Annotated in this window: 54 protein-coding genes and 1 pseudogene (2 of these 55 cut by a window edge); 23 read left to right on the top strand and 32 right to left on the bottom strand. The window is 69.9% G+C overall.

The features are described 5' to 3' along the window. A protein-coding gene (locus ACQGNW_RS11585) for an EAL domain-containing response regulator (RefSeq protein WP_426663320.1) crosses the window boundary here: on the top strand, positions 1-1,773 show its 3' portion. The gene continues 270 nt to the left of window position 1, outside the view; 1,773 of the gene's 2,043 nt are visible here — the last part of the coding sequence; the start codon falls outside the window, past its left edge; it ends in the stop codon at positions 1,771-1,773. Positions 1,774-1,882: 109 nt separating this feature from the next. Here the strand turns inward: ACQGNW_RS11585 and rplS are convergent, their stop codons facing one another. From rplS to ACQGNW_RS11545, 8 genes are all read right to left on the bottom strand, one after another. Then, on the bottom strand, positions 1,883-2,275 hold the full coding sequence (gene rplS / locus ACQGNW_RS11580) for a 50S ribosomal protein L19 (RefSeq protein ID WP_426663319.1): 393 nt from the start codon (positions 2,273-2,275) through the stop codon (positions 1,883-1,885). A gap of 72 nt (positions 2,276-2,347) precedes the next feature. After that, entirely contained in the window at positions 2,348-3,100 is a 753-nt protein-coding gene (trmD, locus tag ACQGNW_RS11575) for a tRNA (guanosine(37)-N1)-methyltransferase TrmD (RefSeq protein WP_426663318.1), read from the bottom strand. 19 nt (positions 3,101-3,119) lie between these two features. Then, positions 3,120-3,641, bottom strand: coding sequence for a ribosome maturation factor RimM (rimM, locus tag ACQGNW_RS11570; protein ID WP_426663317.1), 522 nt, complete (start codon positions 3,639-3,641; stop codon positions 3,120-3,122). A 10-nt stretch (positions 3,642-3,651) separates the two neighbouring features. Continuing rightward, positions 3,652-3,906 carry a 30S ribosomal protein S16 gene (rpsP, locus tag ACQGNW_RS11565; protein WP_426663316.1) on the bottom strand — a complete coding sequence of 85 codons (255 nt, stop codon included), beginning with the start codon at positions 3,904-3,906 and terminating at the stop codon, positions 3,652-3,654. Between the two features lie 108 nt (positions 3,907-4,014). Beyond that, positions 4,015-5,394: a signal recognition particle protein gene (gene ffh / locus ACQGNW_RS11560; RefSeq protein ID WP_426663315.1), complete on the bottom strand. Its 1,380-nt coding sequence runs from the start codon at positions 5,392-5,394 to the stop codon at positions 4,015-4,017. A 53-nt stretch (positions 5,395-5,447) separates the two neighbouring features. Further along, the gene (locus ACQGNW_RS11555; protein WP_426663314.1) at positions 5,448-6,893 is read right to left on the bottom strand and encodes a serine aminopeptidase domain-containing protein; all 1,446 of its coding nucleotides are present in this window, start codon (positions 6,891-6,893) and stop codon (positions 5,448-5,450) included. Next, a complete protein-coding gene (locus tag ACQGNW_RS11550; RefSeq protein WP_426663313.1) occupies positions 6,782-7,447 on the bottom strand; it encodes an SdpI family protein in 666 nt (221 codons plus the stop codon). Before ACQGNW_RS11550 ends, ACQGNW_RS11555 begins: the two co-directional genes overlap by 112 nt. Beyond that, the gene (locus ACQGNW_RS11545; protein WP_426663312.1) at positions 7,447-7,731 is read right to left on the bottom strand and encodes an autorepressor SdpR family transcription factor; all 285 of its coding nucleotides are present in this window, start codon (positions 7,729-7,731) and stop codon (positions 7,447-7,449) included. The genes ACQGNW_RS11550 and ACQGNW_RS11545 overlap by 1 nt, the downstream gene beginning before the upstream one ends. Before the next feature lie 119 nt (positions 7,732-7,850). On the opposite strand from ACQGNW_RS11545, the gene ACQGNW_RS11540 reads away from it, so the two are divergent. Continuing rightward, positions 7,851-8,648 carry a cytochrome C assembly family protein gene (locus ACQGNW_RS11540; protein WP_426663311.1) on the top strand — a complete coding sequence of 266 codons (798 nt, stop codon included), beginning with the start codon at positions 7,851-7,853 and terminating at the stop codon, positions 8,646-8,648. Positions 8,649-8,885: 237 nt separating this feature from the next. On the opposite strand, the gene cgtA is transcribed toward ACQGNW_RS11540, so the two are convergent. The 3 genes from cgtA to rplU all read right to left on the bottom strand — a co-directional run bounded on the left by cgtA (position 8,886) and on the right by rplU (position 10,691). Next, positions 8,886-9,956, bottom strand: a complete 1,071-nt coding sequence (gene cgtA, locus ACQGNW_RS11535) for an Obg family GTPase CgtA (protein WP_426663309.1) — start codon at positions 9,954-9,956, stop codon at positions 8,886-8,888. A gap of 142 nt (positions 9,957-10,098) precedes the next feature. Beyond that, a complete protein-coding gene (rpmA, locus tag ACQGNW_RS11530) occupies positions 10,099-10,356 on the bottom strand; it encodes a 50S ribosomal protein L27 (RefSeq protein WP_426663308.1) in 258 nt (85 codons plus the stop codon). Positions 10,357-10,376: 20 nt separating this feature from the next. Continuing rightward, on the bottom strand, positions 10,377-10,691 hold the full coding sequence (gene rplU, locus ACQGNW_RS11525) for a 50S ribosomal protein L21 (protein ID WP_426663307.1): 315 nt from the start codon (positions 10,689-10,691) through the stop codon (positions 10,377-10,379). Positions 10,692-10,893: 202 nt separating this feature from the next. On the opposite strand from rplU, the gene uvrA reads away from it, so the two are divergent. Genes uvrA through ACQGNW_RS11510 form a run of 3 tightly spaced genes read left to right on the top strand, consistent with a single transcriptional unit; the run spans position 10,894 to position 14,956 of the window. Then, a complete protein-coding gene (gene uvrA / locus ACQGNW_RS11520; RefSeq protein ID WP_426663306.1) occupies positions 10,894-13,824 on the top strand; it encodes an excinuclease ABC subunit UvrA in 2,931 nt (976 codons plus the stop codon). After that, complete coding sequence (locus ACQGNW_RS11515; RefSeq protein ID WP_426663305.1) at positions 13,821-14,318, top strand: acyl-CoA thioesterase; 498 nt, start codon at positions 13,821-13,823, stop codon at positions 14,316-14,318. The genes uvrA and ACQGNW_RS11515 overlap by 4 nt, the downstream gene beginning before the upstream one ends. Positions 14,319-14,326: 8 nt before the next feature. Beyond that, complete coding sequence (locus tag ACQGNW_RS11510; RefSeq protein WP_426663304.1) at positions 14,327-14,956, top strand: helix-turn-helix transcriptional regulator; 630 nt, start codon at positions 14,327-14,329, stop codon at positions 14,954-14,956. A 4-nt stretch (positions 14,957-14,960) separates the two neighbouring features. Here the strand turns inward: ACQGNW_RS11510 and ACQGNW_RS11505 are convergent, their stop codons facing one another. Together ACQGNW_RS11505 and ACQGNW_RS11500 are read right to left on the bottom strand one after the other, a co-directional pair. Next, on the bottom strand, positions 14,961-15,449 hold the full coding sequence (locus ACQGNW_RS11505; RefSeq protein ID WP_426663303.1) for a GNAT family N-acetyltransferase: 489 nt from the start codon (positions 15,447-15,449) through the stop codon (positions 14,961-14,963). A gap of 96 nt (positions 15,450-15,545) precedes the next feature. Then, positions 15,546-17,792 carry a glycoside hydrolase family 20 protein gene (locus ACQGNW_RS11500; protein WP_426663301.1) on the bottom strand — a complete coding sequence of 749 codons (2,247 nt, stop codon included), beginning with the start codon at positions 17,790-17,792 and terminating at the stop codon, positions 15,546-15,548. A gap of 270 nt (positions 17,793-18,062) precedes the next feature. Here ACQGNW_RS11500 and ACQGNW_RS11495 point away from each other — a divergent pair, with 270 nt between their 5' ends. Genes ACQGNW_RS11495 through ACQGNW_RS11470 form a run of 6 tightly spaced genes read left to right on the top strand, consistent with a single transcriptional unit; the run spans position 18,063 to position 24,360 of the window. Continuing rightward, entirely contained in the window at positions 18,063-19,103 is a 1,041-nt protein-coding gene (locus ACQGNW_RS11495) for an aldo/keto reductase (RefSeq protein WP_426663300.1), read from the top strand. Positions 19,104-19,113: 10 nt separating this feature from the next. Next, positions 19,114-19,989, top strand: coding sequence for an amidohydrolase family protein (locus ACQGNW_RS11490; protein ID WP_426663299.1), 876 nt, complete (start codon positions 19,114-19,116; stop codon positions 19,987-19,989). Continuing rightward, complete coding sequence (locus tag ACQGNW_RS11485) at positions 19,986-20,732, top strand: SDR family oxidoreductase (protein ID WP_426663298.1); 747 nt, start codon at positions 19,986-19,988, stop codon at positions 20,730-20,732. The genes ACQGNW_RS11490 and ACQGNW_RS11485 overlap by 4 nt, the downstream gene beginning before the upstream one ends. Before the next feature lie 16 nt (positions 20,733-20,748). Then, positions 20,749-21,609, top strand: a complete 861-nt coding sequence (locus ACQGNW_RS11480) for a fumarylacetoacetate hydrolase family protein (protein ID WP_426663297.1) — start codon at positions 20,749-20,751, stop codon at positions 21,607-21,609. Then, positions 21,606-22,934 carry an L-fuconate dehydratase gene (locus ACQGNW_RS11475; RefSeq protein ID WP_426663296.1) on the top strand — a complete coding sequence of 443 codons (1,329 nt, stop codon included), beginning with the start codon at positions 21,606-21,608 and terminating at the stop codon, positions 22,932-22,934. Before ACQGNW_RS11480 ends, ACQGNW_RS11475 begins: the two co-directional genes overlap by 4 nt. Before the next feature lie 22 nt (positions 22,935-22,956). Continuing rightward, entirely contained in the window at positions 22,957-24,360 is a 1,404-nt protein-coding gene (locus ACQGNW_RS11470; RefSeq protein WP_426663295.1) for an alpha-L-fucosidase, read from the top strand. A gap of 89 nt (positions 24,361-24,449) precedes the next feature. Here the strand turns inward: ACQGNW_RS11470 and ACQGNW_RS11465 are convergent, their stop codons facing one another. Both ACQGNW_RS11465 and fucP read right to left on the bottom strand, forming a co-directional pair. Beyond that, entirely contained in the window at positions 24,450-24,833 is a 384-nt protein-coding gene (locus ACQGNW_RS11465) for an L-rhamnose mutarotase (RefSeq protein WP_426663294.1), read from the bottom strand. Further along, complete coding sequence (gene fucP, locus ACQGNW_RS11460; RefSeq protein WP_426663293.1) at positions 24,833-26,137, bottom strand: L-fucose:H+ symporter permease; 1,305 nt, start codon at positions 26,135-26,137, stop codon at positions 24,833-24,835. Before fucP ends, ACQGNW_RS11465 begins: the two co-directional genes overlap by 1 nt. A 188-nt stretch (positions 26,138-26,325) precedes the next feature. Here fucP and ACQGNW_RS11455 point away from each other — a divergent pair, with 188 nt between their 5' ends. The 3 genes from ACQGNW_RS11455 to ACQGNW_RS11445 all read left to right on the top strand — a co-directional run bounded on the left by ACQGNW_RS11455 (position 26,326) and on the right by ACQGNW_RS11445 (position 29,468). Next, the gene (locus tag ACQGNW_RS11455) at positions 26,326-27,108 is read left to right on the top strand and encodes an IclR family transcriptional regulator (RefSeq protein ID WP_426663292.1); all 783 of its coding nucleotides are present in this window, start codon (positions 26,326-26,328) and stop codon (positions 27,106-27,108) included. Between the two features lie 111 nt (positions 27,109-27,219). Then, entirely contained in the window at positions 27,220-28,689 is a 1,470-nt protein-coding gene (locus tag ACQGNW_RS11450) for a DUF4139 domain-containing protein (protein ID WP_426663290.1), read from the top strand. A 23-nt stretch (positions 28,690-28,712) separates the two neighbouring features. After that, positions 28,713-29,468: an enoyl-CoA hydratase/isomerase family protein gene (locus tag ACQGNW_RS11445; protein WP_426663289.1), complete on the top strand. Its 756-nt coding sequence runs from the start codon at positions 28,713-28,715 to the stop codon at positions 29,466-29,468. Positions 29,469-29,561: 93 nt separating this feature from the next. On the opposite strand, the gene ACQGNW_RS11440 is transcribed toward ACQGNW_RS11445, so the two are convergent. The 4 genes and pseudogenes from ACQGNW_RS11440 to bamJ all read right to left on the bottom strand — a co-directional run bounded on the left by ACQGNW_RS11440 (position 29,562) and on the right by bamJ (position 32,615). Then, entirely contained in the window at positions 29,562-30,023 is a 462-nt protein-coding gene (locus tag ACQGNW_RS11440) for a hypothetical protein (RefSeq protein ID WP_426663288.1), read from the bottom strand. A 191-nt stretch (positions 30,024-30,214) separates the two neighbouring features. Next, positions 30,215-31,063, bottom strand: a complete 849-nt coding sequence (locus ACQGNW_RS11435; RefSeq protein ID WP_426663287.1) for a sulfurtransferase — start codon at positions 31,061-31,063, stop codon at positions 30,215-30,217. After that, positions 31,060-31,850 (bottom strand): annotated as a pseudogene (locus tag ACQGNW_RS11430) (CoA pyrophosphatase). Before ACQGNW_RS11430 ends, ACQGNW_RS11435 begins: the two are co-directional and overlap by 4 nt. A 21-nt stretch (positions 31,851-31,871) precedes the next feature. Continuing rightward, positions 31,872-32,615, bottom strand: coding sequence for a BamJ family beta-barrel-assembly machinery protein (gene bamJ, locus ACQGNW_RS11425; RefSeq protein ID WP_426663286.1), 744 nt, complete (start codon positions 32,613-32,615; stop codon positions 31,872-31,874). Positions 32,616-32,783: 168 nt separating this feature from the next. Between bamJ and ACQGNW_RS11420 the strand changes: the two genes are divergently transcribed. Continuing rightward, the gene (locus ACQGNW_RS11420) at positions 32,784-33,566 is read left to right on the top strand and encodes an enoyl-CoA hydratase-related protein (RefSeq protein WP_426663285.1); all 783 of its coding nucleotides are present in this window, start codon (positions 32,784-32,786) and stop codon (positions 33,564-33,566) included. A gap of 120 nt (positions 33,567-33,686) precedes the next feature. On the opposite strand, the gene ACQGNW_RS11415 is transcribed toward ACQGNW_RS11420, so the two are convergent. From ACQGNW_RS11415 to ACQGNW_RS11395, 5 genes are all read right to left on the bottom strand, one after another. Beyond that, positions 33,687-34,607 carry a DUF1684 domain-containing protein gene (locus ACQGNW_RS11415; RefSeq protein WP_426663284.1) on the bottom strand — a complete coding sequence of 307 codons (921 nt, stop codon included), beginning with the start codon at positions 34,605-34,607 and terminating at the stop codon, positions 33,687-33,689. 63 nt (positions 34,608-34,670) lie between these two features. Next, positions 34,671-36,497, bottom strand: a complete 1,827-nt coding sequence (gene mutL / locus ACQGNW_RS11410) for a DNA mismatch repair endonuclease MutL (protein ID WP_426663282.1) — start codon at positions 36,495-36,497, stop codon at positions 34,671-34,673. A gap of 47 nt (positions 36,498-36,544) precedes the next feature. After that, on the bottom strand, positions 36,545-38,062 hold the full coding sequence (locus ACQGNW_RS11405; protein ID WP_426663281.1) for an N-acetylmuramoyl-L-alanine amidase: 1,518 nt from the start codon (positions 38,060-38,062) through the stop codon (positions 36,545-36,547). 193 nt (positions 38,063-38,255) lie between these two features. After that, positions 38,256-38,717, bottom strand: a complete 462-nt coding sequence (tsaE, locus tag ACQGNW_RS11400; protein ID WP_426663280.1) for a tRNA (adenosine(37)-N6)-threonylcarbamoyltransferase complex ATPase subunit type 1 TsaE — start codon at positions 38,715-38,717, stop codon at positions 38,256-38,258. Continuing rightward, a complete protein-coding gene (locus ACQGNW_RS11395; RefSeq protein ID WP_426663279.1) occupies positions 38,714-40,195 on the bottom strand; it encodes an NAD(P)H-hydrate dehydratase in 1,482 nt (493 codons plus the stop codon). The genes tsaE and ACQGNW_RS11395 overlap by 4 nt, the downstream gene beginning before the upstream one ends. 328 nt (positions 40,196-40,523) lie before the next feature. On the opposite strand from ACQGNW_RS11395, the gene queG reads away from it, so the two are divergent. Beyond that, positions 40,524-41,588 carry a tRNA epoxyqueuosine(34) reductase QueG gene (queG, locus tag ACQGNW_RS11390; RefSeq protein ID WP_426663278.1) on the top strand — a complete coding sequence of 355 codons (1,065 nt, stop codon included), beginning with the start codon at positions 40,524-40,526 and terminating at the stop codon, positions 41,586-41,588. Between the two features lie 4 nt (positions 41,589-41,592). Here the strand turns inward: queG and pncB are convergent, their stop codons facing one another. The 4 genes from pncB to ompR form a co-directional block, all read right to left on the bottom strand. Beyond that, entirely contained in the window at positions 41,593-42,777 is a 1,185-nt protein-coding gene (gene pncB / locus ACQGNW_RS11385) for a nicotinate phosphoribosyltransferase (protein ID WP_426663277.1), read from the bottom strand. Positions 42,778-43,037: 260 nt separating this feature from the next. Then, the gene (locus ACQGNW_RS11380) at positions 43,038-44,018 is read right to left on the bottom strand and encodes an extracellular catalytic domain type 1 short-chain-length polyhydroxyalkanoate depolymerase (protein WP_426663276.1); all 981 of its coding nucleotides are present in this window, start codon (positions 44,016-44,018) and stop codon (positions 43,038-43,040) included. A gap of 13 nt (positions 44,019-44,031) precedes the next feature. Then, positions 44,032-45,315, bottom strand: a complete 1,284-nt coding sequence (locus ACQGNW_RS11375) for an ATP-binding protein (RefSeq protein ID WP_426663275.1) — start codon at positions 45,313-45,315, stop codon at positions 44,032-44,034. Continuing rightward, positions 45,312-46,031, bottom strand: coding sequence for an osmolarity response regulator transcription factor OmpR (ompR, locus tag ACQGNW_RS11370; protein ID WP_426663274.1), 720 nt, complete (start codon positions 46,029-46,031; stop codon positions 45,312-45,314). The genes ACQGNW_RS11375 and ompR overlap by 4 nt, the downstream gene beginning before the upstream one ends. Positions 46,032-46,229: 198 nt before the next feature. Here ompR and ACQGNW_RS11365 point away from each other — a divergent pair, with 198 nt between their 5' ends. The 5 genes from ACQGNW_RS11365 to ACQGNW_RS11345 are packed head-to-tail and all read left to right on the top strand — an operon-like array spanning position 46,230 to position 50,456. Continuing rightward, on the top strand, positions 46,230-46,865 hold the full coding sequence (locus tag ACQGNW_RS11365) for a hypothetical protein (RefSeq protein ID WP_426663273.1): 636 nt from the start codon (positions 46,230-46,232) through the stop codon (positions 46,863-46,865). Positions 46,866-46,876: 11 nt separating this feature from the next. Beyond that, a complete protein-coding gene (locus ACQGNW_RS11360) occupies positions 46,877-47,695 on the top strand; it encodes a sterol desaturase family protein (protein ID WP_426663272.1) in 819 nt (272 codons plus the stop codon). Beyond that, positions 47,695-48,594 carry an alpha/beta hydrolase gene (locus ACQGNW_RS11355; protein WP_426663271.1) on the top strand — a complete coding sequence of 300 codons (900 nt, stop codon included), beginning with the start codon at positions 47,695-47,697 and terminating at the stop codon, positions 48,592-48,594. Before ACQGNW_RS11360 ends, ACQGNW_RS11355 begins: the two co-directional genes overlap by 1 nt. A 37-nt stretch (positions 48,595-48,631) precedes the next feature. Further along, the gene (locus ACQGNW_RS11350; RefSeq protein WP_426663270.1) at positions 48,632-49,591 is read left to right on the top strand and encodes an alpha/beta hydrolase; all 960 of its coding nucleotides are present in this window, start codon (positions 48,632-48,634) and stop codon (positions 49,589-49,591) included. Positions 49,592-49,646: 55 nt separating this feature from the next. Then, entirely contained in the window at positions 49,647-50,456 is an 810-nt protein-coding gene (locus ACQGNW_RS11345) for a cytochrome c (protein WP_426663269.1), read from the top strand. Between the two features lie 105 nt (positions 50,457-50,561). On the opposite strand, the gene ACQGNW_RS11340 is transcribed toward ACQGNW_RS11345, so the two are convergent. The 3 genes from ACQGNW_RS11340 to ACQGNW_RS11330 all read right to left on the bottom strand — a co-directional run bounded on the left by ACQGNW_RS11340 (position 50,562) and on the right by ACQGNW_RS11330 (position 52,849). Beyond that, complete coding sequence (locus ACQGNW_RS11340) at positions 50,562-51,578, bottom strand: aminopeptidase (protein WP_426663652.1); 1,017 nt, start codon at positions 51,576-51,578, stop codon at positions 50,562-50,564. A 221-nt stretch (positions 51,579-51,799) separates the two neighbouring features. Next, positions 51,800-52,162, bottom strand: coding sequence for a hypothetical protein (locus tag ACQGNW_RS11335; RefSeq protein WP_426663268.1), 363 nt, complete (start codon positions 52,160-52,162; stop codon positions 51,800-51,802). An 81-nt stretch (positions 52,163-52,243) separates the two neighbouring features. Beyond that, positions 52,244-52,849 (bottom strand): rhomboid family intramembrane serine protease, encoded by a 606-nt coding sequence (locus tag ACQGNW_RS11330; RefSeq protein ID WP_426663267.1) that lies wholly within the window; start codon positions 52,847-52,849, stop codon positions 52,244-52,246. A 122-nt stretch (positions 52,850-52,971) separates the two neighbouring features. Between ACQGNW_RS11330 and ACQGNW_RS11325 the strand changes: the two genes are divergently transcribed. Continuing rightward, complete coding sequence (locus ACQGNW_RS11325; protein ID WP_426663266.1) at positions 52,972-53,853, top strand: PhzF family phenazine biosynthesis protein; 882 nt, start codon at positions 52,972-52,974, stop codon at positions 53,851-53,853. Beyond that, a complete protein-coding gene (locus ACQGNW_RS11320; RefSeq protein WP_426663265.1) occupies positions 53,850-54,311 on the top strand; it encodes a YaiI/YqxD family protein in 462 nt (153 codons plus the stop codon). Before ACQGNW_RS11325 ends, ACQGNW_RS11320 begins: the two co-directional genes overlap by 4 nt. Here ACQGNW_RS11320 and ACQGNW_RS11315 read toward each other — a convergent pair. Next, a protein-coding gene (locus ACQGNW_RS11315; RefSeq protein WP_426663651.1) for an NAD(P)-dependent oxidoreductase crosses the window boundary here: on the bottom strand, positions 54,308-54,825 show its 3' portion. 403 nt of this gene lie beyond the right edge of the window; the window shows 518 of its 921 coding nt (coding positions 404-921); the start codon falls outside the window, past its right edge — the gene reads right to left on this strand; its stop codon occupies positions 54,308-54,310. The two genes, ACQGNW_RS11320 and ACQGNW_RS11315, sit on opposite strands and share 4 nt — an antisense overlap.

Below are 54,825 nucleotides of genomic sequence, written 5' to 3'. Positions count from 1 at the left end.
GATAACCACGAGGTGGCCGAGCTGTTCGAGCAGGGTGTCCACGGCGTCGCCGCGCGCGCCATGCCCGGCCAGTTGCTCGCCGTGCTGCGGCGCGAATTCGAGGCGCTGCAGACCCGGCGCCAGCTGCGCCGGCTGGAAGCCACCCAGCGCGAGCTGGAGCGCCGCTGCGACGCCCTGCTCGACTCCTCCCGCGACGCCATCACCTACGTGCACGAGGGCGTGCACGTACGCGCCAACCAGGCCTACCTGGAAACGTTCGGCCACGAGAGCTTCGACGACCTGCTCGGCATGCCGATCCTCGACATGATCGATGCTGCCGACGTCGACGAGTTCAAGAACCTGCTGCGCGGCCACACCCGCCAGGAGAAGCTGCCGAACCAGGTCAGCCTGCGCGCCCGCCGCGCCGACGGCAGCCCGCTCGACGCCACCGTGGAGTTCGCTCCCGCGACGTTCGAGGGCGAACCCTGCCTGCAGATCGTGTTCCGCCGCCAGGCGGTCGACCCGGCCATGCTCGAGCAGCTGCAGCGCGATCCGGTCACCGGCCTGTACAACCGCGCGCACATGCTGGAGAGCATCGACCACGCGGTGATCGACGCCGCCAAAGGCAAGAAGGGGCAGTCGCTGCTGCTGATCGAGCCGGACAACTGGGCGGCGCTGGTGAACAGTACCGGCCTGGCCAAGGCCGACGAGCTGCTGGCCGGCTTCTCCGACCGCGTCCGCATGCTGCTGGGCGCCAGCGACGTCGCCGGCATGCTGGCCGAGCACACGCTGGGCGTGATCCTCGACTCCCGCCCGGACGAGGCGATCCGGGAATGGATCGCCAAGCTGCAGCACAGCATCGCCAGCGAGATCTTCGACGCCGGTGCACGCTCGATCACCGTCACCGCCAGCGTCGGCGGCAGCCTGCTCGGCGAGAAGAACGCCAATACCGAGCTGCTGCTGAACCAGGCCGGCCAGGCCCTGCGCGCGGCGCAGAACCTGGGCAGCAACCAGGTGGAACTGCACGACCCGGCCGCGCGCGAGAAGGCCGACGAGGAGCGCGAGCGCTACTGGCTGGCCCTGCTGCGCAAGGCGCTGGAGGGCGAGGGCCTGATGCTCTACCACCAGCAGACCATCAGCCTGCAGGACGCCGAGGGCGACTATTCGGAGATCCTGCTGCGCATGAACGGCCCGCAAGGCGAGGTACTGCCGGGCTTCTTCATGCCAATCGCGGAGAAGCACGGCCTTACCGGCGCGATCGACCGCTGGGTGCTCGACGAGACCATCAAGGCGCTGCAGCAGCGCGATGGCCAGGGCCAGCCGACCACGTTCTTCGTCAAGCTCACCGCCGCCTCGCTGCAGGACGACACGCTGCTGAAGTGGCTCGGCGAGCGCCTTGGCCAGGCCGGGCTCAAGCGCGGCCGGCTGGTGCTGGAGATGACCGAGAGCAAGGTGATGACCCTGCTGCGTCCCGCACAGGAGTTCGTCACGGCGTGGAAGAAACTCGGCGGCCGCTTCGCGCTGGAGCAGTTCGGCTCCGGGCTCAACTCGTTCCAGCTGCTCAACCACATCGACGCGGACTACCTCAAGATCGACCGCAGCTACATGGCCGACCTGCCGCAGCACCCCGAGAACCAGAAGAAGGTGGCCGAACTCTGCCAGCAGGCGCGCGCGCTGAGGAAGCAGACCATCGCCGAATGGGTCGAGGACGCCACCAGCACCTCACTGCTGTTCGCCGCCGGCGTGGACTTCGTGCAGGGCAACTTCCTGCAGGTGCCGCAGCGGCTGGAGTGAGCACCGCGCCGCGGGAAGCCCGCGCACGCCATTCCGCGGCCCGGCGCGGGCGCAAAAAAACCGCGGAGCGATCCGCGGTTTTTTCGTGCCTGCGCCCGGGAAAGCGGGCTTACTCGGCGCTGGCGGCCTTGTTCGCGGCCTTGATCGCGGCGGCAGCGGCGATATCTTCCTTGATGCGGGCAGCCTTGCCTTCCAGGCCGCGCAGGTAGTACAGCTTGGCGCCGCGCACCTTGCCCTTGCGCTTCACCTCGACCGAGTCGATCGCCGGGCTGTGCGCCTGGAACACGCGCTCCACGCCGGTGCCGTGCGAGATCTTGCGCACGGTGAAGGCCGAATGCAGGCCGCGGTTGCGCTTGGCGATGACGATGCCCTCGAAGGCCTGCACGCGCTCGCGATTGCCTTCCTTCACCTTGACGTTGACCACCACGGTGTCGCCGGCGCCGAACTCCGGCAAGGGACGGGTGATCTGCTCGGCTTCGAACTGCTGGATGATCTTGTTCATGGCGACCTCGGTGGTTTGCGGGCATCCCTGACCGCGGGGTTTCTAGCAGCGGCAATCCTTCGCCGCAATCGTTTATTGTCCACCCGCCGCATGGTATTCGCGACGGAATTCTTCCAGCAACGCGCGGGATTCCGCATCCAGCACGCGTTGCGCCAACAGCTCCGGACGCCTGAGCCAGGTTCGGCCCAGCGCCTGCTTCAGGCGCCAGCGACGGATCGCCGCGTGGTCGCCGGAGAGCAGCACCGCCGGCACCTCGCCGTAGGCGTCCCGCACCGGTTTCGCGTAGTGCGGGCAGTCCAGCAGGCCGTTCGAGAACGAATCCTGCTCGGCGGACTGCGCGTCGTTCAGCGCGCCTTCCTGCAACCTGCCCACCGCGTCGATCACCACTGCGGCGCCCAGCTCGCCGCCGGACAGCACATAGTCGCCGATGGAAAGCTCCTCGTCGACCTCGTGCGCCAGCAGGCGCTCGTCCACGCCCTCGTAGCGCCCGCAGAGCAAGGCGATGCGCGGCATCTTGGCCAGCGCCTCCACCCTGCCCTGCGTCAGCCGCGCTCCCTGCGGACTGAGGTAAATCACGTGCGCCGGTTCCGGCGCCGCCTCGCGCATGGCCTTGAGGGCCGCCCGCAAGGGCTCGATCAGCATCACCATCCCGGGCCCGCCGCCGCAGGTGCGGCCGTCCACGGTACGGTAATTGTCGGTGGCGTAGTCGCGCGGGTTCCAGGTTTCCACCTGCAGCAGCTCGCGCTGCTGCGCGCGTCCCACCACACCGACGGCGGCGCACTGGCGCATGAAGTCGGGAAACAGCGTGACGACATCGATGCGCATGGACCTCAAACTCCAGCCTTCAGAATTCGGGATCCCAGTCCACCACCATGCGCCCGCCGGCCAGATCCACCGAGCGCACGTAACTGCCCTGGATGAAGGGGATCAGCCGCTCGCGCGTGCCGTCCCGCACCACCACCACGTCGTTGGCGCCGGTGGCGAACAGGTGGCTGACCCGCCCGAGCGCCGCACCTTCGGTGGTGACGACCTCGAGACCTTCAAGGTCGACCCAGTAATACTCGTTCTTGCCGGGAGGCGGCAGCTGCCCGCGGGCGACGTAGATGTCGCTGCCGACGAGGGCGGCTGCCGTGTCGCGGTCGTCCACGCCGGGCAGGTGGGCCACCAGGCCCTTGCCCTGCGGGCGCCCTTTCGCTCCCGCGATCTCCGTGACCGCATCCGACGCTGTCGCCAGCAGCCAGGGGTGGTAGTCGAAGATCTTCGTGCGCGGCTCGGTCCAGGATTCGAGCTTGACCCAGCCCTGCACGCCGTACAGCCCGACGATGCGCCCGACCAGGACGCGCCGACCGGCTGTCGCATTACCCATCAGGGCCGGCTCAGGCCGCCTGCTGCTTGCCGGCTTCCTTGACCAGGGCGGCGACCTTGTCGCTCAGCTGGGCGCCCTTGCCCACCCACTCCTTGACGCGCTCGACGTTCAGCTCGAGGCGCTTGTCCTTGCCCGAAGCGACCGGGTTGTAATAGCCCACGTTCTCGATGTTGCGGCCGTCGCGCTTGTTGCGCTGATCGGTGACCACGACGTGGTAGAACGGACGGCCCTTGGCGCCACCGCGCGAAAGACGAATCTTGACCATGATGAAAGCTCCAGAGATGCCGGAATTGCCGGCCGCACGCACGAAGCCGTGCGCGGTAAACGCGGCATTTTAAAGGCGGAATCGGAAAAAGGGAATAGGGAACGGGGCTCAGCGCATGGGGGGCATCCCGCCCATGCCACCCATGCCCTTCAGCGCGCCGCTCATCTGCCGCAGCAGGCCCTTGCCGCCGCCGCGGGAGAGCTTCGACATCATCTTCTCCATCTGCATGTACTGCTTCAGCAGGCGGTTGACGTCGGCCGGCTGGGTACCCGAGCCCTTCGCCACGCGGGCGCGGCGCGAGCCGTTCAGCAGGTCGGGATGGCGGCGCTCCCTGGGCGTCATCGAGCCGATGATCGCCACCATGCGCTTGATCTCGCCGTCGTTGACCTTGGATTTCACGCTGTCGGGCAGGCCGGAGACGCCGGGCAGCTTGTCCATCAGGCCGGCCAGGCCGCCCATGTTGTTCATCTGCTCCAGCTGGTCGCGCATGTCCTCGAGGTCGAAGCGCTTGCCCTTCATCACCTTCTGGGCCAGCTTCTGCGCCTTCTCCTGGTCGACCTTGCGCTCGACCTCCTCGACCAGCGACAGCACGTCGCCCATGCCGAGGATGCGCTGCGCCACGCGATCGGGGTGGAATGGTTCCAGCGCGTCGGTCTTCTCGCCCGCGCCGAGGAACTTGATCGGCCGGCCGGTGACGTAACGCACGGACAGCGCCGCGCCGCCGCGGGCGTCGCCGTCGGTCTTGGTGAGCACCACGCCGGTGAGCGGCAGCGCGTCGGCGAAGGCCTTGGCGGTGGTAGCCGCGTCCTGGCCGGTCATCGAATCGACCACGAACAGCGTCTCGACCGGGGTGATCGCGGCATGCAGCGCCTTGATCTCGGCCATCATCGCCTCGTCCACGTGCAGGCGGCCGGCAGTGTCGACCAGCAGCACGTCGACCACCTCGCGGCGGGCCGCGGCGATGGCGTCCTTCGCAATGTCGACCGGGTCCTGCCCCGCGGCGGAGGGGAAGAACTTCACCCCCACCTGTTCGGCCAGCGTGCGCAACTGCTCGATGGCGGCCGGACGGTAGACGTCGCAGCTCACCACCATCACCTTCTTCTTCCTGCGCTCGGTCAGCAGGCGCGCCAGCTTGGCCACCGTGGTGGTCTTGCCCGCGCCCTGCAGGCCCGCCATCAGCACCACCGCCGGCGGCGTGGCGGCGAGGTTCAGCTCGCTGTTGGCCGTGCCCATCACCGCGGTCAGCTCGTCGCTGACCACCTTCACCAGCGCCTGGCCCGGCGACAGGCTCTTCAGCACGTCCTGGCCCACCGCGCGCACCTTCACGCGCTGGATCAGCGCCTGCACCACCGGCAGCGCCACGTCGGCCTCCAGCAGCGCGATGCGCACCTCGCGCAGCGCCTCGCGGATGTTTTCCTCGGTCAGCCGGCCGCGGCCGCGCAGGCGGTTGACGGTGGCGGAAAGGCGTTGGCTGAGCGATTCGAACATGGAAGCGGCATCGGAATGCGGAACGCCTGAGTATAACCGAGGCCGCCGCCCGATCAGCGCGCCGGCTGCGCCTTCATCCATGCGGCGATGTCGGCAATGACCTGCGAATCCACATGGCCCGGCACCCTGTAGTCGGCCACCGTCCCCGTCTTGCCCGCAGGCATGAAGAAGTGACCGAGGCCGGGGTACAGGTGGAACGCCGCGCGCGGCCGGCCGGCCAGCGCCTGTTGCCAGCGCGCGAAATCCAGCGTGGGCGAAACCTGGAAATCGCCACCTCCCTGCAGGATCAGCATCGGCATCGGCAGCGCCTTCGCCACCGCCACCTGATGGTAGTCGTACAGGCTCAGCCAGTAGCCCTGCGACAGGCCGCCGAACGAACCTGCCGGTGGATGCCGCGGATCGGCGCTGGCCAACAGTTTTTGCTCGGCAACGATGGCCCGCTCGTCGGCGGCGATCTGCGCCGCCGAGTCGTGGTTGCGCTGCCCCAGTTCGCGTACCTGTTCGGCCGATACGTCCAGCAAGGGCCGAGCCGGTGCCGCCAGCAGCACCAGCCCGGCCAGTTGCGGATCGCGCCGACCGATGCGCGGCGCCATCATCGCGCCCAGGCTGTTGCCGAGCATGAACACCCGCTGCGGATCGACCTCTTTCTGTCGCGCCAGCAGACGGGCTGCCGTCACGGCATCGTCGGTCACTTCCGCGTCGACCACGAGGTTGGCGCCGCCTTCGGGGTGATCGAAGGTGCGCTTGTCGTAGCGCAGCGAAGCGATGCCGGCCCGCGCCAGGCCTTCGGCAATGTCGCGGAGCGGCTTGTTCGGGCCAACGGTTTCATCCATGTCGTTCGCGCCGGAGCCGGCCAGCAGCACCGTGGCGGGAAACGGCCCGTTTCCTTGCGGCAGGGTCAGTGCGCCATGCAATGGGCCGATCGGGGTTGGTACGGCCAGCGGCAACACCTGCACGCCGTCGGCCTCGGCATGCGCCAGCACCGCCGTCGGAGCAAGCGCCGCAACAGGCACGAACCGATACTCGGTGAGCTTGCCCCGTGCATCGCATGCCGCCACAAAACCAAACTGCATGTTGGCGAAGCTCACTGCCGCCACGGCAACGGCGTGGCCAGCAAGGACTTGCTGCCGCACCGTGTCGTGCGACCGGTAGGCGCCCAACCCACCCTGCAACGCCTTCCAGCCCTGTTCAAGCCTGGAGGCGCCCAGCGCAACCGCCATGGCATTGCTGAAGTCCTTGCGCGCGCCGGCATAGTCCCCACGCGTCAGGGCATCCAGCGATGCGGCCGCATGGGCCAGGCAAACCGGCGACAGCGCATCGGCGGCGCGGGCCGCAGGTACGGCCAGGACGGCTGCGACCATGACGGCGGGCACGATCGGACACAGCCTCATGGCGCATCCCCTTCCGACGGGTGGAGCCCCTCGAGGCGCCGGTAGATGAAGTACGAACAGACGGCCGGGGCCAGACAGGCAACCGCCACGACCCCCAGCGACAGCCAACGCACCGCGGGGATCGGCGCGGCGATCACCATCGCCACGCCCGCCAGCACGAACAGCCAGCCGGCCAGCCGATGCGTGCGCTCCCACACCGCCTCGCTGGCCAGCGTCCAGGGCGTCCGGATGCCCATGAAGAAGTTGCGGCGCAGCTTGCCCATGTAGTTGCCCAGCACCATCAGCAAGACACCGACGGCGAGCAATGCGATGGTGGTCATGGGCACCGCATGCCCGGCCCCGGCCGCCATGGCCGCCATGCCGAGCACCAGCATCACGCCCTGGATCGCCAGCATCAGCGCGCCATAGATGCCGGCGAAGGGCTTGATCTCGAACCGGCGCGGCGAAATCGCCGGCAACAGCGCCGTCAACCCCGCCAGCGCGGCGATCAGCAACGGCCACATGGCCATGGCCCAGAGCCGCGAGGCATGGCCGTTCGCCTGCCCATGCACATCCCAATGGACCGGCACCTGCGCCGGCATTTGCGGCCATAGCCAGATGGCCACGCCCAAGGCGAGGGCCACGAAGACGGCCGAAACGAACAAGGTACGTACGGGTTTCATCACTTGCCTCCGGCTTTTCCCTTCGACGGGAACAGGTCCATCAGCATCCGCGCGAGATCCTCGAACACGGTGCTGTTGAGCGAATAGACGATGTACTGGCCGCGCCGCTCGTTGCGCACCAGGTCGGCGTGCTTGAGCACGGCGAAGTGGTGCGACAGCGAAGCCGGCGTGATGTCGAACGCCTCGCCGATTTCGCCGGCGGTGAGCGGCCCGCCCTGCAGCCGCTTGAGGATCGCGCGCCGCGTGGGATCGGCCATGGCCTTGAACACTTCCTGTTGCTTCATCGGATGCGTCGTCTGCGGAATACTTCTAGATATTTAGATATTTCTCTAAATATTGCAAGTGCCGCGGTACGGCATGCCGCATTCACGGCCCACGAAAGCCTGTGCCACACTTCCGGGCCATGTCGCTCACCCTGCCCTCCATCCTCGCCATCGTGTTCTACCTCGGCGGTGCCAGCCTGCTGGCAGCCCCGCTGACCGGCTGCCCGCGCGCGCCGCAGCGGCTGGGCCTGGCCGCCGCCACGCTGGGCGTGCTGCTGCACGTCGCGGTGCTGCTGGGCGCACACGGCGGGCAGCTGGACCTGCACTTCTTCGCCGCACTGTCGCTGGTGGCCTGCGTGGTGGCAGCGCTGACCCTGCTGGTGAACCTGTGGCGGCCGGTGGCCGGGCTGGGGGTGATCGTGTTCCCGCTGGCGGCATTGCTGCTGGGGCTGGATACCTTCCTCGCGCCGCCCACCACGCCGCGTCCGCTGGACTGGCAGATCAGCCTGCACGTGGCGATCGCCCTGCTCGGCTACAGCCTGCTGTCGATCGCCGCGGTGGTGGCGGTGCTGCTGGCGGTACAGGAACGCGCGCTGCGCACGCACCGGCCGGCCCGCCTGATGAATGCGCTGCCGCCACTGACCCAGACCGAGGCACTGCTGTTCCGGCTGATCGGCGGGGGCTTCGCCCTGCTCACGCTCACCCTGCTGAGCGGCCTGCTGTTCATCCAGAACATCCGCGCCCAGCACCTGATCCACACCACGGTGCTCAGCGTGCTCGCCTGGCTGATCTTCGGCACCCTGCTGTGGGGCCGCTGGAAACACGGCTGGCGCGGGCGCAGCGCGGTGAACCTGTGCCTGATCGGCATGGCCGTGCTGCTGCTGGCGTTCTTCGGCAGCAAGGCGGTGCTGGAGCTGATCCTGCACCGCAGCGTGTAGATTGGTGCGATTCGTCCGGAATCGCGGCTCGGCGCGGTGATACGGCAAGCTTCAAGCGCCCGCTTTGCCCGAGTGCCAACCGCGGCCATCCATGGCCGCACTCTTCAGGAACAGCCGGCACGATCGAGCGGTCGTATCGCTTGCTTTTGGGCAACCGCCACGGCAGCGCACCCCACGCCGCCCCACCCCGACGGCAAATTCAAACCCGCACTCCACGCAACCGAGCGGTGATACCACTCACTCGCCGCGCAGGCGCACGTCGCCGGGCGCGAGATCGGCGCGCTCTTCCGCACGCATCGCGCGCTGCGCCTCGAAGAAGCGCTGCACCTGCTGGCACACCGCCATGGTGTTGTCGCGCGCCAGCGCGGACACCAGGAACCATGGCGCCTTCCAGTCCAGGCGGCGCACGATGTCCTCGGCCACCCGCTGGCGCTCGTCCTCGGGCAGCGCGTCGGACTTGTTCAGCACCAGCCAGCGCGGGCGCTCCAGCAGTTCGGGATTGAACTTCGCCAGCTCGCGCTCGATCGCGCGCACCTGCTCCACCGGGTCGGTATCGTCGATCGGCGCGATGTCGACCAGGTGCAGCAGCAGGCTGGTGCGCGACACGTGCCGCAGGAACTGGATACCCAGCCCCGCGCCGTCGGCCGCACCTTCGATCAGGCCGGGGATGTCGGCGATCACGAAGCTCTGGTCGGTGCCCAGGCTCACCACGCCGAGGTTCGGATGCAGCGTGGTGAACGGATAATCCGCCACGCGCGGCGTCGCCGCCGACACCGCGCGGATGAAGGTGGACTTGCCTGCGTTCGGAAAACCGAGCAGGCCCACGTCGGCGAGCAGGCGCAGTTCCAGCTTCAGCTCGCGGGATTCGCCCGGCGTGCCGTTGGTGAACTGGCGCGGCGCGCGGTTCACCGAGGTCTTGAAATGGATGTTGCCGAGGCCGCCCTTGCCACCCTGCGCCACCAGCAGGCGCTGGCCGTGCGCGGTGAGGTCGCCGATCACCTCGTCGGTATCGACGTTGGTGACCACGGTGCCCACCGGCACGCGGATCGAGGTGTCCTCGCCGCCCTTGCCATACATGTCGCTGCCCATGCCGTTCTGGCCGCGCTGCGCCTTGTAGCTGCGCTGGTGGCGGAAATCGACCAGGGTGTTGAGGCCCTCGTCGGCCACCAGCCACACCGAGCCGCCGCTGCCGCCGTCACCGCCGTCCGGACCGCCGAACGGAATGAACTTCTCGCGACGGAAGCTCGCGCAGCCGTTGCCGCCGTCGCCGGCCTGGACCTTGATGATGGCTTCGTCGACGAATTTCATGGCTATGGGAACCGGACGCGGGGAATCGGAGAGGAACGGACGCTGCGGCGGGACAAGCTTACTCGCTCGGGAAAATCCCTCCGCCTCGCAAAAAAGCAAAGGCCCCGCCGAAGCGGGGCCCTTGCGGCAGCTCCGGAAAGGATCAGGCTTTCACGACGCTGACGAAACGGCGGTTGTTCTCGCCGCGGACCTTGAACTCCACCTTGCCGTCCGCCAGGGCGAACAGGGTGTGGTCACGGCCGAGGCCCACGCCGGCACCGGCATGGAACTGGGTACCGCGCTGACGCACGATGATGTTGCCGGCCTCGACCGCCTGGCCACCGTACACCTTCACGCCCAGGTACTTCGGGTTGGAGTCGCGACCGTTGCGGGACGAACCTACGCCTTTTTTGTGTGCCATGACTGTTTACTCCGGCTGTATCAGGCGTTGATGCCCGTGATCTCGACTTCGGTGAAGTGCTGGCGGTGGCCCTGCTGCTTCTTGTAGTGCTTGCGGCGGCGGAACTTGACGATGCGCACCTTGTCGGCGCGGCCGTGCTTGCGCACGGTGGCGGACACGGTGGCGCCGGTCACGGTGGGCGCGCCGACGGTGATCGACTCGCCCTCGCCGACCAGCAGCACCTGGTCGAACTTCACGGCGGCGCCTTCCTCGGCGTCCAGCAGCTCCACGCGCAGGACGTCGCCCTGCTGCACGCGATACTGCTTGCCACCGGTCTTGATGACTGCGTAACTCATGGGAATAGCCCTTCTGTCGTTATTCTCTTGGGTGTCGCCACGGCCTTTCGGGCCGGACGAACCGCGGATTGTAGCCAGCCGGCGTGGCGCTGGTCAAATCGTGACCAGCCGGAAACGGGGCGACCCGACCGGTGTACCAAACCGGGCAATAACTGACCTGCCCGGTTTGATATAGTTCGCTTTTCCCGTTGCGACCCCACGCATGGACACCATCCGCATCCGCGGCGCCCGCACGCACAACCTCAAGAACATCGATCTCGACCTGCCCCGCGACAAGCTGATCGTGATCACCGGCCTGTCCGGCTCGGGCAAATCCTCGCTGGCGTTCGATACGATCTACGCGGAAGGCCAGCGGCGCTACGTGGAATCGCTGTCGGCCTACGCGCGGCAGTTCCTGTCGATGATGGAGAAGCCCGACGTCGACCACATCGAGGGCCTGTCGCCGGCGATCTCGATCGAACAGAAGTCCACCTCGCACAACCCGCGCTCCACCGTGGGGACGATCACCGAGGTGTACGACTACCTGCGCCTGCTGTACGCCCGCGTGGGCACGCCGCGCTGCCCCGACCACGGCATACCGCTGGAGGCGCAGACGGTCAGCCAGATGGTGGACGCCACGCTCGCGCTGGACCCGGAGAAGCGCTACATGCTGCTGGCGCCGGTGGTGCGCGAGCGCAAGGGCGAGCACGTGCAGGTGTTCGAGCAGCTGCGCGCGCAGGGCTTCGTGCGCGCCCGCGTCGACGGCACGGTGTACGACCTCGACGCGGTGCCGCCGCTGGGCCTGCGCATCAAGCACACCATCGAGGCGGTGATCGACCGCTTCCGCCCGCGCGAGGACATCAAGCAGCGCCTCGCCGAGTCTTTCGAAACCGCGCTGCGGCTGGGCGACGGCCTGGTGATCCTGGCCGACATGGACGACGCGTCCGCGAAGGAGCAGCTCTACTCCTCGCGCTATTCCTGCCCGGTGTGCGACTACTCGCTGCCGGAGCTGGAACCTCGACTGTTCTCGTTCAACTCGCCGATCGGCGCCTGCCCGTCCTGCGACGGCCTCGGCGTGACTCAGGTGTTCGACCCCGCACGCGTGGTGGGCCACCCGGAACTGCCGCTGTCCGGCGGCGCGATCCGCGGCTGGGACCGGCGCAACCCGCACTACTTCCAGATGCTGCAGTCGCTGGCCGCGCACTACGGCTTCGACGTGGACACGCCCTGGCAGAACCTGCCCAGGGCCACCCAGCAGGCGATCCTGCACGGCAGCGGCAAGGAGAAGATCGCCTTCCGCTACCTCACCGAGCGCGGCGGCCGCGTCACCCGCGAGCATGCCTTCGAAGGCATCCTGCCGAACCTGGAGCGGCGCTACAAGGAAACCGAATCCGCCGCGGTGCGCGAGGAACTGGCCAAGTACATCAGCGACCACCCCTGCCCCGAGTGCGGGGGCCAGCGCCTCAACCGCTCGGCGCGCAACGTGTTCGTGGCCGACCACGCGCTGCCCGCGCTCACCAACCGCTCCATCGACGATGCGCTGGCGTTCTTCGCGGACCTGGCGCTCGCCGGCTGGCGCGGCGAGATCGCGGCGAAGATCGTCAAGGAGATCCGCGAGCGGCTCACCTTCCTGAACGACGTGGGTCTCAACTACCTCACGCTGGACCGCCAGGCCGACACGCTGTCCGGCGGTGAGGCGCAGCGCATCCGCCTGGCCTCGCAGATCGGTGCCGGCCTGGTCGGCGTGATGTACGTGCTGGACGAGCCCTCGATCGGCCTGCACCAGCGCGACAACGAACGCCTGCTCGGCACGCTCACCCGTCTGCGCGACCTCGGCAACACGGTGATCGTGGTCGAGCACGACGAGGACGCCATCCGCATGGCCGACCACGTGCTCGACATCGGCCCCGGCGCCGGCGTGCACGGCGGCGAGGTGGTGGCGCAGGGCACGGTGAAGGACATCCTCGCCTCCAAGCGCTCGGTCACCGGCCAGTTCCTGTCCGGCGAGCGCGCGATCGAGGTGCCGAAGCAGCGCCGCCAGCCCAACGACGATGCGTACTGGCTGCGCCTGCACGGCGCCAGCGGCAACAACCTGAAGAACGTGGACCTGGACATCCCCGCCGGCCTGTTCACCTGCGTCACCGGCGTCTCCGGCTCGGGCAAGTCCACGCTGATCAACGACACCCTGTTCCGCCTCGCCGCCGCCGAGCTCAACGGCGCCAGTGCGCAGCCGGCACCGTTCAAGTCGGCGGAGGGCCTGCACCTGTTCGACAAGGTGGTGGACATCGACCAGTCGCCGATCGGCCGCACGCCGCGCTCGAACCCGGCCACCTACACCGGCCTGTTCACCCCGCTGCGCGAGCTGTTCGCGCAGGTGCCCGAGGCGCGCGCGCGCGGCTACGAGCCCGGCCGCTTCAGCTTCAACGTGCGCGGCGGCCGCTGCGAGGCCTGCGAGGGCGACGGCATGCTGAAGGTGGAGATGCACTTCCTGCCCGACGTCTACGTGCCCTGCGACGTCTGTCACGGCAAGCGCTACAACCGCGAGACGCTGGAGATCCACTACAAGGGCCACACCATCGCCGACGTGCTCGACATGACGGTGGAGGACGCGCTGAAGCTGTTCGAGAACGTGCCGACCATCGCACGCAAGCTGGACACCCTGCGTGCAGTGGGTCTGGACTACATCAAGCTGGGCCAGAGCGCGACCACGCTGTCCGGCGGCGAGGCGCAACGCGTGAAGCTCTCCAAGGAGCTCAGCAAGCGCGACACCGGCAACACGCTGTACATCCTCGACGAGCCCACCACCGGCCTGCACTTCCACGACATCGAGCAGTTGCTCGACGTGCTGCACCAGCTCGTCGACCAGGGCAACACCGTGGTGGTGATCGAGCACAACCTCGACGTGATCAAGACCGCCGACTGGATCGTCGACCTCGGCCCCGAGGGTGGCGCCGGCGGCGGCCGCATCCTGGTCGCCGGTACGCCGGAAACCGTGGCCGCCACGCCCGGCTCGCACACCGGTCACTTCCTCGCGCCGCACCTGAAGCCGGCACGTCCTGCCAAGGCCGCCGCCAAGCGCGCCAAGACCACCCTCAAACACATCGCCTCGGCCGACAAGCACAAGCCGATGCGCGGAAAGAAAAAGAGCCCATGAGCAAGACCGACAGCGAATCGACCAAGCCCGCGCGCCGCGGCAAGAAGACCGCCTCCGGTGCCGCGGCGCCGGCAGCCACCGACGCGTCCCTGACTGCGCCGAAGCCGCTGTTCACGGCGGAGATCGCCGCACGCTGGCGCGACCTCGACGCGTTCAACCACGTCAACAACTCCAACTACCTCACCTACCTGGAGGAAGCGCGGCTGCAGTGGCTGAGCCACGTACCCGGCCCCTGGTTCGATGAGCACAGCATGCCGGTGATGGCCGCCGTCCAGCTCAACTACCGTCGCCCCATCGAATGGCCGGCGCAGCTGCACGTGCAGCTCTACCGCGAACGCATGGGCAACAGTTCGATGACCATCGCCCATCGGCTGGTGGACGCCCGCGACGCCGACATCCTGTACTGCGACGGCCACGTGGTGATGGTGTGGATGGACCCCGCCAGCGGCAAACCGGTGCCGCTGCCGCAGGCGATCCGCGAGGCCGCTGGCTAGGGACCGGCATGCCCGACCACCCCGCCCGTACCGTATTCCTGGTGGACCGCGAGGCCCGCGAACCGGTCGAGACCATCGCGGGCGAACGCCACGCCTGGCGCTTCCGCCCGCACGTCCATGCCGGCGACGAGGTCGTGCGCGTGCTTGCCGGCCGCGCGCGGCTGCACCTGCCTGACGGCTGCAGCGACGTCGCCGCCGGCGACACACTGGTGGTTCCGGCCGGCGTGGTCCACCGCTTCGAACCGCTGGACCGGCGCGGCTGGGCCTTCGTCTCGCGCTTCGTGCCCGCCGCGCGCCCGGCATCTCTCGAAGCCGGCTCGCTGTCCGCACGGGCCGCCGCGCTGCTGGCGCAGCGGCCTTCGCTGCGCACCGACGTCGCCGCCATCGCGCGCAGCTGCGCCGTGTCCGAGGGCCACCTGTCGCGCGCCTTCCGCCGCGAGACCGGCAGCAGCCTGCACAATTTCCACGTGCTGTTCGCGCTGCAGCGGGCGAAGGCGCTGCTGCGCCGGCAGGCGCCCGTGGTAGAGGCCGCGCTGGCCGCGGGCTTCTTCGACCAGGCCCACCTCAACCGCGAATTCGTCCGCACCTGGGGCATGACCCCGGCCGTCTTCCGCGACGGCTGGGCGGCAGCCGCCTAGCCACTCAATCCAGCTCCAGCGCCATGTAAAGCGTACCGGGCAGCGGATTGTCGTAATACGGCGGTACCGGACGGAAGCCCAGTTCCGCATACAGGTGCCTGGCGGCATGCATGGTAGCCAGCGTGTCCAGCACCACGCGCGCATGGCCCGCCTCGCGGGCTCGCGCGATGATCGCTTCCGCCAGCCGGCGCCCCAGTGCCTGCCCGCGCGCGGCGGGACGCAGGTACAGGCGCTTCATTTCGGCCGTGCCCGACATCGCGGTCGGCCGCAGCGCCACGCAGCCCAGTGCCCTGCCACCCGCGTCACGGGCGATCAGGATGTTGCCCAGCGGCGGCGCGTACTTGCCGGGCAACTGCGCCAGCTCCGCCGCGAAGCCCTGGAAGGAGAGGTCGATGCCAAGGCTTTCCGCGTATTCCGCGAACAGCTCGCGCACCACCTCGTCGTCCACGGGAAAGCGGGCCGGTGCGATGCTGATTCCCGATACCGTCGACATGCCCGATCGTCTCCGCAGCCTGTGGTCGCAACAGTCTGCCGGAAGCGATCCGCACGCGCTTGGATGATCCTGACCTCGTTGCGTGCCCGACCCGGGCTACTTCACCAGGATCTCGTCCGCAAACAGCCAGGTGTTCGCGGCGCCATCCGGGAAGCCCGCCGGCAACACGGTGTAGCGGTTCGCGACGACGCGCACGTAGCGTGCGTCCAGCGGCTTGGTCGCCTGGAACGCCACGTGGAATACATGCGGGCGCGAGTCCATCACGTCGGCCTTCGGCCGCTCCGCATCGACCGTGGTCCAGTGCTTGCCGTCGCCGGAAACCTGGAAGCTCACCGCCTGCGGCGGCAGGATGCGCGAACCGGTGTCCTGCAGGAAGTCCACCGCAATCGCATGGATCTTCGTGGGCTTCTGCAGGTCGATGGCGGCGTCCACATCGGCGTCGTTCCAGCCCGACCATTGCCCGTTGTGGAAGTCGTCGCCCCCCTGCACGCCGTCCGTCAGCGCGTGGGCAGGCGCGTATTTCGGCGACACCGGCTGGGCGAGGCGCAGCGGCTTGCCGGTGGCGAGGTTGTCCACCAGGGTGAAGCTGGCCGGATTGTCGTAACGCAGCCCCTTGCGGAACGGCACTACTTGCAACGTGCCTCCACGATGCAGCGTCACTGCGTCGGTGAACGAGGGCGAGCTGGCCGTGGGCACGCCGCCGTCCAGCGTGTAATGGTTCACCAGGTCGTCGAAGCCGCGCTGCGCGTGCAGCAGCCAACGCCCCTTCGCCTCCGCGGCGATCGCGTATTGCACCACGGCGCGATCCTCCGGCCCGTAGGCCACGTGCCAAGCATCCAGCCGCGGGTACTGCGCCTGCAGGCGCCGGTGGAAATCCGCCCAGGCCGCGTCGTCGTGCGCGTTGCCCCGCCACAGGTTCTCGGCGAAGGCCAGCACGCGCGGGTACAGCTTGGACTCGGCGTTGTACGGGTTCGCACGCTCGCTCCACAGCGGCGCCTCGGCCCCCAGCAACTGCGCGCGATGCGCCGCGAACACGGCGGCGTCCGCCTTGGCGTCGTTCGGGCTGCTGTCGTTGGCGATGTCGGTGCGGAACACGTCCTGCACCGTCAGCGAATCCAGCGCGCGGTCGATGTAGAACGGCCCGGCAACCACCACGCGGTTGCCGTTGGCCAGCGCCTTGGCCTGCTCGTCCGCGCCGCGCCAGGCTTCGATGACTGCATGCTTGTCGGCGCCGCCTTCAAGGATCTCGTCCCAGCCGACCAGGGTCTTGCCCTTGCTTTCGAGGTATTTCTGGATGCGCCTGATGAAGTAGCTCTGCAGCCCTTCCTCGTCCTTCAGTCCCAGCTTGTGCATCAGCGCCTGGCAGGAGGCGCAGTCGTGCCAGTGGTCCTTCGGCACCTCGTCGCCGCCGATGTGCACGTAGGGCGACGGGAACAGCGGCAGCACTTCGTCCAGTACGTTCTGCAGGAAGGTGAAGGTACTTTCGTCGCCCACACAGTCGATGTTCTTGTGCACGCCCCAGGCCGTGGTCACGGCCACCTGTTTCTTGCCGCAGGACAGCCCGGGGTAGGCCGCGATCGCCGCCACGCTGTGCCCCGGCATCTCGATCTCGGGGATCACCGTGATGTTGCGCCGGCGCGCGTAGTCCACCACCTGGCGGATCTGCGCCTGCGTGTAGAAGCCGCCGTAGCGCGTGCCGTCCGCCTCGGTGCGCCATGCGCCCACGCTGGCGAGCTTCGGATAGTGCCTGATCTGGATGCGCCAGCCCTGATCGTCGGTGAGGTGCCAGTGGAAGGTGTTGATCTTGTAGTAGCTGAGCAGGTCGAGCTGCTTCTCGATGAAGCTCACCGGATAGAAGTGCCGGCTGACGTCCAGCATCACGCCGCGCCAGGCGTAGGCCGGCGCGTCCTCGATGCGCATGGCGGGAATTTCCGCGCGCGTCGATTTCTCCAACGGCAACAGCTGCCGCAGCGTCTGCACGCCCCAGAACAGGCCCTGGTCGGTGGATGCGCTGACCGTGACCTGCTGCGGCGTCACCGTGAGATGGTAGGCCTCCTCGCCCTGCACCGCGGGGTCGAGCTTCAGCTCGATCGCGTGTGCGCCGGCACCCTCGCGCACGGCGATCCCGGTCTGCGCGCGGATCGCGTCGCGCAGGAACGTGGCGATCTCGCGGCCGCGCGCGTCCTTCGGCGCCTCCACGCGGGTATGTGCGTCCAGCCGGTAGCTGCCCCGCCCCAGTTGCAGGTGCTGCGGTTCGGGAATGATCGAGACGCCGGCCGCCATCGCCAGCGCCGGGAGAAGTGTGGACAGGCCCAGCAGGCACCGCGCAAGGATCTTCGACATCGATACATCCCCTCGTCGTTTGCTCGGAGTCGGCGGCCACGGCGCATGTCCGGCGCATGGCGGCGATCGAGAACCGGAACGCGCCCGGTGGCTTGTCGGCGCCTGAAATCCATGGCGTCGACACATATACTTCACTTGTAAATCATCGTTTCATATGTGCACACTACCGTGCAAGACGGCTGCGCGCCGCCGCGCACGAAGACGCAGCCCCGATTCTGCCGCCCAGCCGTCAGGCAGCGCTGGCGGCACCACGCAGCGCAGGGTGAAGACATGACGCATGCCAGCGCAGACGCCGTACCGTCCGGCTCCGCAGGAACACCGGGACGCGCGGTTGCCCGCCGGCTGCCGCGGCTGTCCTTCGGTGGCGCACCGATCGGCAACCTGTATGCGGGCGTGGCGGAGGGCGATGCCATCGGCGCCGTGCAGCACGCCTGGCGGCTGGGCATCCGCCATTTCGACACGGCGCCCTACTACGGCTACGGCCTCGGTGAAACCCGCCTGGGCGCGGCGCTGGCTGGTTTGCCGCGCACCGACTACAGCCTGTCGACCAAGGTGGGCCGCCTGCTGCAGGACGCCGACGACGGGCAATCCGCACCGCACGACGGCTTCGCGGTGAGCGGGCGACAGGCCGTGTTCGACTACAGCCGCGACGGCATCCTGCGCTCGGTGGAATCCAGCCTGCAACGACTCGGCACCGACCACGTCGAGATCCTGCTGCTGCACGACATCGGCGCGCTGACCCACGGCACGCGCCACCCGGCCATCCTGCGCCAGACCCTGGACGAGGCCCTGCCGGCGATGGCCGAACTGCGCAGCCAGGGCGTCTGCGGCGCGATCGGCCTCGGCGTCAACGAGCAGGAGGTGTGCCTGGAGGTGATGCCGGCCTTCGCGCTGGACGTGGTGATGCTGGCCGGCCGCTACACCCTGTTCGAGCAGCGCGACAGCACGCAGCTGATGACCGAAGCCTTGCGGCGCAACGTCGCCGTGATGGTGGCCGGCCCCTACAACTCCGGCCTGCTGGGTGCCGACGACGCACCCGGCGCCACCTACAACTACGCACCCGCCGACACCGCGACCCGCGCGCGGGCCCAGCGCTTCTACGACATCTGCGGCCGGCGCGGCATCGCGGTCGGCGCCGCCGCGCTGCAATTCCCGCTGGCGCATCCCGCCGTCGCCACCGTAGTGTGCGGCCTGCGTTCGCCGGCGGAGGTCGACAGCGCCGTGCAGCGCATCAACACCCCCCTGCATCCCGCGCTGTGGGACGAACTGCGTCAGGCGGGCCTGCTCGACGCCTGCGCGAGTACGCCATGAAGGCCGCATCATGCACCTGATCGACGCCCACCAGCACTACTGGCGCGTGGATCGCGGCGATTACACGTGGTTGCACGAGGCGCCCGCCTCGCTGCAGCGCGACTTCCTGCCCGCCGACCTGCAGGCGCAGCGCGCCGCCGCCGGCGTGGCCGGCAGCGTGCTGGTGCAGGCGGCGGCGACCGAGGCGGAAACGCGCTACCTGTTCGAGCTGGCCCGGGCCGACCGCGGCATCCTCGGCGTGGTGGGCTGGGTCGATTTCGAGGCGCCTGATGTGGCCGCACGCATCCGTGCGCTGATCCGCGACGGCGATGGCCTGCTGCTGGGCCTGCGGCCCATGGCACAGGACTACCCCGATCCGGACTGGCTGACGCGCCCGGCGCTCGATGCGGCCTTCGACTGCATGCAGGAACAGAGCCTCGCCTTCGAGGCGCTGGTACGACCGCCGCAACTGCCGGCGCTGCAACGGCGGTTGCGGCGCGAACGCGAGCTGCGCGTGGTGCTCGACCACGCGGGCAAGCCGGACATCGTGCACGACGGCTTCGATGACTGGGCGCCGCGGATCCACGCGCTGGCCGAACTGCCCAAGCTCTGCTGCAAGTTCTCCGGCCTGCTCACCGAACTTTCGCCGGGCATGCCGCTCGAAGCACTCGATCCTTACGTCGATCACCTGTTCGCGTGCTTTGGCCCCGGGCGCCTGATCTGGGGCAGCGACTGGCCGGTGCTCACGCTGCGCGACAGCTATGCGCACTGGCTGGAACTCGCCCGCGCCCTCGCACAACGGCGCGCGCCCCACGCGCTGGAGCGCATCTTCAGCCGCAACGCGCTGGCGTTCTACCGGCCGCAACGCGCACCCGATTTCCCCGTTACCGCAGGAGACATTCCATGAACGGCCGACTCCACGGCAAGCGCGCCCTCGTCACCGCGGCCGGGGCCGGCATCGGCCGCGCCACCGCGCTTGCCTTCGCGCGCGAAGGCGCCAAGGTGCTGGCCACCGACATCGACGAGGCGGCGCTGGCCAGCCTCGCGCAGGAGCAGCCGGCCATCGCCACGCAGCGGCTGGACGTCACCCGCGCCGAGGACATCCGCGCGCTGGTCGAAGGCCAGGGCGCGATCGACGTGCTGTTCAACTGCGCCGGCTACGTGCACGCGGGCACCATCCTCGACACCGAGGACGATGCCTGGCAGCGCTCGTTCCGCATCAACGTGGACAGCATGTACCACCTGTGCCGCGCGGTGCTGCCCGGCATGCTGGAGCGCGGCGGCGGCAGCATCATCAACATGTCCTCGGTGGCGTCCAGCATCAAGGGCGTGCCGAACCGCTTCGCCTACGGCGCGACCAAGGCGGCGGTGATCGGCCTGACCCGCTCCATCGCCGCCGACTATGTGGCGCGCGGCGTGCGCTGCAACGCGATCTGCCCCGGCACGGTGAAGACGCCGTCGCTCGGCGAGCGCGTGCGCGCGCTCGGCGGCGACGAACAGGCGGTGTGGCGCAGCTTCACCGACCGCCAGCCGATGGGTCGCCTCGGCACGCCGGAGGAGATCGCCGCGCTCGCGCTGTATCTCGCCTCCGACGAATCCTCCTTCACCACCGGCACCGTCCACGTCGTGGATGGCGGCTGGTCCAACTGAGCACAGGTATGCCTTCATGAAGCTCGTTCGTTACGGCGCACACGGCCAGGAGCGCCCCGGCCTGATCGACGCGCAGGGCACCCTGCGCGACCTCTCCGCCCACGTCGGCGACATCGACGCCGGCGCGCTGGTCCGTGCCGGCCGCGCGCGGCTCGCGGCGATCGACCCGGCCATCCTGCCGGAAGTCGCCGGCACGCCCCGCTACGGCGCGCCGGTGGCGCGCACGGGCAAGATGATCTGCGTGGGCCTGAACTACACCGACCACGCCGCCGAGACCGGCGCGAATGCGCCCGAGCAGCCCATCCTGTTCATGAAGGCCACCAACGCCATCATGGGCGCGAACGACGACGTGATCATCCCGAAGGACTCGGTCAAGACCGACTGGGAAGTGGAACTCGGCGTGGTGATCGGCGACACCGCGCGCCACGTGCGCGTGGCGGATGCGCTGGACCACGTTGCCGGCTACCTGCTGGTGAACGACCTCTCCGAACGCGCCTTCCAGCTGGAACACGGCGGCCAGTGGGTGAAGGGCAAGAGCTGCGACACCTTCGGCCCGATCGGCCCGTGGCTGCTCACCGCCGACGAAGTGGCCGATCCGCAGAACCTCGCGATGTGGCTGGAGGTCAACGGCCATCGCTATCAGAACGGCAACACGCGCAACATGATCTTCGGCGTGACCGAACTGGTGAGCTACATCAGCCGCTACATGACCCTGCAGCCCGGCGACATCATCAGCACCGGCACGCCGGCGGGCGTGGGCCTGGGCCAGAAGCCGCCGCGGTACCTGCGCCCCGGCGACGTGATGGAACTGGGCATCGACGGCCTGGGCCGGCAGCGCCAGCGCACCGTCGCCTACAACGACACGGTGCCGGCATGAACCACGCGGCCTCCGCTCCCGACGCCAGCACTGCGCGTATCGTGGCACTGGACACGCTCGACGTGCGCTTCCCGACCTCGCGGGAGCTGGACGGCTCGGATGCGATGAACCCCGACCCGGACTACTCGGCCGCCTGCGTCACGCTGCGCACCGACCATCCGGATCTGCGCGGCTACGGCTTCGTGTTCACCATCGGCCGCGGCAACGACGTGCAGACGGCCGCCCTGGCGGCGCTGGCCGAACACGTCGCAGGCCTCTCCGTCGACGCCATCGTCAACGACCTCGGCGGCTTCGCCCGCCGCCTCGTCGGCGATTCGCAGCTGCGCTGGCTCGGCCCCGAGAAAGGGGTGATGCACATGGCGATCGGTGCGGTGATCAACGCGGCCTGGGACCTCGCCGCGCGCCTCGCCGGCAAGCCGCTCTGGCGCTACATCGCCGAGCTGTCCCCGGAGGAAATCGTCGCCGCCATCGACTTCCGCTACCTCAGCGACGCGCTCACGCCAGACGAGGCGCTGGCGATGCTGCGCAAGGCGGTTCCGCACCGCCAGCAGCGCATCGAGCAGCTGCTGGCCGAGGGCTATCCCGCCTACACCACCTCGCCGGGCTGGCTGGGCTACAGCGACGAGAAGATGCAGCGGCTGGCCCGCGGAGCGGTCGCTGACGGCTTCCGCACGATCAAGCTCAAGGTGGGCCTGGATGCGGCGGACGATGTGCGCCGCTGCCGCCTCGCGCGCGAAACGGTCGGCCCCGGCATCGCCATCGCGATCGACGCCAACCAGCGCTGGGACGTGCCTGACGCCATCGCCTGGCTGAAGCAGCTGATCGCCTTCGACATCGCCTGGATCGAGGAACCGACCAGCCCCGACGACGTCCTCGGCCACGCGGCGATCCGCCGCGCGGTGGCGCCGATGCCGGTGTCCACCGGCGAGCACACCCACAACCGGGTGATGTTCAAGCAGCTGTTCCAGGCCGGCGCGGTGGACCTGGTGCAGATCGACGCGGCTCGCGTGGGCGGCGTCAACGAGAACCTGGCGATCCTGCTGCTGGCTGCCAAGTTCGGCGTGCGCGTGTTCCCGCACGCCGGCGGTGTGGGCCTTTGCGAGCTGGTGCAGCACCTGGCGATGGCCGATTTCGTGGCGATCACCGGCAAGAAGGAAGACCGCGCCATCGAGTTCGTCGACCACCTGCACGAGCACTTCGTCGACCCCGTGGTGATACGCGATGGCCGCTACATCGCGCCGCTGGCGCCGGGTTTCTCCGCGCAGATGAAGGAAGCCTCGCTGCGCGATTACGCCTTCCCGCATGGGGTGGTGTGGCAATCCTGAAGACTGGAGCAGCATGATGAACATGCCTTACCGCCTCGTGAAATCCGCACTCGCCTGCGCGCTCGTCTCCGCCTGCGCCATGGCACACGCCGCGACGCCGGCTAACACCGGCGCGCATCCGGTCGCTGCCATCCAGGACACCGAAACCCCGGCGCAGCGCGACGCGCGCATGGCCTGGTGGCGCGCGGCGCGCTACGGCATGTTCATCCACTGGGGCGTGTACTCGGTGCCGGCCGGGGTGTGGCATGGCAAGCCGGTCGACGGCGCAGGCGAATGGATCATGCACGAGGCACGCATCCCGGTGGCCGAGTACAAGCAGTTGCCTGCGAAGTTCGACCCGACGCGGTTCGACGCCCACGCCTGGGTGTCGCTGGCCAGGGCCGCGGGCATGAAGTACATCGTGATCACCGCCAAGCACCACGACGGCTTCGCGATGTTCGACTCGAAGGCGAACGCGTTCAACATCGTCGACGCCACGCCGTTCAGGCACGACCCGCTGCGCGAACTGGCCGACGAGGCGGAGCGGCAGGGCATCAAGTTCGGCGTCTACTACTCGCAGGACCAGGACTGGACCGCGCCCGGCGGCGCCGCGATCGGCGGCCACTGGGACAAGGCACAGGACGGCGACTTCGCCACCTACCTGCACACCAAGGCGATCCCGCAGATCAAGGAACTGCTGGCGAAGTACCACCCGGCCGTGCTGTGGTTCGACACGCCCACCAGCGAGATGACGCCGCAGCTCGCCTCGGAAATCGTGAAGCTGCTCGACCAGTATCCGCAGCTGATCTGGAACAACCGGCTGGGCGGCGGCTACGAAGGCGACACCGAGACGCCCGAGCAGCACATCCCTCCGCAGGGCTTTCCCGGCAAGGACTGGGAAACCTGCATGACGATCAACGACACCTGGGGCTACAAGTCGGGCGACACCAACTTCAAGTCGACCACCGTGCTGCTGCGCAACCTGGTCGACATCGCCAGCAAGGGCGGCAACTACCTGCTCAACGTCGGGCCCGATTCGCACGGCGTGATCCCGGCGCCCGAGGCTAAGCGCCTGCGCGCGATCGGCCAGTGGCTGAAGGTCAACGGCGAATCGATCTACGGCACCGGCCCCACGCCGTTCGCCGATCCGCACGGCAGCTACTCGGCCACGCAGAAGGATGCCGACGGCAAGCCCGCGTGGGTGCCCGTCTGGGATTGGCGCGCCACGAGCCGGCCCGGCAAGGTCTACGTCCACCTGCTCGAATGGCCGGGAAGTTCGTTCCACGTCGCCGACGCGAACGTCCACGCCACCGGCGCCTACCTGCTGGCCGATCCGCAGCACGCGCCGCTCAAGTTCACGCAGCACGGCGCGCAACTCGACGTGCAGCTGCCCGCCAGGCCGCTCGACCCGATCGACACGGTGCTGGTCATCACGACCAAGGGTTGAAGGCGTCACCCTTGTCACCTGCGTCCGCCGATCACGGCGGCGCGGGCGACCACGCGATCGAACTGACCCGGCCGCGAAGGCGCCCCGCCCTACTGGCGTTCGCCCCGCCCCGCCACGGTGCTGGCGGCCAGCGCCTCCCTGAGCGAAAAGATCCCGCGCATCGGCACCCATTTCTCGCCGGGCCGCGCCCAGGGCAGGCGCTGCTGGTAGCGATCCATCAGCCGCTCCCACGCCTGCACCCGCGGATCGGCCGCATCGGCGGCCTGCTTGCCCGCACTGTCGTAGCCGTCGGGCACCTGCATGACCATCACCAGCCGGTTGCCGGTGCGGAAGATCTCCATGTCCTCGATGCCCGCGGCGCGGATCGAGGCGACGATTTCCGGCCAGACCACACCGGGCCGGTGCCAGTTTTCGTACTCGGCAATGGCTGCCGGGTCGTCGCGCAGGTCGAGGGCGTAGTAGAGGCGCGGCATCAGGCGCCCGCTCCGCCCGCGCGCGGCAGGCGCCGCCAGGCGAACCCCATCACCACGACGAAGCTCAGCGCCGGCACGCTCAGCGCGCGCGCGATGCCGGCAAGATCGGACACCGCCCCCATCGCCGCGGTGAGCACCGCGCCGCCGATGATGGTCATCACCAGCAGGGCCGACCCCAGCTTGCGCTCGTCGTCGTCCATGCCCTCCACGCCCAGCGCGAAGATGGTCGGGTACATCACCGACATGAAGAAACTGCAGGCCACCAGCGCGAAGGCGCCGCTCATGCCCGGATACAGCAGCGCGTACAGGGTGAGCACCGCGTTGATCGCGGCGAACGCCAGCAGCAGGCGTACCGGCGCCAGATACTTCATCAGCGCCGTGCCCACGAAGCGGCCCGCCATGAAGCACACCAGCGCGGCAAGGATGAAGTTCGCCGCCGCATGCGCCGAGGTGCCGGGCACCGTCGCCTGCACGTAGCGGATGGTGTAGCTCCACACCCCGACCTGCGCGCCCACATAGAAGAACTGCGCCGCCATGGCGCTCGTGAAATTCCGGTCGCGCAGCAGCCGGGTCAGCGCGCCGTCGCGCCCGGTGGCGCGCGCGGTCAGCACGTGCGGCGCTGCCACCGCGGGGAAGCGCATCACGAGCACCAGCACCGCCCAGGCCAGCACCACCAGGCCGATGCACAGGTAGGGGCCTTGCACCGCGTGTGTCGCCGCCGCGTAGTACGCGGTGCGCTCGGCAGCACCCATCGTGGCCAGCTGCTGTGGCGTGTGTTCCACACCCCCCAGGATGAAATGCTTGCCGATCAGCACGCCGGCGATCGAGCCCAGCGGGTTGAACGCCTGCGCGAAGTTGAGCCGGCGCGCTGCGCCCTCGCGTGGCCCCAGCACGGTCATCAGCGGGTTGGCCGAGGTTTCCAGGAAAGCCAGCCCGGCGGCAATCACGAACAGCGCGAACAGGAACATGCCGTAGGTGCGCAGCTGCGCCGCAGGCCAGAACAGCAGCGCGCCCACGCCGTACAGCACCAGGCCCACCACCACCGCCTCCTTGTAGCCGAAGCGGCGCATGAACATCGCCGCTGGCATCGCCACCAGGAAGTAACCGAGGTAGAACGCGCTCTGCACCAGGCCGGCCTCGAAGTCGTTCAGCACGAAGGCCATCTTGAACTGCGCGATCAGCACATCGTTGAGGTTGTTCGCGGCGCCCCACAGGAAGAACAGGCCGACGATCAGGAACAGCGGCAGCCAGCGCTGGACGCCTTTCGGTACGGCGGCAACGGCCGTTGCCGGGGATTCCGTCATCACTTGCACATCCACCCCTCTTTTTTGCGTGGCGTCGGCGTCTGGCGATGCGTGCCCGCGAATGGCTCGCGCGACTGGTGCAAATATGAAACAGTTATTCACCAGCATAACAAGGCGCGCTGCAACATGCCGTACGGCCAGCGCCTCACATGACGATCACCCATCGCATGCGGCAAGCTAGGGATGCCATGCCGAAACCTACTCCCGCTTCCAAATACCGTGCCCCCGCGCTCGACAAGGGCCTGGACATCCTCGAACTGCTGGCCAGCGCCCGCAAGCCGCTGAGCATCGTGGAGATCTCCGAGGGTGTAGGCCGCTCGCGCGGCGAGATCTTCCGCATGCTGCAGGTGCTGGAGGAGCGCGACTACCTCGCGCGCGCCGAAGGCGACGGCAGCTACTGCATCACCCCGCGACTGTTCCGCCTGGCGATGGAGCAGCCACCGGTGAAAAGCGCCATCGAGGCGGCCCTGCCGGTGATGCACCGACTCGCCGAGACCACCGAGCAGGCCTGCCACCTGGTGGTGCCCTCGCGCGACCAGATCGTGGTGATCGCCCGCGCCGATCCGCCAGGCGAGATCGCTCTCGTGGTGCGCATCGGCCACCGCCGCCCGATGTCCCAGGCCACCTCCGGCCACGTGCTGCTCGCCTTCCAGGATGAGCAGATGCGCGAGCACTGGTTCGACATCATCGCCAGCCAGGAGGCCGACCTCGACCGCAGAAAGCTGACCCGCCAGTTGGCGCAGGTGCGCAGCCAGGGCTATGCCTGCGCGCGCAGCCACGTAGTGGATGCGGTCACTGACATCTCGGCCCCGGTGCTCCATCACGGACGCGCCGTATGCGCGCTCACCGTGCCGTTCATCGAGCAGCGTGCCTCGTCGCAGACGCGGCAACGCACCATCGAGGCGCTGTGCAGGGCCACGACCGAGATATCCGACATCCTGCAGTACGGCACCGTCACGCAGCGACGCTGAGCGGACGCGGGACGCCGACACGCGCGACTGGAACCCATCACCAGCCACCCGGTCGACACCAAGGACCGTTCCCGACTGCCGCCCCCCCCTGCATCCACAAGGAGCTCCACCATGAACCAGCCTGCCCGGTCCTCCCTCGCGCTTGCCTGCCTCGCCGGGCTCGCCCTCGCCGCGCCCGCCATCGCGGCGACGCCCGCCGCCGGTGCCGACGTCACGCTGTACCGCAGCGACAGCGCCGCGCTGTATGCGAGCAGCGGCGACAGCAATGTCGACGACGGCTACGCGGTGATCCGCGAGCAACGCCCGCTCACGCTCAAGCCCGGCCTGCAGGACGTCACCCTGGGTGACCTGCCTGACCATCTCGATGCCGAGGCGCTGGCGCTGGGCTTTCCCGACGGCAACGCCAGGGTGGTTTCGCAACGCCTGCTGCTGGGCCAGGGCAGCAATGCTGCGCTGACCGGCCTGGTCGGCCAGGACATCACCGTGCTGGGGAGCAACGGCGAGACGCTGGCCCAGGGCACCCTGCTGCGCGCCGGCGATGGCCTGCTGGTGCGCGGCACGCTGGGTACCACCCTGGTGCGCCAGTACGCAGCGGTGCGCGCCGGTGGCGGCGGCTTTCCCGGCGGTTCCAGCCTGCGCCTGCGCATCGACGCCGCACGCGGCGGCCATAGCGAGGCCGTGCTCAGCTACCCCACCGCGGGTCTCGGCTGGCGCGCCGCCTACGTGGCCACACTGCAGCCCGGCGCGGCCTGCAGCATGCGGTTCGAGTCACGCGCCAGCATCGCCAACCGCAGCGGCCGCGACTGGCGCGACGCCAGGCTCACCTTGATCGCCGGCGCACCGAGCTTTGCCAAGACCTCCGGCCCGCGCCCGGTGATGGCGATGGCGAACGCCAAGGCGTATGCCACCGCACCGCTGCCGGAGCAGGCGCAGATGGACAACTACCGCAGCTACACGCTGCCCGCGCCGGTGGACCTGCCCGACGGCAGCGTCAGCCAGGTGCCGTTGTACGCCGCGCGCACCATGGGCTGCGAACGCACCGATCTCTACGAGAACGGCGGCACATGGCTGCCGCCGCAGCCGATGCTGGGCCGCGACTTCAACGGCGGATCGGGCACCGGCGGCATCGTCGGCATGCTCAAGCTCACCGCCTTCGACAGCCTGCCCGCCGGTTACCTGCGCGTGCTCGCGCTCGACCGCCACGGCGTGCCGCAGTTCATCGGCGAAGGCCGCATCGAGGACACCCCCAAAGGCAGCGACGCCACCATCACCCTGGGCAGCGCGTTCGACCTGCGCGCCGAACGCGAGCGCACCGCCTTCCACGTGGACCAGGCCGACCGCACCCTGGACGAGGCATTCCGCATCACGCTCAGCAACGCCGGCGACAGCGCGCGCACCGTCACCGTGCGCGAACATCCCAACCGCTGGCGCGAGTGGAAGCTGGCCTCGTCCAGCCAGAAGCCGAGCCGACAGACCGCCGACACGCTGGAGTTCCGCGTGAACGTACCCGCCAGCGGCAAGGCCGTGCTGGACTATGCGGTGCGCTACAGCTGGAGCGCGGACCAGCACCCGCAACCGTAAACCGACACCCGAGGAAAGCTTCCATGCTCGAAGTCATCCAGCACGAGGCCATCGCCGAGTTCAGGCTGGCGCGCCCGCCGGTCAATGCGCTGAACCTGGAGCTGCTGCACGCGCTCCGCACCGCTCTGGCCGATGCGATCGCGGGCGGTGCGCGCGGCATCGTGCTGTCCGGCGTGCCCGGCATGTTCTCCGCCGGCGTGGACGTGCCCGCCCTGCTGCAGATGGATCGCGCCGGCGCGCGTGCGTACTGGCGCGAGTTCTTCGCCACCGGCGCCGCACTGGCCTGCTCACCGGTGCCGCTGGCTGCCGCGATCACCGGCCACAGCCCCGCCGGCGGCGCCGTGCTGGCGCTGATGTGCGACTACCGCGTGATGGCGCAGGGCCCGTACAAGATCGGCCTCAACGAGGTACAGGTCGGCCTCACCGTGCCCGATTGCATCCAGCTCGCGATGCGCCGGGTAGTGGGCGCCTGGCGCGCCGAGCGCCTGCTGGTCGCCGGCGCGATGGTCGACGCGCAGGAAGCGCTGGCCTGCGGCTTCATCGACGAAGCCACGGGCATCGACCAGGTGGTGACCCGCGCCCTGCACTGGATGGGAGAACTGCTGGCTTTGCCATCGCATGCCATGCTCGCCACCCGCCGCCTCGCCCGCGCCGATCTAGCCGCCACCTTCGCCGATGTCGACGCCCTGCCGCTGGACGATTTCCTCGCGGGCTATTTCCACCCGCAGACGCAAGCCACGCTGCAGGCGCTGGTAGCCAGGCTCAAGGGCAAGGGGTAAGTTCCGGGCGGGCGTCGCGCCCGTGGGCCCGAGCAACGATCGAGCGGCCGGCGGGACTGCGGCGCCCGTTGCCGGCGCCGCAGTCCATCATCATCAGCGTATACCGCTGGGCGCCGTGGATGCGGGGAACGACAGCCTGGCCTGTTCGTACTGGATCAGCAGCTGATCGGCCAGCAGGTAGTTCTTCCTGGACAGCGCGTCGCGCAGCATCGCGGCCACCTCGTCCTCGCTCTTGCCCTCCAGGGAGGCCGGCACGAAGCGGCCCGAATGCTCCGTGTGGAAAGCATCGGCCACTAGCTTCGCCCCCTGCGGGGACATGCCCAGGGCCTGCCAGGCTTCCGCGAGCTTGACCCGGATCTTGGCCTGGGCCGCCACGGATTCGACCGATTTCCGTTCGTTGACCCGATAGAGCTCCATGCTCGCTGCCTGCGCCGCACGACTCCGGTTTTCCCGGAATTGCTGGTTGGACTGCCGATTCGGCTGCTCGCCGCTGCTGCTGTGTTGCGCGTGGAGCACTGGAGAAGCCAGAACGAACAATGCACAGACGGCCATCATGCCTTTCATCCGTATTCCCTCCTTTGACTGGTTCGGCGCAAGTCGGGCGGCGTATGGCGTGTCCCGCCGGCGTGCCGGAAACCACCGGCAGGCCGCCGCCTCGTCGAGCCTAGACTCGCGGGGTGGCGGGCGCAAGGCGCACCAGGAACCGGATCAAGCGGGGGGCCTGCGGCCGAAGCCCGGCGCGACGGTCACCCTTCGCCCGTCGCCGCCGGCCGCGAGCGATCGCTCACCCAGCCGCTCCACGATGGCGCGTACAGGCGCGAACCGGCGAGGCCGGCGTGTTCCATCGCCAGCAGGTTGTGGCAGGCGGTGACACCGGAGCCGCACATGTGCACGACGTCGGATGGCGCGCGCGTGCCGAGCAGCGCGAGGAACTCGGCCTTCAGCTCCGCCGCGCCCTTGAAGCGGCCGTCGGCGGCGAGGTTGTCGGCGAACGGGCGGTTCAACGCGCCGGGCACGTGGCCGGCAACGGGATCGAGCGGCTCGCTGTCGCCGCGGTAGCGCGGCGCCGCGCGCGCGTCGAGCAGCAGCGGCGCGGGAACGGCGTGCAGCGCGGCGTGATCGAGCACCACCCGGGCAGGGTCGAACCGTACCGTCACCGTGGTCGCCGCACGCCGGGGCAGCGCGGTTTCCACCGGCAGGCCGGCCGCCTGCCACGCGGCAAAACCGCCATCGAGCACTGCCGCGGCGCGCTCGCCGGCGTAGCGCAGCAGCCACCACAGCCTGGCGGCGGCCAGTGCACCGTTGGCGGCGTCGTAGGCCACCACCTGCAGACCCGGTCGCCAGCCCCAGCGACCGAGCACGGCGGCGAACGCCGCGGCGGAAGGCAGCGGATGCCGGCCCAATCCCTGCGACTGCAGCGAAAGATCGGAGAGGTCCGTATCGAGCTCGGCGTACACCGCACCGGGGACATGGCCGGCCAGGTAATCCCGCCGGCCCTGCGCCGGATCGGCGAGATCCTTGCGGCAGTCGACGATCAGCACTTCGGCTGGCGGCAGGGCGGCCAGTTCGGCGGCCGCGATCAGCGTGGTCTTCATGCGCGTCCCATCCTCTTCAGCAGGTTGAGCAGGATCGCCGCGGTGGCGCCCCAGATGCGGTGTCCGCCGTGCACGAATTCCACCATGTCGCGCCGGTGACCGCGGTATTCCATGACATAGCGCCGCAGGTTGGCCGGCTCAAGGAAGAACGCCAGCGGCACCTCGAACACCTCGGCCACTTCCGCGGGCGCGGGGCGCAGCCGCGCGTCGGCCGCGATGCGCGCCACCACCGGCGTGATGCGGTAGCCGCTGATCGTCTCGAAGTTGTCAAGGTAGCCCAGCGGCGTCACCAGCGACCGGTCGAGCCCGATCTCCTCCTCGCTCTCGCGCAGCGCGGTGGCCAGCGGGTCGGCATCGGCCGGGTCAGTGCCGCCGCCGGGAAACGCCACCTGCCCCGCATGCGACTGCAGGTGATCGGTGCGCACGGTGAGCACCAGCCGCGGTTGCACGCCCTCGCGCAAGGCCAGCAGCACCGCCGCAGGCCGGCGCCGCGTGTTGCCGAGCAGCTCGGTGATGTCGGCATGGTTCCAGCCCGGCGCGGTGGGCGGCACGGACAGCGGCCACAAGGCCCGCAGCAACTCGTCGTTCATCGGTGGCCGCGCGCGGGCAGTACGTCGCGCATCACGCGCAGGCGCTCCGCCTCGGCCATGCTGCCCCAGCGGCCTATCTCCTCGATCGTGCGGCGGCAGCCGACGCAGTAGCCCCGGGAGTCCAGCCGGCAGACGCCGATGCACGGCGTGGCCGGGGACAATGGTGCAGAGGGAAGCTCGTTCGACATCCCCGCCATTTTAGCAGGCGCGATGCGCCCTCAGCGCGAAGCCTGGGCCGGCGTGGGCGGCTTGATCGCCAGCAGTTCGATCTCGAACACCAGCGCCTCGTTGGGACCGATGCGCGGCAGCGCACCTTCCCTGCCATAGGCCAGCTGCGGCGGGATCACCACCTTCCAGCGGTCGCCAACGTGCATGCGGGGGATCACGTCGCGCCAGCCCGGGATCACGTGGTCGACGGTGAAGCTCACCGGCGCGCCGTGCGCCCAGGTGCTGTCGAACTCGGTGCCGTCCACCAGCATGCCGCGGTAGTTCACCACCACCGTGCTGGTGACCGTGGGACTCACCGTGCCATCGCCGCGCTTCAGCACGGAATACTGGATGCCGGAAGGCAGCTGGATCACGCCGGGCTGCCTGGCGTTGCGCGCCATGAATTCGGCGCTCTTGCGCGCGTTGGCTTGCGCCAGTTGCTCGAACTCCGCCTGCGCGTCGGTGCGCAACTGCTGGTTGAAGGCGCTCAGCTGCTGGTGCATTGCCTGCATCGACACCGTCGGCGGGCGCTTGTTGTAGGCGTCCTGGATCGCACGCTGCAGCGTGGCGATGTCGATCTCCGGGATGCCGGCCTGGTTGCGACCGTCCACGAACTGGCTGCCGATCTGGTAGCCGATCGCGTAGGAGAGCTTGGCCTTGTCCAGCTTCACCGGGGCCGGCGGCTGCGGACGGGTCTGCGCATGCGCCGCGCCGACCAGCAGCAGGCAGGGCAGCAGCCAACGCAGTCGTGTCATGCCGTTCTCCATCGCGACTCTTGCCTCGTGCCGCACGCCGCGGCTGCTCCGGGATGCCACATCGTAAGCGTTTCGCACCACGCCTGCAGCGCCCACGCATGAGAAACCCGGCGGCGACAAAGGTTCCCGCGCTACCATTCGCGTTTCGGCACAGTGGGAGTTCCCGGCATGGCCTATCGCAACCTCGACATCGGCAACCGCGGCGCGGTGCGCACCATCACGGTGAACCGCCCCGACAAGCTCAACGCGCTGAACCGCGACACGCTCAACGAGCTGACCATCGCCTTCGCCCAGGCCGCACAGGACGACGCCGTACGCGCGGTGGTGCTGGCCGGCGCGGGCGAGAAGGCCTTCGTGGCCGGCGCCGACATCGCCGAAATGAACGGCTACACGCCGGTGCAGGCGCAGGGCTTCTCGCGCGCCGGCCAGCGCCTGATGACCGGCATCGAGCGGCTGGGCAAGCCGGTGGTCGCGCGCATCCAGGGCTTCGCGCTGGGCGGCGGCATGGAGCTGGCGATGGCCTGCCATCTGCGCGTGGCCAGCGAGAAGGCGAAATTCGGCCAGCCCGAGATCAACCTCGGCCTGATCCCCGGCTTCGGCGGCACCCAGCGCCTGCTGCGCCTGGCCGGCCGCAGTGCCGCGCTGGAACTGTGCCTCACCGGCGCGACCGTCAATGCGCAGCGCGCGTACGAGCTGGGCATCGTCAACCGCGTGGTGGCGCCCGAGGCACTGGACGAAACCGTCGACGCACTCGCCGACCAGCTCGCCGCCGCCGCGCCGCTGGCTGCCGCCGGCATCCTCGATGCGGTGCTGCAAGGCGGCGAGGCTGCGCTCGACCAGGGGCTGGAATTCGAGACCCAGGGGTTCGCGCTGATGTTCTCCACCGCGGACATGCGCGAAGGCACCAGCGCGTTCCTGGAGAAGCGCAAGCCGGCGTTCAAGGGCGCCTGATCTTCGCTCCCCCTTCCGGGCTGGGGCGAGGGGACATGCCCGCAGCAGGCTTCCATCGAGGCCATTTCGCGAGCACCCGCCCCTCACCCCGATCCTCTTCCCAAACGGGAGAGGAAGTTTTCAGTGATGGCCGCCGGCGTACTTCTTCTCGCCCGCCGTCACCGCGATGTCGAGGCGGTTCTCCGGCGGCGCCAGCGGGCAGGTGGCGAACGGCGTGAACGCGCAGGGCGGGTTGTAGGCCTTGTTGAAATCCAGCACCAGCCTGCCCGGCTTGGCCACGCCAGCGGCTGGCAACGCGGCGTAGAGGAAGCGCGCGGCGCCATAGGTTTCCTTGCCGGAAGTCTGGTCGGCGATCACGAAGAACAGCTCGCCGCCCGGCTCCTCCTGGTAGGGCAGCAGCTCGAACGTGTGGCCGTCGCGCTGGAACACCGCCTTGCCGGGCACCTTCACCTTGTCGATGGTGCCGATCGCCGTGCCGATCTCGAGGTCGTGTTCCGGCACGAAGGGCACCCATGCGGCCTCGATGCGCCAGCTCGCATCGATCGGAAAATAGTCGATGCCGGCGAAATCGCGGCGCGCCTCGGCATCGGCGTCCTTCACGCGCAGCGCCTTGCGGCCGTCGCGGTCGATCACGAAGAAACTCGCGCTGCCGAAGCGCACCGTGGTGGGCGTGGCCCCCGCGGCGGCATGCATGTCGTCGACCAGTGCGGCTTCGGCGACGGGCTTGCCGTCGACGGTGGCGCCGCTGTCCTTCGCCAGGGCGATGCTCGTCGCGCCGTCCGCTGCCAGCGTCACCGTGCCCAGGTGCGCGGGGCCGGCCTTCAGCACGATGTCGTTGTCGGTCGCGCTGCCCACGCGGTTCGTGCCCTCGCGCAGCCACTCCAGCCCGATCAGGCTCAGCCAGCCATCCGGCGCGGTGAGCCGCGCCACGCGGGCTGCGCGCCACTGCTCGATCTCATGGGTGTAGGTCGGTGTTTCGGCGGCAGACACGGCGGCAACTCCGGAAATCAGGGCAAACAGGAAGGCGGCGACTCGCGACATGGGGACGATCCGCGGCGATGGAAGGGCCGAGTATGGACGGCCAAACGCGAAGCGGGCAAGCAGCTAGCGCCCACGCATGAACAACCTGTCCAGCTCGGACAGTGAAAGCTGCGTCCACGTCGGTCGCCCGTGGTTGCACTGACCGGAGCGTTCGGTGGCTTCCATCTCGCGCAGCAGCGCGTTCATCTCGGGAACCGTCAGGCGCCGCCCCGCGCGTACCGAACCGTGGCAGGCCATGGTGGAGAGCAGTTCGTTCTCCAGCTCCTGCAACCGGCGCGAACTGCCGTGCTGCGCCAACTCGGCCAGCACGTCGCGGGTGAGCCGGCTCACGTCGGCGCCTTCCAGCAGGGCCGGAATGCGCCGCACCACCACGCCCGACGGACCGCTGCGCGACAGCTCCAGGCCCCAATCGGCCAGCGCCTCGGCATGCTCTTCCGCGGCAGCGGCTTCCCTGGCGCTCACTGCGATGTTGAGCGGCACCAGCAGCAACTGCGAGCGCAGATTGCTGCAGGCGCGGCCGGCCTTGAGCTTCTCGTAGGTGATGCGCTCGTGTGCGGCATGCATGTCCACCAGCACCAGGCCCTGCGCATTCTCGGCGAGGATGTAGATGCTCTTGAGCTGGGCGATGGCGTAGCCCAGCGGCGGCGCCTCGCCCTCCTCCACGGCAGGCATCGGCGCGGCGGCAGGCGCGGTGCGTGGCGGCTCGCCCAGCAGCGCGGCGTAGTCGGCCAGCGGTTCGTCGCGCACGCCCAGCGCGAGCCGGTTCTGTTCGGCATGCACCGGCCACGACGACATGCGCGCGATGCCCGGCAGACCAGGTGCGGGAGCACTCGCGGTACCGATGTGCAGGCGGCCGTCGTCCGCCTGCGCGCGCGACTCCACCTGGCCGGCACGCGTCTGCGCCAAGGCTTCGTGCAGGGTGCGGAACAGGAAATCGTGCACCAGCCGCTGCTCGCGGAAGCGCACCTCGTGCTTGGCGGGATGCACGTTGACGTCCACGCCGGCCGGATCGAGTTCGAGGTACAGCACGAAGGCCGGGTGGCGACCGTGGAACAGCACGTCGGCATAGGCCTGGCGCACGGCATGCGCCACCACGCGGTCGCGCACCAGCCGGCCGTTGACGTAGAAGTATTGCTGGTCGGCCTGGCTGCGCGAGGCGGTGGGCAGGCCCACCCAGCCGGAGAGATGCAGGCCCGCGGCGGCGTGGTCCACGCGCAGGCTCTGCGCAGGGAATTCCTCCCCCAGCACCTCGGCCACGCGCTGCAGCTGCGCCTGTTCGTCGCGCGCGGCCTTCCAGATGCGCACCGGTTTGCCGTTGTGGCTGAGACGGAATTCCACCGAACCGCGCGCCAGCGCCAGCGACTTCAGCAGGTCGTCGATGTGCGCGAACTCGGTGCGCTCGGCGCGCATGAACTTCTTGCGCGCGGGCACGTTGTAGAACAGGTCGCGCACTTCCACGCTGGTGCCCGGTGGATGCTGCGCGGGTCGCGCCGCCTGCAACCTGCCGCCGTCCACTTCCAGCCGGAACGCGGCTGCGGCCTCGTGCTGGCGCGAGGTGAGCGCGAAGCGCGCCACCGAGGACACCGAGGCCAGCGCCTCGCCGCGGAAGCCCATGCTGGCGACGTGCTCCAGGTCGTCGAAGCTGCCGATCTTGCTGGTGGCGTGCGAGGCCACCGCCAGCGGCAGCTCGTCGGGCGCGATGCCGCCGCCGTCGTCGCGCACGCGGATCAGCCGCGCGCCGCCCTGCTCGATGTCCACCTCGATACGGGAGGCGCCGGCGTCGAGGCTGTTCTCGACCAGTTCCTTGACCACGGACGAGGGGCGCTCGATCACCTCGCCGGCGGCGATCTGGTTGATGAGTTCAGGAGGCAGCGGACGGATGACGGGCATCCGTGCACTTTAGCAGTTGCGTTGCCCGCGCCGTCGCTGCGCGGCGGTCAGCCCGCGGGGATCGCCAGCACGGTGCCGGCGCGCACCACGTTGCCGTCGATGTGGTTTGCGCTCTTCAGCGCGCCGACGCTGATGCCGTATTGCCGCGCAATGCTGCCCAGGCTCTCGCCCGCGCCCACCCGATGCAGGTCGCGCACGTCGGCGTCGGCCGGCGCCGGCGCAGCGTCGGGCGCGACAGCCTCCGGCCCGCGCGGCCGGGCCGCGGCAAGCTCGCTGCCGTTACGCCGCGCGGCCTGCGCCGCGAACCAGGTGCCCGGCGGCGGGGTCGATTCGAAGTAGCTCTTCACGCCGCTCATCACCGCCTCGGCCAGCGCCTGCTGGTGGCCGGGATCGCGCAGCTTGCGCTCCTCGGCCGGATTGCTGATGAAGGCAGTCTCGACCAGGATCGAGGGCACGTCGGGCGAGCGCAGCACCACGAAATTCGCACGCTCCACGTAGCCGCGGTGGGTGGGGCCGAGCTGCGCCAGCGCCTTGAGCACGTTGCCGGCCACCACGTCGCTGGCTTGCACGGCCCAGCCCTGCTGCATGTCCAACAGCACCTTGGCGAGGCCATCGTTCATGTCGTCCAGCGACACGCCGCCGATCAGGTCGGAGCTGTTTTCGCGGTCGGCCAGCATCCGCGCCGCCACCGAGCTCTTGCCGCGCGAGGACAGCACCCACACCGAGGAGCCGCGTGCATCGCCGCTGGTGAACGCGTCGGCGTGGATGGAGACGAACAGGTCGGCGTCGTGCTCGCGCGCGATCTGGTAGCGGCGCGCCAGCGGGATGAAGTAGTCGCCGTCGCGGGTAAGGATGGCCTTCATGCCCGGCTGCTTGTTGATCTGTGCCGCGAGGTCGCGCGCCACCGCCAGGGTGACGTTCTTCTCCAGCGTGCCGTCCGGGCCGTGCGAGCCCGGATCCTTCCCGCCGTGGCCGGCGTCGATGCACACCACCACCTTGCGCTGGCCGTCCAGCAGCGCGGCGGCCTGCTCGGTGATCTGGCGGCTGGCGCCGATGCCCTTGCCGCCATGGCGGCCGCGAAGCGGCGCGACCGCGGCCTGGCGGGGCGCGGTCGCCGGCGCGCCAGCCGGTTCCGCGACGGCCGCAGCCGCAGCGTTCGCATCGCCGCCGTTGCCTGGCAGGAGATCCAGCACGAGCCGGTAATGGTCACCCTCGGCCGGGGCGAGCACGAAGCTGCGCACCTTGCTGCCGGCGGCGGTTTTTGCCGCAAGCCGCAGGCCATCGCCCTGCCGGCTCTGGCTCATGCCGCGGTACAGGCCTTGTGCGGCGGGGCCGGCGAAACCCGGCGCGAGCCCGCCGTGCGCGAAGTCCACCACCACCTGGTCGTCCTCGCGATCGATGCGGTAATCCGGCTTGCCGCTGAGGTCGAACACCAGGCGGGTATGGCTGGCGTCGGCCCAGACGCGGGCCGCCGTGACGTCGGCCGCGCGCGCGCCGCCGGACGCCAGCGCGGACGCCAGCGCGACGGCAAACACACCACCCAGCCTGTTCAGGTATCCCCGCATGAGGCGCATTGAATCGCAGGCAACCGGGGATTGCAAGAAGTTTTCCCTTGAATATCCATAACCTGCAGACCATTTGTCAGACCCGGTCTAGATAGAGGGCGCAAGTTGCCCATGGCAAGCAAGGCGGCGACCCGGCGCCACACCGCGCCCCTTGCTATTTTTTCCAATGGAAACCGACGCTTGCCGGGACGCTTCAGTGCAGGCGCGCCAGCAGTTCGCGTCCCCGCGCGGTATGCGCCTGCAGGCCTGCCTGCCGGCCGCCGTCGGCATACGCCAGTTGCAGGGTGAGATCGGCCGCGGGCAAGGCGCCCCGACCGCGCTCGGGCCATTCCACCAATACCAGCGCCGCCGGGTCGGAGAGCGCATCCAGTCCCAGCCACTCGAGTTCGCCAGGATCGGCGATGCGGTACAGGTCCAGGTGCCAGGCCGGCCGGCCCTGCGCCTCGTAGCCCTCGATCAGGCTGTAGGTCGGGCTCTTGATGCGCTCACCCACCTCGAGCGCGCCAAGCAGCGCGCGGGCGAGCGTGGTCTTGCCCGCGCCCAGCTCGCCGTGCAGGTAGATCACCATGCCGCCGCCGTTCAGCGCCGCGGCAAGGCGACGGCCCAGCGCGTGGGTGGCGGCCTCGTCGGCCAGCGTCCAGATGCGTGCGGTCATGCGTCGATCCCGTTGCCAAGCGCACGCAACGGCGCCAGCAGGTCGCTGGCGACGAGGCCGCGCTCCCCGCGCCGTGCCGCGCAATCGCCCGCGCGCGCGTGCAACCCCGCGCCCAGGCAGGCCGCCTGCCATGCATCGCACCCCTGCGCCAGCAATGCTGCGACGACGCCCGTGAGCAAATCGCCCATGCCGCCCGTGGCCATGCCGGGATTGCCCCATGGACAGACGTCCAGACGGCCATCCGGCGCAGCGATCAGGCTGCCCGCGCCTTTCAGCACCACGACGGCCCGGCAACGTGCCGCCAGCGTGCGGGCCGCGGCGAAGCGATCCGCCTCCACTTCGGCCACGGTGCTGTCGAGCAGCCGCGCCGCCTCGCCGGGATGCGGCGTCAGCACGGCCGCCTGCGTGAAGCGACGCGGCTCGCGTGCCAGCAGGTTGAGTCCGTCGGCATCGAGCACCAGCGGCTTGCCGCTGTCCAGCGCGGTGAGCCACAACGCGTGGCTCCACGCGCCCTGCCCCAGGCCCGGCCCCAGCGCCAGCACTCCGGCGCGATCCAGCAGCGGTTCCAGCGCCTGCGGACCGTCCACGCCGTGCGCCATCAATTCCGGCCGCGCGGCGTTCAGCGCGAGCAGATGCTCAACGCGCGTGGCCACGCTGACCAGGCCCGCGCCGGCGCGCAGCGCTGCCTCGCCGCACAGGCGGATTGCACCGGCCATGCCGTGTTCGCCACCGATCGCCAGCACGTGGCCGTTCGTGCCCTTGTGCGCATCGCGCGCACGCGGCGGCAGATGCGTGGCTTGCAGCAGATGCGCATCGGCTGCCGTGTCCTGCCACAACGTCTCGGGCAGGCCCAGCGCGTCGAGTTCCAGCGCCCCGACGTGCTCGACGGCATGGCCGGTATGCAGGCCGCGCTTGGCCGCAATGAAGCTCACGGTGACCGTGGCGCGGATCGCCGCGCCCGGCACCTGGCCGGTGTCGGCATCCAGTCCCGAGGGCACGTCCAGCGCCAGCACCGGCACGCCGCTGGCATGAATCGCTTCGATCAGCGCCGCCGCCGGTGCCTCCGGCGCACGACGCAGGCCGGTGCCGTACAGCGCATCGACGTGGACGTCGGCTTCGGGCAGGGCTTCATCGGGCTGCCACAGCCGCACGGCACCCCCGCCATCCCGCCACGCCTGCCGCGCCAGGCCGGCGTCGCCCGTGGACGCATCGCCGAGCGCAAGCACCTCCACCTGCAAACCAGCCTCGCGCGCCAGCGCCGCCACCAGGAAGCCGTCGCCGCCGTTGTTGCCGGGCCCGCAGTGCACCGCGATGCGCCGCGCCTGCGGCCAGTGCCGCCGCAGGCTGGACAGTGCCGCCCAGGCCGCGCGGCGCATCAGCTCGAAACCCGGCACGCCCAGCTCATCGATCGCACGGCGATCCAGCGCACGCACCTGGGCAACGGTGTAGAGCTCGCGACGGTGGGACGGTGTTGGCATGTGGCGATTATAGGGATGCACCGCTCCGCAGCGCTGCAACGGCGGGCCGAAGCTTCCACGAACACGGTTGCCCGCCGCAGGCACAGCACCTGCATGCGCGGGATTCGAAGCGGTTTCGGCCGGCTGCCTTGCCATGGGAGTCCCTGGCAAGGCAGCGCGCTCCTGGCGCGCACCGTTCGAAAAACCGAAAGGGGCAGGAGCCCGCTCGAAAGCCCGGCACCGACTTGGGCGGACGAACCGCCCTGTCGCCTGCGACGAACCGCAGGCGCTGCATCAACCGCGGCAGCCACACGCCATGCACCACGCGCCCCCCACCTACAATATGGACATGCCCACCCGCACCGCCATCGACTACGCCACCCTCGCCCGCGACATCAAGCGGTGGGCGCGCGAGCTGGGCTTCACCGACGCCGGCATCAGCGGGGTCGAGCTGGGCGAGGACGAGCGGCACCTGGAGGCCTACCTCGCGGCGGGCCACCACGGCGAGATGGAGTACATGGCGCGCCACGGCGCCAAGCGCGCCCGCCCGGCCGAGCTGGAGCCGGGCACGCAGCGGGTGATCTCGGTGCGCATGGATTACGTGCCGCCCGGCACGCGCAACGCGTGGGACGTGATCCGCGACGGCGAGGCCGGCTACGTGTCGCGCTATGCGCTGGGCCGCGACTACCACAAGCTGATGCGCAACCGCCTGCAGAAGCTGGCCGAACGCATCCACGGCGTGGCGGGCGATTTCGGCTACCGCGCCTACGTCGACTCCGCGCCGGTGCTGGAGAAGGCGCTGGCGCGCAACGCGGGGCTGGGCTGGATCGGCAAGCACACCGTGCTGATCAACCGCCGCGCCGGCTCGTACTTCTTCCTCGGCGAGCTGTACACCGACCTGCCGCTGCCGGTGGACGAAGCGGCCAGCGCGCATTGCGGCAGCTGCACCCGCTGCATCGACATCTGCCCGACGCAGGCGATCCTCGGACCGTACAGGCTGGACGCGCGCCGCTGCATCTCCTACCTCACGATCGAGCTCAGGGGCTCGATTCCCGAGGAGCTGCGCGCACCGATGGGCAACCGCATCTTCGGCTGCGACGACTGCCAGCTGGTCTGCCCCTGGAACAAGTTCGCGCAGGATGCCGCCGAGCCGGACTTCGCGCCGCGCCACAGCCTCGACGGCGCAAAGCTCGTCGAGCTGTTCGCATGGAGCGAGGAAGAATTCCTGAAGCGCACCGAGGGCATGGCGATCCGCCGCACCGGCTACGAGGGCTGGCTGCGCAACATCGCGGTGGCGCTGGGCAACGCGCCGAAGTCGGCGGCCGTTCGTGCGGCACTCGAGGCCCGCGCCGGCCATCCCTCGCCCGTCGTGCGCGAGCACGTGGCCTGGGCACTGGCGCGGCAGGCGGCTTGAAACTTCAGCCCTGCGTGGCGGGTATCCCGAACACCTGGCGCAGGTACGTCACGTAGGCGGCGTCCTCGCACATGTTCTTGCCCGGCGAGTCGCTGAGCTTGGCCACCGGCTGGCCGTTGCAGCGGATCATCTTGATCACGATGTTGAGCGGTTCCGGCCCGGTGTCGTTGCTGAGGTTGGTGCCCACGCCGAAGGCGAGCAGGCAGCGGCCGCGGAAGTGCTCGTAGAGCTGCATCACCTTGGGAATGTCCAGGCTGTCGCTGAACACCAGCACCTTGCCGCGCGGGTCGACGCGGTTGGCGCGGTAGTGCGCCAGCATGCGCTCGCCCCAGTCGAACGGGTCGCCGGAATCGTGGCGCGCACCGTCGAACAGCTTGCAGAAATACATGTCGAAGTCGCGCAGGAAGGCGTCCAGGCCGTACACGTCGGAGAGCGCGATGCCGAGGTCGCCGCGGTACTCCTTCGCCCAGGCCTCCAGCGCCGCCACCTGCGAGTCGCGCAGGCGCGGGCCCAGCGCCTGGTGCGCCTGCAGGTACTCGTGCGCGAGCGTTCCCAGCGGGGTGAGGCCGAGCTTCCACGCGTACCACACGTTGCTGGTACCGGCGAGCTGGTTGCCCAGGCCGTCGCGCAAGGCGGCCAGCACCTCCCCGTGCCACTCGCGCGAGAAGCGCCGGCGGGTGCCGTAGTCGGCGATGCGGCAGTGCTCGTAGCCGGGCGTGCCGTGCAGCAGCGCGATCTTGGCCTGCAGCCGGCGGCGCCCCTCGGCGAGGGCGTGATGCGGCTGGGTGTTGCGGAAGTACACCTCGTTGACGATGGCCAGCAGCGGCACCTCGAACAGGATGGTGTGCAGCCACGGCCCCTTGATGCGGATCTCGATCTCGCCGTTGCCCGCTTCCGCGGGTTCGATCGTCACGTACTTCGCATTGAGCTGGAACAGGCCCAGGAAATCCACGAAGTCGCTCTTGATGAAACGCATCGCACGCAGGTGGTCGAGTTCCTCCGCGCTGAAGCGCAGGCTGCACAGCGCCGCCAGCTCGGTACGGATCTCGTCGATGTACGGCACGAGGTTGATGCCGGGGTTGCGGCACTTGAAGCGGTACTCGACCTGCGCGGCCGGATAGTGATGCAGCACCACCTGCATCATCGAGAACTTGTAGAGGTCGGTGTCCAGCAGCGATTCGATGATCATGCGTCGCCCGTCCGGCGCGGCGGCACGCGCGGTGCCGAATTCGCGATTATCCATCCCGGTGGCGGATCGCGGGCATAAAAAATCCCGGTAGCCAGGGGAGTAGCTACCGGGATTCGTCAGGTCGGCGCGTCAAGAGGGGAGAGAGAGGGGCCGACCCCCCGACGGTGCGATGTCCTGCTCCGTCTCCTGTCGCCTCACGGCGATACGTGTGCTTAGTGTAGCCGATGCGGCACAAGTTCAAGCGCGAGCGCCGTCCTGGTTCAGTTTCCAGCCAGCCGCGGCAGCGGTGGCGAAGGCTTGACGCGCGCCAGGGATTCGACGCGCGGATGTTCGAGGAAGAAGCGCACCATCGCCTCGCTGGCGTCGACCTGCCGGCTGGCACGACCCACGACGAACCTCGGCAGGTACTGCGGCCCGCCGGGCCAGGTGTGGCCGCCGTCCCGGATGGTGTAGAGCGCAACGGCGCTGCCGCCGCGGCATTGCGTCCAGTCACGGCGGGAGACGCGTGTGCGATCGAATGCCGCGCGCAGCGGCAGTGGCTCGGCCCCGGTCGAACTCGCGCAGGCGTCCACCCGTGCCCAGAACGCGGTGGTGGCGTCGACCGACAGCACGACGCCGCCTTCGCCATGCCCGCCGAAGTCGGCCACCTTGCCGCCGCCGTAGGGCATGACCGGATCGGCCGTGCCGTCGAACTGCAGCACCGCCACCGGCCGCGCCGGGCGGCACCGCGGCTGGTAGTCCCGCGCCAGCGTGCCGGCCACCGCGGCGATGCCGGCGATGCGGCCGGACAGTTCGCAGGCCACGCGCTCGACGAAGATCGCGCCGTTGGAGATGCCGGTGGCGTAGACGCGCGAGCGGTCCACGGCATGGTCGCGCTCCACGGCATCCAGCAGCGCACGCACGAAGCCCACGTCGTCGACCTTGTTCCTGATCGAGTCGCGACCGTCGTTCCAGTGCCGGTCCACGCCCTGCGGGTAGACCACGATCAGGCCCTCGCGGTCGGCGATCCCGTCCAGGTGGGTGAAACGCAGCATGCTGCGTGCGGTGCCCCCGCCGCCATGGAAGACCAGCAGCAGCGGATGCGCCACGCCCGCGCCGCCGGGCGGCACGTGCACCAGGTAGCTGCGTTCGAGGCCGTCGACGCGCAGGGTGTGGGCCGCGTCTTCGCCAGCCAGCGCCGGCGCGACGCCGAGCAGCGACAGCAGCAGGCAGGACAGCGCGAAACGGAGGGTCGCAGGCATGCTCCGGCTTCCGTCAGCGCGCGACGGCAGGGTCGGGCAAACGCAACGTGGCGACGAAACCGCCACCCGGCGCGTTGGCGAGTTCGAGCATGCCGCCGTGCAGCTCGGCGGCACGCATGGCAATGCCGATGCCCAGCCCGGTGCCGGCGCTGCTGCGCGCGCGATCGCCGCGCAGGAAGGGGCGACCCAGCTGCGGCAACAACGCGGGTGGCACGCCCAGTCCGTGGTCGGCCACGCCGACGAAGACCCCGCGCGCATCGCGGCCCAGCGTCACGCGGAACGGCGCCGCGCCGTGGCGCTCGGCGTTGTCCATCAGGTTGCCCAGCGCGCGGCGCAGCAGGCGCGGCCGCGCCGTCGCCGGCAGGCTGTCGGGACCGTCGGCCTGCCAGGCTTCGGGGTCGTGGCGCAGACCCAGCAGCTGGCCGACCAGGGTGGCGAGGTCGATCTTCTCCAGCGCCTCGTCGCGGCCGTCGCGGACGAAGGCGAGACACTGCTCCAGCGCGCCGTCGAGTTCTTCCAGATCGTCCACCATCGCCGCGCGGCGCTGCTCGTCGCCGGCATCGCCCAGCTCCAGCGCCAGCCGCAACCGCGCCAGCGGCGTGCGCAGGTCGTGCGAGATGCCGGCCAGCATCAGCTCGCGCTCGCGCGCACTGCCGCGCAGACGCGCGCCCGCCTCGCGGAAGGCTTGCGCCAGGCGCTCGACTTCGCGCGAGCTGCCGTCCAGCGCCACCGGCTCGCCGCCGAGCAGGGCGCCAGCGCTGCCGGCCAGCCGCTCCAGCGGACGGGTCAACAGCCGCGCCAGCAAGGCGGCAATGCCCAGCGCGATCAACCCGGCCAGCACGGCGATGCTCACCGAGGAGGCGAGCATGCGCTCGCGGTTGCTGGGCTCGCTCATCACCACCCAGCGGCCGGGCGCCTGCGCGCTGCCGATCCAGATGTGCGTGTCGGGGTTCTGCACCACCACCACGCGCGTGCCGGCGCCCAGCTGCTCGCGCACGTGCCGCCCCACCGCCAGCGCGATGGGCGCCACGCGCACCGTGGACGGCGGCGGTTCGCCTTCGGCGAAGCGCACGCCCAGCGCGTCGAGCCGCGCCAGCGTGCGCGCGGCGCCCGGATCGTGGCGCGACGCCAGCTGATCGGTGGCCAGCGCGGCGGCGCTGGCGAGGCGACCGTAGATCCCGGCGGCGAACTGCCGGTTGGAGCGCACCGACAGCACGGCGGACAGGCCAAGCGCCAGGAACAGCGCCAGCGCCAGCAGCGCCAGCACCAGCACGAAGGTGGTGGGCCTGCGCTTCATGCGGATTCTCCCCCGTCGGGCACGAACACGTAGCCCTTGCCCCACACGGTCTGCAGCCAGCGTGGCTGGCGCGGATCGTCCTCCACCAGGCGGCGCAGGCGCGACACCATCACGTCGATGCTGCGATCGAAGGCCTCGTGGTCGCGGCCGCGTGCCAGCGCGATCAGGCGCTCGCGGCTGAGCGTCTCGAAGGGATGGCTGACCAGGGTCGCCAGCACCGCGAACTCGCCGCTGGTGAGCTTGAGCGACACCTCGCCGTCCAGCAGCTGGCGGCTGGCCGCGTCGAAGCGGAAGCGCCCAAAGCGCACCGGCTCGCGCTCCGCCTGCGGCGCGCCGGCCAGCGCGCGCGGACGGCGACGCAGCACCGCACGGATGCGCGCCACCAGCTCGCGCGGGTTGCAGGGCTTGGACAGGTAGTCGTCGGCGCCGATCTCCAGGCCCACGATGCGATCCACCTCGTCGCCCTTGGCGGTGAGCATGATCACCGGCGTGTCGATGCCGCTGGCGCGCAGGCCGCGGCACAGCTCCAGGCCGTCGGCGTCGGGCAGCATCAGGTCGAGCACGATCAGGTCGGCGTGGTGCGCGGCCAGTTCGCGATGCATGGCGGCGGCGTGCGCGGCGCCGCGCACGCGAAATCCCTGCTGGGCGAGATAGCGCTCCAGCAGGTCGCGCAGGCGCAAGTCGTCGTCGACGACGAGGATGTGGGGGGTGTCCATGGCGCGACTATCCCCTGCGCGCCGCCGCGCCGGCAAGCAGCCGCGGGCGCCCATTGCAAGCAAATGTTTCCGGCCGGGGAACCCGCAACAAGCGCTCACATTCGGCACGGATGCGGAAACACCTTGCCCCGTCGGCCGCGGGAAAGTGGCCCCACGCCGCCGCGACGACGGCGCCCATCCATCGCCGAGGAGTCCGCCATGAACCTTTCCCGCCCCGTCCGCCTCGCCTCGTTTGTTCTTGCCGGCGCGCTCGCCGCCGGCGCCACGGTGCCGGCACAGGCCGCCGTCCACGGCTGGCGCAGCGGCAAGGCTGGCCACGCGGCCGGCACCGTCCGCAACGGCCAGGGCGGCCTCACCCACTTCCGCGGCAGCCGCGCCAGCGGCGCGAGGGGCGCCGCCGCGCACGGTTCGGCCACCTCGGTGAATCCGGACGGCAGCCTCAGCCACCGGGGCGGCACCAGGATCACCGGCGCCAACGGCGGCAGCTTCACCGGCAGCAACAGCTACACGCGCAACGCCGACGGCTCCGCCCAGGGCAGTTTCCAGCGCAGCGGCACCGGTGCTGCGGGCAGCAGCTACAACAGCAGCGGCAACTACGCGCGCAGCAGCAATGGGCAATGGAACGCCAGCCGCCAGACCACCGCCAGCGGCGCGCGCGGCAGCTACGACGGCAGCACCACGGCGTCCAACGGCAGCGCCACGCACGACGGCACGATCATCGGCGCCAACGGCGACAGCTACACCGGCCAGACCAGCTGGACCAGGGGCCAGGGCATCAGCCACAGCGGCAGCTGCACCGACGCCAGCGGCAACACCATCGCCTGCGGGCACTGAGGGCATCCGCCATGCCCACCGGACACCTGCGCGTGCTGTTCTTCCTGCTGGCCAGCCTGCCGCTGGCGCTGCTGGAATGGTGGTGGCGCCGCCGCGTGGCGCGGCTCGGCTACGACGGCAAGGCGGCGCTGACCTCGCTCGCCATCGGCGTGGGGCACGTGCTGAGCGCGCTGCTCACCGCCGCCGCCATCGCTGCGATCTACGCCCTGGCCTGGCGACTGGCGCCGCACCACTGGCCGCTGCGCGACTGGCGCACCTGGCTGGCCGGCTTCATTGCGGTGGAGCTCGCCTACTACGGCTACCACCGCGCCAGCCACACGGTGCGCTGGATGTGGGCCACACATGCGGTGCACCACACGCCGGAGGAGTTCACCCTGTTCGCGGCGATCCGGCTGGGCTGGACGCACCTGCTCTCGCTGGGCTGGCTGTTCTACCTGCCGCTGGTCGTGGCCGGTTTCGACCCGCGCCTGGTCGGCGCGCTGCTGGCGTTCGACCTGCACTACCAGTTCTTCCTGCACACCGAGGCGGTGGGCCGGCTGGGGCCGCTGGAGTACGCGCTGAACACGCCGGCCCACCACCGCGTGCACCACGCCTCCAACCCCGCTTACCTCGACTGCAACTACGGCGGCGTGCTGATCGTGTTCGACCGCCTGTTCGGCACGCTGCGCGAGGAACGCGCCGACGAGCCGGTGCGCTACGGACTGGCCCATCCCCTGCCCTCGCGGCGACCGGCCGCCATCGTGTTCGGCGAATGGCGACGGTTGCTGGATGCCCTGCACGTGGCCCACGGGCCACGCGAAACCCTGACCGCCCTGTTCGGGAGACCCTGATGAAAACCTTGCTGCTTTCCCTCGCCATCGGCGCCACGCTGGCCGCCACCGTCCTTCCATCGGCATCGGCCGCGCCGACGCCGCGCGCCGCCCCGCTGCCGTCCGGCGTGCGCGAAATCCACGACGTGGCCTACGGCGCGGGCAAACTGGAGCGCTTCGACATCTACCTGCCGACGCAGGGGGCGCACGACGCGCCGGTGATCTTCATGGTGCACGGCGGCGGCTGGGCGCACGGCGACAAGACCGACGCCAACGTGGTGCAGAACAAGGTGGCGCGCTGGGTGCCCGAGGGCTTCATCCTGGTCTCCACCGACTACCCGATGCTGCCCGAGGCGAACCCGCTGCAACAGGCGCAGTTCGTCGGCAACGCGCTGGCCGCCGCGCAGCGCATGGCCGGCAGCTGGGGCGGCGACCGCCAGCGCTTCATCCTGATGGGCCATTCGGCGGGCGCCCACCTGGTCAGCCTGGTCAGCGCCGAGCCGGCGCTGGCGCTGGAACGCAGCGCCGCGCCGTGGCTGGGCACGGTGGCGCTGGACAGCGCGGCCTACGACGTCACCCGGATCATGCAAGGCCCGCACCTGCCGCTCTACGACGACGCCTTCGGCAGCGATCCCGCGTTCTGGGCCGCGGCCTCGCCGATCGTCCAGCTCGACGGCCGCATCGCGCCGTTCTTCGCAGTGTGTTCCTCGCTGCGCCGGGAGTCCTGCCCGCAGGCGCAGCGTTTCGTGGCGAAGGCCGACCTGCTGGGCACGCGCGCCAGCATGCAGCCCGAGCCGTTGACGCACGAGGAGATCAACGCCGACCTGGGCCTGCCCGACGCCTACACCGAAGCCGTGGAAGACTTCATGCGTACGCTCGACCCCGCGGTCGCGCGGCGACTGGACCATGGCGGCCAGTGAACGCTGGCCGTTCCAAGCGACCTCCCCGGAGACCCCGATGAAGTACCGCAACCGCATCCCCGTCCTGGCCACCGCGCTCGCGGCGGCCGCGCTGCTGGCACCGGCGCTGACGCAGGCGCAGGCCGGCATGTTCCGTCGCCTGCTGATGCAGCGCCGCGCGCAGCAACAGCCGGCGGCGCTGGCGCCGATGACCACGCTGCCGGCGGGCGTGCGCGCGATCCGCGACATCGCCTACGGCAACGACGCGCAGGAGCGCTTCGACGTGTACCTGCCCGAGCGCCCGGTGCACGACGCGCCGGTGATCTTCATGGTGCACGGCGGCGGCTGGACGCGCGGCGACAAGAACACCCTGCGGGTGGTGCAGAACAAGGTGGCGCGCTGGGTGCCCCGCGGTTTCATCCTGGTGTCGGCCAACTACCCGATGGTGCCGCAGGCCAACCCGTTGCAGCAGGCGCAGGAGCTGGGCCTCGCGCTGGCCACCGCGCAGCGCATGGCCGCGAGCTGGGGCGGCGACCGCCGGCGCTTCATCCTGATGGGCCATTCGGCCGGCGGGCATCTGGTCAGCCTGATCGGCGCCGCGCCCGCGATCGCGCTCGCGCGCGGCGCCACCCCCTGGCTGGGCACGGTGGACCTGGACGGCGCGGGCTACAACATCGTGGAGATCATGCAGGGGCGCCACCTGCGGCTCTACGACACCGCCTTCGGCAGCGACGCCGCGCTGTGGGCCGCGGCCTCGCCGTGGCAGCGGCTGGACGGGCGCATCGCGCCGTTCCTCGCAGTGTGTTCCTCGCGCCGGCGCGAATCCTGCCCGCAGGCCAGGGCCTTCGTGGCCAAGGCCGCCGGCATGGGCACGCGTGCCAGCGTGCTGCCGGAGGATCTCTCGCACGAGGAGATCAACGAGCAGCTCGGCCTGCCCTCGGCCTACACCGCAGCGGTGGAAGCCTTCATGCGCAGCCTCGACCCCGCGGTGGCGAGGCGCCTCGACGGCACGCGCTGAGCGGCGCATGCGAGGATGGCGGCGCGGCAGCCAGCCGCCATCCCACGGAGCCCGCATGAAACCGCTGCTCGCCGCCTGCCTGCTCTGGCTGTGCCTGCCGTTCGTCGCCCATGCCGCCCAGCTGCGCATCGACACCGGCCATGGCGTGCAGGACTGGAGCAGCGCGCAGCTGCTGGCCCGTGCCGACGCGCGCGAGGTGGCCATCCCGATCGACGTCGCCTACCGCCGCGCCATGCGCTACCGCGCGGTACCCCTGCGGGCGCTGCTGCCGGGGTTGGCGAAGGGCGAGCACCTGCAATTCGTGGCGCGCGACGGCTTCGTGGCCGAGATGCCTGCCGGCGTGCTGCTGAACCGCCAGGGCGCGCAGGCCTGGCTGGCGGTGGAAGATCCGGCCCGCCCCTGGCCCGCGCTGGCCGCGAAGGCCGACAGCGCCGGCCCGTTCTACCTGGTGTGGACGAACCCGCAGGCCGCGCAGGTCGGTCCCGAGCAGTGGCCTTACCAGCTGGCGTCGATCCGCGTGCTCGCCGGCGCGGACGAGCGCTTCCCGGCCATCGTGCCGCACGCCGACGCCGGCGCCGACGTGCGCCGCGGCTTCGAAGTGTTCAAGCGCACCTGCTTCGCCTGCCACACCATGAACGGCGAGGGCGACGCGCAACTGGGGCCGGACCTCAACCTGCCCTACAACCCCACCGAATACCTGCGCGCCGACCTGCTGCGCGGCTTCATCCGCAACCCGCAGTCGCTGCGCCGCTGGCCGCAGGCGAGGATGTCCGGCTTTCCCACCCAGGCGTCGCTCAGCGACGCCGACCTCGATGCGGTGCTGGCCTACCTGCGCTACATGGCCAAACACAAGGCCACTCCATGAAAAGTGCGGCCACGGATGGCCGCCCGTTTGATCCTCGCGATCAAGGATGATCGCAAAGGTCATGCAAAGTGCGGCCATGGATGGCCGCCCATTTGATCCTCGCGATCAGGGATGCTCGCAAAGCAGGCCCTGCAGCGCGGCATCGCGCTTCGCCTTCGGCCTGCGCGCGAGCTGGCGCACCCGCGCGTAGAACGCCGGCCACCGCGCACCGCTCTGGCGGAACAGCACGGCGAACGCCGGCGTCCATGCATCGTACAGGCCGAACGGCAGCAGCCGCGCGTTGTTGATGGGTTGTTCCACCCAGGCGTCGTAGCGGTGGTCGTGCGGCCAGTGCGCGTCGCGCCACTGCGCGTAGCGCTGGCGGAACGCGGCGATCTCGCGCTGCTTGCCCGCTTCCATCGCCTCGATGTCCCCGCCGCCGGCGTACAGCGACTTCAGGCGATCGCGCAGGTCCAGCACCAGTTTCGTGAAACCGTCGGCCATCGCCTGCGCGTGGCCGTCGGCCGGCGGCAGGCCCCGCGCGGCACGCCATTCGCGCAGGCCCTCGGCCTGCACGAAGCTGGCGAAGGATTCGTTGAACGCGGTGTCGCCCCTGGCGTAGATCAGCTGGTGCGCCAGTTCGTGGAAGAGCGTGCCGGCCAGTTCGTCGTCGTCCCAGGGCAGCATGCTGGAGAGGATCGGGTCGGCGAACCAGCCCAATGTGGAATACGCCGGCACGCCGCCCACCCACACGTCATCGCCCTTGTCCCGCATGCGCGCGGCATCCGCCTCGGCGGCGGCCTCGCTGAACCAGCCGCGGTAGGCCACGCAACCGGCAATGGGGAAGCAGTGGCGTACCGCCTCGACCGAGAAGCGCGGCGTGGCGAACACGTTCCACACCACGTACGGCCGGTGCAGGTCGACGTAATAGGTGTAACTGCGGTTGTCCGGCAGATCCAGTTCGCGCGAGGCGAACTCGCGTGCGGCCAGCGCCAGCGACAGCCGTGCGGCGAGCTTCGGGCCGGTGGCCGGGTCCCTGAGCAGCTTGCGCACCGGCTGCCGCCGCAGCACCAGCTCGCCCTGCCCGTGCACCGCCTGCGCGTAGTAGCGGATGCTGCTGCACGCGCACAGCGTCAGGCTCATCGCCGCGAACGCGATGAGCCTTGGCAGGTCGCGATGCGCGTTCGCCGGCGGCCGGATCATGCCGCCATGATGCCGCAGCTGCCGGCGGGGGAGCACCGGGAATCGGCGGAAAAGTCCACATCGGGCGGCAGGTGTAGTGCCGGCGGACCCGCTCCATGCCCGTGCGCACCTCTCGCGAATCGGCCCCGTGGCTGGGCGGCGCGGCTGAAGTCCACTGCTCCTCAGTGACGATGGTCGTCGCGACGACCACCACGACGGTCATGGTCGTGGTCATGGCCGTCGCCGCCACGCCAGTGACCACCGCCATGCCAGCCGCCACGGCGATCGTGGCGATCGTGGCGATATCCGCCATGGCCGTACCACACGCCGCCGATCGTCACGCCAGGCGCGTAGCAGCAGCCGTACCAGCCGTCGTACCAGGCCGGTCCCACGTAGTAACCGTCGTCGTAGACCACGCCGTTGCCGTAATAGGCCGGACCGGTATACGGCGTGGCCCGCACGTAGCTGTAGCCGGGATCGTAGTAGCACCCCGACAGCAGCGCGGCGACCGTGACGAGGACGAAACCGCAGAGCAGGCGTTTCATGGCATGGCCTCCATGGGAGACGACAGCGCCAGCCTGCGCCCGCCCGCTTGAACCGGCGCTGATGCCGGCGCCGGCCGGGATTCAGAATCGCGGCTGCAGCAACTCTCCGAGGAAATGCGACAGCACCGGCGGGTACACCAGCAGGGTGAACGCCACACCGTAGGCCGCGCCCCACAGGTGCGCGCTGTGGTTGACGTTGTCCTGCCCGCGCCGGTCCATGTAGATCGAATAGCCGGTATACAGCACCGCGTAGACGATCGCCGGCATCGGCACCACGAACACGATGATGCGCGACCACGGCGCCAGCAGGATGTAGCCGAACAGCACCGCCGATACCGCGCCCGAGGCACCGAGGCTGCGGTAGCCCGGATTGCCGCGGTTCTTCAGGTAGGTGGGCAGGATCGAGACCACCAGTCCGCCGATGTAGAACAGCGCGAAGCCGAACGTGCCCAGCTGGCTGGCGTAGAAGCGCTCCATCACGCGCCCGAAGAAGAACAGCGTGATCATGTTGAACAGCAGGTGGCCGAAGTCCGCATGCACCAGGCCGTAGGTCACCAGCCGGTGGTATTCCTTGCGGCGGGCGATCGCCGGCGGCCACAGGATCAGGTCGTCCATCACCTTGCGGTTGCCGAGGGCGATGAACGAGACGATGCAGGTGACCGCGAGGATGATGAGGGTGATCGGCATGAGCGTTTCCGCACCAAGGTGACGAAGTGGCGCATCTTGGCGGCAGCGCGGCCGCTTGTCGAATCCGCGCCGCCACCCGCCGAGGCAGTTATCATGCGCGCTCCCCCACGAGTCCTGCTGCCATGCCTGCGCTGCGCTACCTGCATTTGGACGTCTTTGCCGCCACTCACGGCGGCGGCAACCACCTCGGCGTGGTGATCGGCGCGGAACACTGGAGCGGCGAGGCAATGCAGCGTTTCGCACGCTGGACCGACCTCGTCGAAACCACCTTCCTGCTGCCGCCCACCGCCAGCGATGCCAGCTACCGCGTGCGCATCTTCACCCCGCACAAGGAGATCCCGTTCGCCGGCCATCCCAGCGTGGGCAGCGCGCATGCCGCGCTGGAGTGCGGCCTGGTGCAGCCGGTGGACGGCCTGCTGTGGCAGGAATGCGGCGCCGGCGTGCTGCCGATCCGGGTAGAGGGCGATGGCGCGAACCGTCGCCTGCTGCTGAAGTCGCCCGGCGAGCGCGTGCTGCGCACCGGCCGCGACGCGCATCCCCTGCTCGCCGCCGCGCTGGCCGGCATCGGCGCCGGCGCGCTGCCGCCTGCGCTGGTCGATGGCGGTCGCCGCTGGTGGCTGGCCGAGGTGGAAGGCGAAGCCGCCCTGCGCGCCTGGCAGCCCGACCACAGCGCGATCGGTGCGCTGGCCCACGCCAGCGACAGCATGGGCCTGTGCGCGTTCGCGCGCAGCACGCATCCCGATTACCAGCTGGTGGTGCGCGCCTTCCCCGCCGGCGTGGGCATCATCGAGGACCCCGCCTCCGGTGCCGCCAACGGCCTGATCGCCGCGTACATCGCGCAGGCCGAGCCGCACGGCGCGCTGGCCGGCGGCTACATCGTGAGCCAGGGTCGCGAGATCGGCCACGACGCCCAGCTCGTCGCTCGCATCGTGGACGGCACGGTGTGGATCGGCGGCCGCACCCACACCATCATCGACGGCACGCTTCACTGGAACGGCGAGTGAGCGCCGGAGCGCAGATCCTCGTCGACGCCGACGCCTGCCCGGTGCCGATCAAGGAGATCCTGTTCCGCGCCGCCGAGCGCGAACGGGTGATGGTGATCCTGGTGGCGAACCAGTACCTGCGCACGCCGCCCTCGCGCTTCGTGCGCGCGCTGCAGGTGCCCGGTGGCTTCGACGTGGCGGATCACGAGATCGCCCACCGCACCGCCGCCGGCGACCTGGTGGTGACGCAGGACATCCCGCTGGCCGCGGCGGTGATCGACAAGGGCGCGCTGGCGCTGGACCCGCGCGGCGAGCTGCACACCGTCGAAACGATCGCGCAGCGCCTGGCCATGCGCAACTTCATGGACGAACTGCGCGGTGCCGGCGTGGACACCGGCGGCCACGCGCCGTTCCACGCGCGCGACAGGCAGGCCTTCGCGAACCAGCTCGACCGCTGGCTGCAACAGCGCCGCACCTAGCAACCGCGCTCGTCGAGCCGCGCGCGCCGCGCCGCCACCTGCGACAGCACGGACCAGTCCACGTCCTCGTCGCCGGCCGCCAGCGCCTCCAGCAGACTGTCGCGCAGCACGCCGGCGAACGGCAGCGGCACCCGCGCCGCCGCGCCCGCGCTCAGCGCCAGCCCCACGTCCTTGTAGCCCAGCGGCAATGCGAAACCGGCCGGCTTGAAGCGCTGCGTGGCGATCAGCGCCGCGTAGCCCTGGTAGGCCGGCGCGGCGAACAGCGTGCCGGTCATCACGTCGAGGAAATCCGCCGCGCCGACGCCATGCGCACGCACCAGGGCGGACGCTTCGGCCATGCTCTCGATCGCCGCCGCCAGCATGAAGTTGCCCGCGATCTTCGCCACATTGGCACGCTCCGGCGCCTCGCCCAGCGGCCACACCCGGCTGCCCATCGCATCCAGCAGCGGACGCACGCGTTCGATCGCCCGCGCCTCTCCTGCGGCGAGGATGTTGAGCTTGCCCGCGGCGGCCA

This window comes from Rhodanobacter aciditrophus, assembly GCF_050026795.1.
Lineage (GTDB): Bacteria > Pseudomonadota > Gammaproteobacteria > Xanthomonadales > Rhodanobacteraceae > Rhodanobacter_A.
The sequence above is the reverse complement of the archived record's forward strand: the minus strand, read 5'-3'. Positions and strand labels throughout refer to the sequence as shown.

Bases quoted from the DNA above. Each gene is read 5' to 3' on its own strand.
- rplS (WP_426663319.1), bottom strand. From the start codon at position 2,275: ATGAACAAGATCATCCAGCAGTTCGAAGCCGAGCAGATCACCCGTCCC.
- trmD (WP_426663318.1), bottom strand. From the start codon at position 3,100: ATGCGCATCGATGTCGTCACGCTGTTTCCCGACTTCATGCGCCAGTGC.
- rimM (WP_426663317.1), bottom strand. From the start codon at position 3,641: ATGGGTAATGCGACAGCCGGTCGGCGCGTCCTGGTCGGGCGCATCGTC.
- rpsP (WP_426663316.1), bottom strand. From the start codon at position 3,906: ATGGTCAAGATTCGTCTTTCGCGCGGTGGCGCCAAGGGCCGTCCGTTC.
- ffh (WP_426663315.1), bottom strand. From the start codon at position 5,394: ATGTTCGAATCGCTCAGCCAACGCCTTTCCGCCACCGTCAACCGCCTG.
- ACQGNW_RS11550 (WP_426663313.1), bottom strand. From the start codon at position 7,447: ATGAAACCCGTACGTACCTTGTTCGTTTCGGCCGTCTTCGTGGCCCTC.
- ACQGNW_RS11545 (WP_426663312.1), bottom strand. From the start codon at position 7,731: ATGAAGCAACAGGAAGTGTTCAAGGCCATGGCCGATCCCACGCGGCGC.
- ACQGNW_RS11540 (WP_426663311.1), top strand. From the start codon at position 7,851: ATGTCGCTCACCCTGCCCTCCATCCTCGCCATCGTGTTCTACCTCGGC.
- cgtA (WP_426663309.1), bottom strand. From the start codon at position 9,956: ATGAAATTCGTCGACGAAGCCATCATCAAGGTCCAGGCCGGCGACGGC.
- rpmA (WP_426663308.1), bottom strand. From the start codon at position 10,356: ATGGCACACAAAAAAGGCGTAGGTTCGTCCCGCAACGGTCGCGACTCC.
- rplU (WP_426663307.1), bottom strand. From the start codon at position 10,691: ATGAGTTACGCAGTCATCAAGACCGGTGGCAAGCAGTATCGCGTGCAG.
- uvrA (WP_426663306.1), top strand. From the start codon at position 10,894: ATGGACACCATCCGCATCCGCGGCGCCCGCACGCACAACCTCAAGAAC.
- ACQGNW_RS11515 (WP_426663305.1), top strand. From the start codon at position 13,821: ATGAGCAAGACCGACAGCGAATCGACCAAGCCCGCGCGCCGCGGCAAG.
- ACQGNW_RS11510 (WP_426663304.1), top strand. From the start codon at position 14,327: ATGCCCGACCACCCCGCCCGTACCGTATTCCTGGTGGACCGCGAGGCC.
- ACQGNW_RS11505 (WP_426663303.1), bottom strand. From the start codon at position 15,449: ATGTCGACGGTATCGGGAATCAGCATCGCACCGGCCCGCTTTCCCGTG.
- ACQGNW_RS11500 (WP_426663301.1), bottom strand. From the start codon at position 17,792: ATGTCGAAGATCCTTGCGCGGTGCCTGCTGGGCCTGTCCACACTTCTC.
- ACQGNW_RS11495 (WP_426663300.1), top strand. From the start codon at position 18,063: ATGACGCATGCCAGCGCAGACGCCGTACCGTCCGGCTCCGCAGGAACA.
- ACQGNW_RS11490 (WP_426663299.1), top strand. From the start codon at position 19,114: ATGCACCTGATCGACGCCCACCAGCACTACTGGCGCGTGGATCGCGGC.
- ACQGNW_RS11485 (WP_426663298.1), top strand. From the start codon at position 19,986: ATGAACGGCCGACTCCACGGCAAGCGCGCCCTCGTCACCGCGGCCGGG.
- ACQGNW_RS11480 (WP_426663297.1), top strand. From the start codon at position 20,749: ATGAAGCTCGTTCGTTACGGCGCACACGGCCAGGAGCGCCCCGGCCTG.
- ACQGNW_RS11475 (WP_426663296.1), top strand. From the start codon at position 21,606: ATGAACCACGCGGCCTCCGCTCCCGACGCCAGCACTGCGCGTATCGTG.
- ACQGNW_RS11470 (WP_426663295.1), top strand. From the start codon at position 22,957: ATGCCTTACCGCCTCGTGAAATCCGCACTCGCCTGCGCGCTCGTCTCC.
- ACQGNW_RS11465 (WP_426663294.1), bottom strand. From the start codon at position 24,833: ATGCCGCGCCTCTACTACGCCCTCGACCTGCGCGACGACCCGGCAGCC.
- fucP (WP_426663293.1), bottom strand. From the start codon at position 26,137: ATGACGGAATCCCCGGCAACGGCCGTTGCCGCCGTACCGAAAGGCGTC.
- ACQGNW_RS11455 (WP_426663292.1), top strand. From the start codon at position 26,326: ATGCCGAAACCTACTCCCGCTTCCAAATACCGTGCCCCCGCGCTCGAC.
- ACQGNW_RS11450 (WP_426663290.1), top strand. From the start codon at position 27,220: ATGAACCAGCCTGCCCGGTCCTCCCTCGCGCTTGCCTGCCTCGCCGGG.
- ACQGNW_RS11445 (WP_426663289.1), top strand. From the start codon at position 28,713: ATGCTCGAAGTCATCCAGCACGAGGCCATCGCCGAGTTCAGGCTGGCG.
- ACQGNW_RS11440 (WP_426663288.1), bottom strand. From the start codon at position 30,023: ATGATGGCCGTCTGTGCATTGTTCGTTCTGGCTTCTCCAGTGCTCCAC.
- ACQGNW_RS11435 (WP_426663287.1), bottom strand. From the start codon at position 31,063: ATGAAGACCACGCTGATCGCGGCCGCCGAACTGGCCGCCCTGCCGCCA.
- bamJ (WP_426663286.1), bottom strand. From the start codon at position 32,615: ATGACACGACTGCGTTGGCTGCTGCCCTGCCTGCTGCTGGTCGGCGCG.
- ACQGNW_RS11420 (WP_426663285.1), top strand. From the start codon at position 32,784: ATGGCCTATCGCAACCTCGACATCGGCAACCGCGGCGCGGTGCGCACC.
- ACQGNW_RS11415 (WP_426663284.1), bottom strand. From the start codon at position 34,607: ATGTCGCGAGTCGCCGCCTTCCTGTTTGCCCTGATTTCCGGAGTTGCC.
- mutL (WP_426663282.1), bottom strand. From the start codon at position 36,497: ATGCCCGTCATCCGTCCGCTGCCTCCTGAACTCATCAACCAGATCGCC.
- ACQGNW_RS11405 (WP_426663281.1), bottom strand. From the start codon at position 38,062: ATGCGGGGATACCTGAACAGGCTGGGTGGTGTGTTTGCCGTCGCGCTG.
- tsaE (WP_426663280.1), bottom strand. From the start codon at position 38,717: ATGACCGCACGCATCTGGACGCTGGCCGACGAGGCCGCCACCCACGCG.
- ACQGNW_RS11395 (WP_426663279.1), bottom strand. From the start codon at position 40,195: ATGCCAACACCGTCCCACCGTCGCGAGCTCTACACCGTTGCCCAGGTG.
- queG (WP_426663278.1), top strand. From the start codon at position 40,524: ATGCCCACCCGCACCGCCATCGACTACGCCACCCTCGCCCGCGACATC.
- pncB (WP_426663277.1), bottom strand. From the start codon at position 42,777: ATGATCATCGAATCGCTGCTGGACACCGACCTCTACAAGTTCTCGATG.
- ACQGNW_RS11380 (WP_426663276.1), bottom strand. From the start codon at position 44,018: ATGCCTGCGACCCTCCGTTTCGCGCTGTCCTGCCTGCTGCTGTCGCTG.
- ACQGNW_RS11375 (WP_426663275.1), bottom strand. From the start codon at position 45,315: ATGAAGCGCAGGCCCACCACCTTCGTGCTGGTGCTGGCGCTGCTGGCG.
- ompR (WP_426663274.1), bottom strand. From the start codon at position 46,031: ATGGACACCCCCCACATCCTCGTCGTCGACGACGACTTGCGCCTGCGC.
- ACQGNW_RS11365 (WP_426663273.1), top strand. From the start codon at position 46,230: ATGAACCTTTCCCGCCCCGTCCGCCTCGCCTCGTTTGTTCTTGCCGGC.
- ACQGNW_RS11360 (WP_426663272.1), top strand. From the start codon at position 46,877: ATGCCCACCGGACACCTGCGCGTGCTGTTCTTCCTGCTGGCCAGCCTG.
- ACQGNW_RS11355 (WP_426663271.1), top strand. From the start codon at position 47,695: ATGAAAACCTTGCTGCTTTCCCTCGCCATCGGCGCCACGCTGGCCGCC.
- ACQGNW_RS11350 (WP_426663270.1), top strand. From the start codon at position 48,632: ATGAAGTACCGCAACCGCATCCCCGTCCTGGCCACCGCGCTCGCGGCG.
- ACQGNW_RS11345 (WP_426663269.1), top strand. From the start codon at position 49,647: ATGAAACCGCTGCTCGCCGCCTGCCTGCTCTGGCTGTGCCTGCCGTTC.
- ACQGNW_RS11340 (WP_426663652.1), bottom strand. From the start codon at position 51,578: ATGAGCCTGACGCTGTGCGCGTGCAGCAGCATCCGCTACTACGCGCAG.
- ACQGNW_RS11335 (WP_426663268.1), bottom strand. From the start codon at position 52,162: ATGAAACGCCTGCTCTGCGGTTTCGTCCTCGTCACGGTCGCCGCGCTG.
- ACQGNW_RS11330 (WP_426663267.1), bottom strand. From the start codon at position 52,849: ATGCCGATCACCCTCATCATCCTCGCGGTCACCTGCATCGTCTCGTTC.
- ACQGNW_RS11325 (WP_426663266.1), top strand. From the start codon at position 52,972: ATGCCTGCGCTGCGCTACCTGCATTTGGACGTCTTTGCCGCCACTCAC.